The following is a 57,671-nucleotide window of genomic DNA, read 5'->3' on the forward strand; positions in this document are numbered from 1 at the left end:
TTTCATATTATTCTATACTTTAAATTAGTTGAAAATATATTTGATACCAATAGAAGCATACCAACACTGACCCAATGAAATGCCTGGTGTGAATGTTTTGGTATTACCATGGATTGACGAGGGTGTAGAGAATGTAGCCACACCGTCGGCATCAACACCTTCGTACTTAAGAATACGGGCATCCGAACCAATATCTGCGTTCAGGAACTTGCCTACACCCCAACTGTTGTTGAAGAAGTTCATCACGTTTTTAACATCAAGGCTAAGTTGCAGCTTGTGTACATTGTTACCTGTTTTAACCGAAAAATCGTGTTTGTAACTTAAGTCAACACGGTGTACCCACGGAGAGTAAACGCTGTAGGCTTCTGCATACTCACCTTGTTGGTCTTTCAGATAATCGTTGGAATGAACATAGTCCATAAAACGGGTTTGATCGTCGGCTGAAACAAAGCGGAAATCGCCGTTTGCCACCTCTTCGTCGGTCGGAACATAAATTGCATCGTAGTTGTAACCATCACCGTTCATATCATTAACAGTCATAAATGATTCGTTTGCTCCACCGCGCCATCCTTCGTAAATAATACTGTAGTGGTTGCCGCTCTTGTCGTGTGCAGTAAGTGATGCTACCAAACGATCGGGTGTGGTATATTGCGAATTGTGCAATTTAATATTGTTAGGACCTTCAACAGTTGGAACATAGGTAAATGCCGATTCCGGGTTCGATCCAGGCATGCCGGTTACATCTTTTGCAACGGTGTGTGTATAGGCAGCCATCACGCTAACCCATTCCGCCGGTTTAGCATTAACAGTGATGTTGGCTGACCAGCCATAACCACGGCTTGTGTTATCCAAAACAAATGCTTTGGTTCCGGTACGGTAACCTGCCGGGTAAATCGGACGATTATCAACTCCGTTAAAACGGGCAAAACCTCCAACATTTGGAATACTCCAGTCGGAAATAGAAACTCCGTTGATTGTTTTGTTATAGATTCCTTCTACCGTTGCCGACAATGGGAACGATGTTGGGAATGCATAATCAACAGCAAATGATGTTTTCCAAACCTGTGGCATTTTAAAATCTGAAGCTACAGCAGCAATTGAAGAAGGAACAGTACCGTCTTCAGGTGAGATTGTTGTAGGATAACCTAAACTTGCCAGTTTATCATGTAATGCTGCTATTGTTGCATTTCCTTCGGCATCGGTTACCAAACCACCGGCAAATTCATCCATTGAGAAACCATTGTTCCCAGCATTCCGTGCATTGATTTGAGCCTGGTATTGAACCATACCGCCGTTGGTTGGCATGTTGGTGAAGAATACCAGTGGTAAATTACCCGAGAAAAGACCGGTACCACCACGAACCTTCAGGCTCTTGTCGCCAGATGCATCCCATACAAAACCTACACGAGGAGAGAATATGATATTTGCATCAGGCCATTTTCCTGTGTCAATACTACGACCGTTATAATCAAGGTCTTTAATTGCCTGGTTTGTAATCAGGTCATTATTGTTAAAGATAAGTGCGTCAATGCGAAGTCCGTACGAAAGCTTAAATCTTTCGGTAACACTCCAGTCATCCTGGGCGTAAGCTCCAATTTTGTTACTTCTTACACGAGCTGCAGGATTCGCTTCACCATCGTAGCCATAAGTTAAGTTTACAATCTCAGGCGTTGCTTCGTTTAAGAAATCGTCAAGACTTGAGTAGCGGTAATAACCGGTTCCGTTACGCATGTAGGCATTATCAGCCATCTTGTACTCGTAAGCAATACCGCCAACAATTTTATGATTACCCATATAGAAGGTCATCTCATCTTTAATGTTCCATACATTGTTGTGAACACCGTTGTTCCAGGTAAATAGCTCGTAACCTAAAGAAAGGTATGCCTGATCGTCTTTCAAAATGTCGATAAAAGGAAACGGTGCAGAATTTGTTCCGCGTACATCGTCGAGTTTTGAGAAGGTTGCCAGGAACTGGTTCGAGATGTTTTCCGATAAACGACTGTTTAAGTCAAAAGAGAACGAATGAACAAGGTTGTCCATCGAATACATCGAGTTGGCATACGACATGGAAGCCTGTGACATCCTGGCCTCCGACATACGGGTACCTCCATCCATTGAGGATGCGTTAGGCGATCTCCATGAAGTGTTCTTTGTGTAGTTATAGCGTAATGCTAAACGATGTTTGTCGGTAATGTTCCAGTCGATACGTGCGAGCAGTTTTTTGTTGCTTTCGTCTGCCGGGAAACTGGTGAAAGATCCTGTTTCGTATCCATATTTATTTCTTACAAAATCAGAAACAGTCTGAAGATCGTCTTCTGTTGTGCGGGAAATAAAATTGTCAGGATCAGCAACACCATCAGTTGAAGCTCTCCAACGATTGGCAACAGTTGGAGTTTCCTCCTTCTCGGCGTTTATGAAGAAGAACAATTTGTTTTCAATGATCGGACCTCCTAATGTAAATCCGTATAAGGTATTACGGTCTTTCTCACGTGCACCGGCTATTTCCTGTCCATCAACAGCATTTCCGCGCATGTTTTCATTTCGGTGATAAGTGTATGCGCTTGCTTTAAAGGTATTTGTACCCGATTTTGTAATAGCGTTTACACCACCGCCAATAAAGTTTGTCTGGCGCACATCGTATGGGGCAATTACAACTTGCAATTCTTCAATAGCTTCGATAGAGATTGGATTACCTCCACCAGGAAGATTATCACTCAAACCAAAGTTGTTGTTGAAATTTGCACCATCCACTGTAAAGTTAGCCGTACGACCATCGGATCCGGCAAAGCTCATTCCATCACCGCCATAAGGAGAAAGGCGGGTAATGTCCATAATGCTGCGGGTTACGGTAGGCAGGTTATCAATCTGGTCGTTAGTGATATTGGTAACTGCTCCGGTTTTCTCGTTCGAGAATTTTGTACGGGTTGCCGAAACAATAACTTCGTCTATTGACAATGCTTCTTCTGTAAGTACCACATTCATTACATAGTTCTCACCTAAACTCAAGGTAATATTGTTTTGAGTAAATGCACCATAACCGATAAACGTAATAATTACTGAATAAGGTCCACCTACGCGCATACCGTTTAGGTTAAACCGGCCCTCCACGTTGGTTACGGTACCATAAGTCGTTCCTGAAGGGGTGTGTGTGGCAACCACCGTTGCACCTATTACAGCTCCTTCAGCATCAGTAACCCGTCCACTCATACTGGAGGTGGTTACCTGTGCCTGAATAATAGTAGCAGAAAAGACAATTAGCGCTACTAATAAAAAACTGATTTTTTTAATCATAGATTTGGAATTTAAATAATTATTGAATGGATTGTATGTGTTTGTTTCTCTTATTGTTAAAAGATAATGAATGGGACGATTGAACATATTGTATTGTGTATCCTAATGTGGTTCTCATTTTGTTTTTGTGTGCAGTTTATTATTGACTATAAAATCAATCCCTCCACCCTAATTTCCTAAACATGCAGCAAAGGAAAGTCTTCTTTCAGTTGTTTTTGTTAAATAGATGTTATTTTATTGTGTATTATGCCTTAACTTTTACCCCACTTCGAACTAGATAAAATTCCTATTAATGCACAGTAAAAACAAGTCTACATCGATTAAGTTGTTAAACAAATTGTTTGAGTTATTAACATTTTTATTCACATTTTAACATTTGTGCAGTGTTCCGGAACTGGTTAAATCGTAGCTTATTGTTAAGTAAGTTGATGGATTTTGATTTTCTTAAAAAATTCTTGAAAAATAATGCGATTTGTAATATACAGTAAATCAGTATGAAAGGCGTTTATATTTAGATTTGATCGAAAAAATATGGTACTATGTGTTGCAAAGTACTAGATTAATGACATATATTTGTAATGCAAACAACGATGTAAAAAAAAGTACATTCTTTAAAAAAGTTCTTTGCAGGTTGTAACGGAAACAAAAAACAATCGTCTTAAAGACGGAAACAGAAAACAATTAGAAAGCAGAAATGAAGAGCGAACTTCGGAAAAAATCGCAAAGCCAAAAAACAAAAACAAAAGCAGAAACAGAAAACAAAAACTCAAAGTCATGAAAACAAAAAACAATGTTCAGAAAGCAGTTTTACGATCAGCAGCAGTAGTAGTTAGTTTTGTTCTTATTAGTTTTACAGTAAGCGCACAAACATTTTGGAAACGTTTATTGGAGAATACAGGATTCAGCGATATTGCCATTGCAATGGCAGCGCCCACCGAAATGGAGGATATAGAGGGAATTCCTGCAGAGACTGAAGCTAACTATTACTTTGTTGAAGAAGTTGAGCCGGCCATGGAAGTTGAAGCATGGATGACCGACGATTCAAGATTTAACACCACTCAGTTTGTGTACAGCGAGGCAAGCGAAACAAGCCTTGAGCTGGAGGACTGGATGATGAATGAAACACTGTTTCAGCCGGTGGTAGAGGAAGAAGCAGCGCTGGAGCTGGAAGCCTGGATGGTTTCGGAAAGTACCTGGAATATTTAACAGCAGGTAAAACCAATTAATTGTGATGAAAACAGAGGACTAACAGATAGAAAGGGACAAAAAATGAAGATAGAAAACACAAAAGCACAAATGAGAAAGGGAGTACTGGAATACTGTATTCTGCTCGTTCTCGACGGAAAGCCACTTTATGCCAGCGATATTATCGAGTCGTTGAAAGAAGCAAAAATGATAGTGGTAGAAGGAACGTTATATCCCTTGTTAACGCGGCTGAAAAACGCAGGGTTACTGGGTTATCGCTGGGAAGAATCAACACAGGGGCCACCTCGAAAATATTATGAGCTTACCGAAACCGGCCGTAGCTTCTTAATTGAACTCGAAGGTTCGTGGAGCGAACTGGTTGGTGCAGTACAAACAATTAGAGACAACAAAGCTTAGTCCATCCTAATAAATTCAAACAAAAAACAAGATGAAAAAGACATTCACAATAAATATAAGCGGCACAATATTTCACATTGAAGAGGATGCTTACGAGGTGCTGCAAAAATACCTTATCAATCTGAAAAACCATTTTGGAGTTGACGAGGAAGGAAGAGAGATTATTGCTGATATTGAGGCTCGAATTGCCGAAATTTTCAGTTCGAAAAGTACCGAAGAGAAAAAGGTGATTACCGTTGAGTGGGTAAATGAAATGGTTGAGGTAATGGGAACGCCCGAAGACTTTGCCGAGGAAGAAGGCGAAGATGAAGATGTTTCAATTGCATCGGAAGCCAAGCGCAAACGCCGTTTGTACCGCGATCCCGATCATCGGGTGTTGGGTGGTATTTGCGGAGGTTTGGGTGCTTACTTTAACATGGATCCTGTAATCTTACGTATCATTTTGGTGATTCTGTTTTTTGTAACATCGGGTGCTGCCGGACTGGCTTACCTGATTTTATGGATAGCTGTGCCGAAAGCAGTTAGTACAGCACAACGCCTTGAAATGCGCGGTCAGGAGGCTACCGTAAAAAATATCGAGAAATCGATAAAAGAAGAGGTAAAAGAAGTAAAAGAAAGCTATAAGAAATTTAAAGAATCGGATACCTACTCGAAAGGAAAAAAGTCGATGGAAGGAGCCGGCGACGTGGTTTACAATATCTTCAAAGTAATTCTGAAAGTATTTGTAATTGTGTTTGGTGTGTTCCTTATCCTGTCCGGCTTTTTCGGAATACTCGGATTGGTGTCGTCGATGGTTATTGGCCATTCGTTTGTTGAAGGAATGCCGCTGATTTGGGGACCCGAAATTCATGTGCCCAATATGTTGAACCACTTTATTGAGCCGGGTACAGCTACCTGGGGCCTGATATTGGTTGGATTGATAGCAGGCCTCCCGTTATTGGCACTTGTTTATATCGGAACCAAACTGGTTTTCAGGTATAAATCGAACAATGCAATTGTTGCCTTGTCGATGGTAGGTGTTTGGTTGGTAGCGATTTTCGCCCTGTTAATTCTTTCGGTTGGGCAGGTTGGAAACTATAAACAAAGCTCATCGATTACCAAAAGCGAAACCATTTCGTGCGATTCTTGCCAAACTTTATATCTCCGAATGGCCGAAGATAAACTGGATGATTACGCTGAGATTGATTGGGATGTGGAAGGTTTTAAGGTAGCTGTTATTGATGGAGAAGAAGTAGTGGTTGGTTATCCGCAGTTGGATGTAATCCGTTCGTCGGGCGATGATTTTGTAGTAACAGTGCGCTATTCATCAAGAGGTAAAACACGCGACAACGCTAAACAGTGGTGCGAAGAAATGGTGTACACTTATGAAAGAACCGATTCAACCCTTTATTTCGATCCGTATTTCTTTATCGGCGACGAGGCAAAATGGAGAGGTCAGGAAGTGGATATAAAAATAAGAGTACCTGAAGGAAAAGCAGTGTTCCTTGGAAACGACATGGATGAAATTATTCATGATATAGAAAATGTTTCGAATACCTGGGATGGCGATATGGTTGGAAAATACTGGGAAATGAAACCGGAAGGATTGACCGAAAAAATGATTAAATAAAAACACAAAGTCATGGAGACACGAAGAGTAAAGCGCAGATTTAGCTTTATAGCTTAGTGTCTTCGTGTTTAAAAAAAAGTAGCTATGAAAACAGTAACAACATTACTTTTTGCGCTTGGTCTTATGTTAGCCGGGTTACTGGCGTCAGGACAAAGCAAGTCGGATAAAATGTATGACACCTTTGCCAATAAAGACGGCGTAACCAGCTTTTCGTTCTCAAAAGATATGATCGATGCTATTGATATCGATTTGGGTGATGATGATGAAAAGAATGTAACAGGCGATTTAAATCGAATACGGTTTATGTCGTACAATCCCGAAAAAGGGAGTTTGAAAAATAGCGAGTTTACCCAAAAAGCAATTGCGCTTCTTCCCGCCAAATATGAGAAATACGAAGATGATGACGATGATTCAGATGCGGTGATCTATTTACTGGGAGGGAAAAAGAAATATTCCGAGTGTCATGTTTTCATCACTAGTGAAAATCCGGAAGGCAACAGTTTTATTGTATCGTTCTTTGGCGATTTTAATGTAAATGATATCGACAAATTGAAGTCGCAAGGGCAGGACATGTCGGAATAAGAAGTTAAAATTTCATTTTATTTGAAGGTCGTTATAAGCAAAAGTGCTTATAACGACCTTTTATTTTGTGGTTAATTGTGTTAACTAATCGTGTCTCAATGTTAAATCTTGTCCCAAAATGAAACAAATCCCGCCAATCAGGCTTTTTGAATTCACACGTTTATGTTAATTCTTTATTTTTAGCGCCTAAAGTGTAACAAGTTGTAATTGTTATATTTGGAATGATTGATTGCATGTTGGTAATTGTTGTTTTAAGAATTGTAAAAACACAAGCAAGCGGTTTTATGCAGAAAGGCCCAAAATGGTACTGATGCATCTTCCCCGGAGAGCCATCAAAACTGTTATTGTCATGTGCAGGCAGTAACAGAAGGAACAAAAGATAGAAAAGTAAGAGTAAAAGAATTGTGCTAACAGTATGCTTTAGGGACATATTGACTATTCCCCGTACTGCCAATATGCGGATGATAAATCCAGGCCTTTCGGGTACTGGGAATCGGTCTGTCCTGATATTTCTCCTTATTATTTTGTTTTTACTTCTTCAAAGTTTGGCAGCATCTGCGCAAACAAAAACTGTAATTGAAGGAGACCTTATCGTTGAAACCAACAAAACAAGGGTAATTGCTGAAAATGATACACTGATAGTTACAGGAAAACTGGAGTTGAAACAGGGAGCAATACTAACTATTGAAGCGAACGCCGTTTGTATTATCTACGGAGACTTAATTGTTAAGAATTCAGTGAATTTAAGCGTGGGAGCCAAGCTAATCGTGGGGGGTAACCTCGAAGCGCCCTCCGGCAGTGGTAAAGTGGAATTAGATGTTGATCCGGCAGCTGCATTTTATATATTAGGAACTGTTTCAGATAATAGTGGCGATTTTAATTGCGGCAACACTTCTAATTATGACCCGCCCGGCGACAATACCTGTAATTATGGTGATATTATTTCGCTCGAAGACAATGAAAACGACAGCACAGGAATATACGATTTGTTTGTGTCGGGAGACGCTGAAAAGGGGGTAACTCCGGTTTATTCAGAACTGTGTGCCGAAAGCTCGGTTATTCTTTCGGCTGTTTACACTTCTGCCGATTCGTATCAATGGTGCGATTCAACGGGCACTCCAATTCAAGGAGAAACCGGAGTCGACTTTGAAGTATCAGAACCAGGTGAGTATTTCGTAAAAATCTACGATTCAACATTCGAACAAAATCCAACAATATCGCACCGTGCAAAGGTTGTTGGGACATCTTTAGCTGTAGATATCGTTGCCGATAATGGCCCTGTTTGTTCCGGATCAACCGTAGAATTTACGCTGGCCGGTACTGAAGGTGCCACCGTATTTTATACCATAAACGGGAGCAGCACTCAATCGATAGTACTTGCAGATGGAACAGCAATAGTTTCCGTATTAAATGCACAAACAGATCAAATAGTAAACATCATTTCGGTTCAAAGTGGCCCGGTGAGTTGCGATGTCAACCTTTTATCAACGGTCACTGTAAATCCTTTGCCGAATACCGGCCAAATTATACCTGATTAAAACAACAAAACGATAAAAACAAAAAGATGAAAAAGACATTAACTTATTTAATTGTAACCATAGCGTTTATAGCTATAAGCGGAATGGTTATGGCGCAAGGAGGAGGAAATCCATTGGTCAATTCAACACATGGATATAAAGTAATTCCGGGGGATTCCGGAAACGATTTTTTGTGGGAAATAACTGGAGGTACCGAGGACGTGGATTATGTTGTAAACTCAGCAAATTTAACAGGTGATTCATTAAACATTACATGGTTGAGCACCACAGGGAATCCGTATAAGTTAACTTTTAAAGAGACTGATACTTCAACAGGTTGTGAAACATCTAAAGAGCTTACGCTGAATGTTGTGGCAAATACATTTGATGTTAGCATTTCCAATCCTATTGCAACCTGCAACAGTGCAAACGATACAACGGATGCAAGTAATAATTTCTCTATAATCGATTTTACAGTGAATATGACCACTGGCAGTAGCTCATGGAATCCAAATTGGGAAATTACTTTCAACGTAGCTTCAGGAAATGTCTCTTCAACGGTTGATAATGTATGGTCTGCTACAGGAACATTAAATGATAATGGTGGAGGGTCTTATACCTTAACTGATATTCCTTCCTCATCATTAAATAACGAAATCACAATATCAGTAAGGCTTGCAGGTGCTGCATTTACTGAATTAAGTGCCGATGTGAATATTACTGAAGCAAAAGAACTTGAATATAATACTCCGGATAAAGATAACGACGATTGGACTGCTGCCGGAATCATTAATCCCATACCAAATACATCAGCAATTATAACCGATTAAAAATTACACATTACACAATAAAGTTTTTTAGTATGAAAAAAATAGTTTTTCTTTTAACGGCGGTTGTTGTAACCGCTTTCAGTTCTAGTGTTTTGGCACAGAGTACCGGTGTTGAACCGGCTCCCGGAGCAACTCACAATTATAACATCACCCCAGGAGATGGCGGGAACACAATTTTGTGGACAGTGACAAAAGGAAATTTAACAACGTCTGCAGGTACAGAAGTTGTAATTGCAACTCCTTCTGCAGCCTCCACCAATATTACCTGGACAACAAGTATTGACACCACAGTAATGTATTATGTGCATGTGCTGGAAACCGATGATGAAGGATGTTCGAACGAAAAGGTATTACCTGTTAATCCTGAGCCAAGTGATTTCTATCTCGAGATTGCTGCTGCAAATGCCACTCAATGCTACGATGGTGCAGTAGTTGTAAGTCTTGCTGATCCAACAACGATTAATTACGATCATGGTACAGCAACAATAAACTTTACAATAACGCCGAACAACCTATCGGCGTCTTACACCGGTTATACATTTGATTTAGCACTTGCAGTTCCGACAGGATTTGATTATACAACAACTCCACCAACATTCTCTGCAAATGCATCATGGGATGGTACAACTGTAGCGGTAACAGATAACAGTCTGGTTACTGTAAGCTTTGCAGTTGACAATACAAACACTTACGATAATAGTTCTGCAGTTGATGCTCAAGATTTTACTGCAACGGCAAGTGTTTCAGGTGGTAAAGCTATTAACGGAGTTTCCGATAACGGAGACGGAACATATAGTGATGCTACCAGTGTTGCCCGACCAAATACCAGTGGCATCGGCTACAATTAGAAATAGACCGAACATTCACTTCAGATTGAATAGTTGAGAACAAAGGCATTTTTCATACTGATAATAACCCTTCTGGCTGCCCTGTGCGGGGCAGCACAGGAGGATTATGTCGTTTTTGAAGGTGCCGAACAGAATTATTTTGTCGAAAATCATTCAGGAAGCGATTATTCCTGGAGGGTTTTGACAAGCTTTAATCCCGACACCGAAGCAGAATCAAACGACTACGCGATAACTTCTTCTGCCAATTCAAATGAAATTCGTGTGCGTTGGAAAAGCGCCGGGCTCTACTATCTTGATGTAATCGAAACCGATTTAACAGGCTGTACCAACCGTAAAGTTGTAATGGTAACTGTTTTGCCGGCAGCACGAAGTGTGGCTTTTGCCAACCGTTTTAGTGCAATTTGTTTCACTCCCGATCCCGATGAATCGAGGCTATTACAATTGCTCGATAATGAAGGTGCAGAGCTCGATCCATCAAAATTCCCGGTAGAGATAAAAGTGGATATTAACGGTTCGGAATTTAACTTTCAGGTAAATAACGATGACCGGGGAATTACAGTTCCCGATAGTTTTATGCTGAAAGCGCCCGAGCACGATGTGCAGATTGAAATAACATTACTTGAAGCTACTGATGCAAACGGACAGAAAATTAAACCACTTGGTGGAAACGATGTGCATCGGATAACCGTTTATGCCCAGCCTGAAATAGAATACACCAGTGCCGATGCTACGATTAAAGACGGCGGTGAAGGCTTTTACGAAACTGCACTAACACGAGGAAATCCCGATGGTGCTGTTTACAGCTGGAAATTGGAGCCATCGGTTGGTACGAGTACCAATTTGCAGGCTTTAACCGGACCAACAGCCACTATTCTGTGGGACGGACCGGAAGGAACGTATACGCTTTACACCACGGTTACCGACGGAAACGGATGTGCGGCCGATACCATCAGCCAGATAGTTGAAATTGAAAAAACACATGGGCAACCTCTAGCCGTTTATGCCGGCCCCGATACTTTGATCGGAAACTGCCAGCCTTACTTGTTTAACGCGGTTTATCCTACCGAAAACAGCTATACATACCAGTGGGAGCCAGCTGCAGGATTAAGTGATCCGTCAATTCCCAATCCAGTGTTCACACCAAGCGAAACAACAACCTACATTTTAACGGTTACAACTTCGCCTGATTCTACTTATTCCGATACGGTTACCATCAACGTAGCGAATTTAGTAGCTGAAGCAGGCGACGATTTTATGATCGAATACGAATCAACGGCAATTTTAAGCGGAACGGGAAGTGTTGGCGAGCAAATACAATTTGTCTGGACAACTGCTAACGGAACCTTTGTTGGAGGCCAAAACACCGCAACTCCCGAAATTAGTTCTGCCGGAACGTATCATTTGCAGGTTACAGATATTTTTGGATGTACTGCCACGGATTCGGTGTTGGTTAGCCGCTTTATTTCGGCGCCAATTGCCCGCGATGATTACGATACCACCGAATATCGAACAGCGGTAACGATAGATCTGCTAGTGAACGATGAAGATCCGCAGCAGGAGCTTGATCCTTTATCGTTACAAATTTTGCAGGATCCCGCTAATGGTTTTGTCGATATCAACGGCGATGGTACGGTAACTTACACGCCAAATGATGGATTTTTGGGTGGCGATGTATTTCAGTACCGCATTTGTAACACCTACGAAAAGTGCAATAACGCCAATGTTTTTGTGTATGTAACGGCGGCCGATTTCTTTATTCCCGAAGCATTTACTCCAAACGCCGATAACGTAAACGACTATTTTGAAATTATAGGAATTGAGTTGTTTGAGCAAAACTCGATTACCATCATTAACCGCTGGGGAAAAACCGTGTACAAAGCCCGTGGTTATGGCATTTCTACATCGCCACAATTTTGGAATGGTAAATCGAACCAGGGTGGCGACGACAGCGACCTGCCAAGCGGAAGCTACTTTTATGTACTTGATTTAGGAAACGGAGAACAACCAATTGCCGGCTCGGTATATATTGACAGATAATGGGAAAACGAACAAAAATAGCAGCTTTTTTAATTCTTACCCTTGTGGTTTTGCTACAAGGGAAAGAGGGCAGTGCTCAGCAAGATCCCATGTACACGCAGTATATGGATAACCTGCAGGTGCTAAATCCGGGATATGCCGGTTCGCAGGGAATTGGAAATATTTTAATGGTGGCACGCAGCCAGTGGGTGGAGTTCGATGGCGCTCCGGCAACACGTTCGTTTACCTACAACACTTCGTATGACGAGCAAAATATTGGTGTGGGTTTCTCGCTGATGTCCGACCAGATCGGGCCGCTGAAACAAACCGGATTTTATGCCGACTACTCTTACTTTCTTCCGGTTTCTGAAAAATTTAAGTTGGGCTTAGGACTTAAAGGTGGTGTGAGTTTTTATCGGGCCAGCCTTGTTGCGCTTAAAACAGTTGATTCCGACCCGGTATTTAACCACGATATTTACGAGAACTTTCTGCCCAATGTTGGTGTGGGATTGTTTTTGTATTCCGAAACTACCTATTTCGGCTTATCGGTTCCGAAGCTAATTGATAATATAATTATTAACGAAGACGTAAAAACCGATTACATTAATAAACAGCAGCGGCACATGTATTTTGTGGCCGGGCACCGCTTTGATTTTAGCGAAGATTTTCAGCTAAAAACAAACGGAATGATGCGATGGGTTAAAAGTGCTCCTCTTTCGGTTGATCTGACTGTGATGGGCGGTTTCCGCGATAAATTCTGGGTGGGAGCCATGTATCGTTTTGGTGATGCGTATGGTATGCTGGTTAAGTTTAATCCCTCACCCAAAATGTCGATCGGTTATGCCTACGATATTACCGTTTCTGAGTTAAGCGCCTTTAGCAGCGGTACGCACGAAATCATGTTTAGCTATAATCTCGATCTCTTTGGCCGTGGCGGCCAGGCAACAGCTGAAAAGTAATCCCTGATGGCTCACCGCAGCCATAAAAATGTTTCACAAATCTATGTTTTCGCAGTTGAAAGCGGGCATTTTTTCAAAAAAGTGGCCCCTATCGCATGCGAAAGGTAATGTTTCTTGAAGAAAATGGCCTCCGATAACTGCGGAAGGCAATGATTTTACAAAAAAATGCCCTCTATCGCACTTGGTAGAACAGGGACTGATGCTATCGTGAGAAAAAACAAGCATGATTCCCTATTATCGCTAACAGAGATGAAAGTGAGGCGTGTCGACAGCATTTCATAGAAATAGTCAGATTACCAGGCGCATAAAACGATTGTGCATTGAACAACATTTCGAATGCGCCTTTGATTGGCTGTCACATCAACCCCGGGTTTCACCCGAGGTTATTCATATTTTAGCCCTTCGGGATATTGAGCAGAATTAAAAAGTTAAGACGAGTTTATTAACCAGCTATTTTGGAATTGTAAACTTTTAATGACGCTGGAAGCGTCTAATGTGAATAACCCGGCGCGTAGCGCCGGGATGAAATATCCAAAGGGAAATCGTCCGGCGAAGTAGGCCGATCGAAGCCAGATGGTTCTCCAGGACGAAATTCAAACGGCAATACACGTAAAAAGATGGGGCTTCTCAGAAAAAAAGCCGGGAGTTACCCCGGCCTCTAAATCGTATTTTTTCTAAAACTATTTTACCAAAACCTTTTGTGTGGTGCTGTTTCCGTTTTGTACAACGCGGATTAAATAAACACCCGGTGTAAAATTCTGCACATTAATTTCAACATTGTTTTTGCGTAAGTCGTTTGCCTGATATTGTAAAGTTCCGGCAATTGAATACACCTGAACTGTAGAAATGGTTTTATCCGAAGCTACCGTCAGTTTATTCGACGCAGGATTGGGATAAACCTGCAAATCGCTACTCATCATTTTCGGTTCATCAATATCAGTTATAATACTTGGCTCTTCAAACTGTTGTGTTGAATACAGGCGGTATTCGCCCGGAGCAAACGTAAAGGATTGATTTGTTGTTGCTATTTCAATCGAGTCACCACTGAAAAACTCGTAGTATTTCCCTGTTTCCGGGAAATCGATAGATACATCGGTTTCAGTGATGCCAAAGTTGCCCAGGGCAATTGCATGATTACCCGCGTTACTTGAAATAAACCATTTTGTGGCACCCGAAAGACTATGGGTAAATGTTTCGGGCGAGAACTCATCGTAGGTTTGTTTTAGTTCGTTCAATTTTGCCATTACCTGGAACAGATCGGTACGATCGGTATTGTTCAGGTATTGCCAGTACGGAGGTTTTTCCGAGAGGCGGCAGTCGTTGCTTATCGAACCATCAACACAACGGTTTATCGACAGGTCGTAACCGCGCTCGCCAAATTGCCAGATCATTTTTGGCCCGGGCAGCAACAAATGAAACAGTGAGTTCAACTCAATTCGTTGCAAGGCGGTGGTCTGGTTTTTAATGTTGTAATCGTCGGTACTAAGCCCCGTGTTTTTAATGGTGTACATAATGCGCTCTTCGTCGTGGCTTTCAGGGTACGAAACCAGGTTGGGTTCATTCCAGTTTCTTTGTGAGTACACTGCCCAGCTCAGGTCTGAATTTCCGGTTTGCCCGGCTGCTGCGTTTTGGTAGCTTCCGTGCATGTTTCCCCAAAGGAGTATACCGTGGTTGGCCAGCTCAGTTTCTTCCGAGTTATCTGCCAGGTGCTCGAAAATTACCAGTGCATCAGCGTTGCGTTTCCAAATTTCGTCGCTCATTCGTTTCAGATTGGCAATCCGGGCGGCATCGTATTCGCTGCCCCAGCTCGATGGTCCGTATGGTGTGTTTGAAAAGCCCTTTGTAAAATCGAAACGGAAACCATCAACTTTATATTCGCTCATCCAAAACGATGATACACTGTCGACCAACTCTTTGGTTGCGGCGGTTTCGTGGTTAAAATCGTAACCCCATCGCAGGCTTGAATTCTGGAAATTGCTTTCCTGGTTGTACCATGGATTATCGGCTGTAACCACCCAGTTGTCCATGTACATTTGAACAAACGGACTTTGCCCGTAACTGTGGTTTAACACCATATCAATTACCACTGCAATTCCACGTTGGTGGCATTCGTCAATCAGTTCTTTTAATTTGTCTTTTGGGCCGTAATATTTGTCGGGTGCAAAATAAAACGACGGGTTGTATCCCCAGCTGCTGTTACCTTCAAACTCGTTCACCGGCATCAGTTCCAGCACATTTATACGCAAATCTTCCAGGTAATCCAACTGGTCGATAACGGCCTGGTAGGTGTGTTCTGTCATAAAATCGCGTACCAGCAATTCGTAAATCACCAGTTTGTTTTTATCGGGCGTTTCAAAGTCGGTAACCTGCCAGTTGTAAGGTGTTTGTGCAGTTTGCAGCACCGACACAATTCCTTCAGTTAAACCTTCAGGATATGCTTTTAGATTGGGGTATGTTGCTTCATCGATGTAGCTGTCGTTCCAGGGGTCTAATATTTTTTCGGTGTAGGGGTCGGCAATACGAATGTTTCCATCAATAAGGTACTGGTAGGCATACTCTGTTCCGGCTTCCAAGCCGTTAAGTTCCAGCCAGAAATAGTCGCCGTCTTTTTTCATCAGGTAATTGTCGGAAAGTTGCCAGTCGTTAAAATCGCCCTGTACGTAAACAAATTCTTTTAGTGGCGCCCACAGCACCAGTGCCGCGGTGTTATCGTCGATGTAGTTGATTCCTTTTTTATATCCTGCGGGTAGTGGTTCGTTAACCACATTGCTGCCTACAAAAATATTCAGCGAATCGAAAACGGTTTCGCCGTTGGCGGTGGCTTCGGCAATCAGCCAGTAGTTTCCGCTTTCGGTAAAAGTATGTGTGGTGGTAATTTCGGTGCCTGTATTTTGGGTTAATACCGTTTCATCGAGACTAAGTTTTAAATCGGCCTCTGCCGATGATTGAGCTGAAAAAGTTATTGCCTCGTTTATCTTAAGTATAGAAGAGCCCGAGGGTTGGGTAATATTCACAACCAGTCCTTCTTCGAAAACAGTTACAAAAAGGTCGGAAGTTTGCTGGCTTCCATCTGCCGAACGAAAAACCAGGCAAAGTTCAGTTACCACATCTCCGGCTGCAATACTATAAAAGCTGTTGATATCGGGAGTGATAACAAGCTCGTAAATGCCTTCACCAATATACGTTAGCTGAGGTTGTGTGTCGTTGTTTCCCCACGATTCAATTACATATTGCCATCGGTCTTCACCAATTGTAACTCCTGTATGGGCGTACAAATCTCCTGTAAAATAATTAAGCCGGCTGTCTTGGGCCGAGTTAAACGTAATGGTAACAGGCTGTGTGGCCACCGGAAATTCGGGATTGGTGGTAATTTGTGCCCTTGCATTTATAGCAAAAACAAACAGGCTTATCAGGAATATAAAAGACTTGTACATTGTAATTGTTTTAGGATAAAAAAACAGGTAGTGCCAAATAAAAAGCACTACCTGTTGTATCATAACTTACAGTTATTGTGCTGTAATTTTATAGGTATATTCTGAGAAGTCAATCTCAATTTTATAAGTACCTGCTGAAGCCGGTTCCGGAATTTCTGCCGGATCAGGATCAGCATCGCCCGAACGGTAAGCAAGTTTACCCAACAAGCTGTTTCCGTTGCCGTCAGAACCCCACTGAGGAGCCCATGCACCGCTGTTGGTAGCCATAATTTTCATTCCGCCGTTGCCAACCGAAAGATCGGTTACCAGTGAGTATTTACCAACACCGTCTTTTGTGAATGCAATTCCGTTTGCCGGATCCCAGCCAACAGTAGTTGCACCACCTACCAGGTAAATTACATCCGGAATTGGATAAACCGAATAGGTAAGGTTGGTAATGTCAACATCAATGCGGTAGTCGCCTTCAACCGAAGGAGATGGAATTGATGGTGGGTCAGTATCATCTTCAGTTGGACGATAAACCAAATTACCACTGGTAGTTGTTGCAGCGTCATCAGTTCCCCACATTGGAGCCCATTGTCCCTGAGTTTGAATAAACTTGTAGTATTTATCGGCTTGCAGGTGTGCAGCAATTCCGTATTTACCACTCGACATGTACGGTGCTTCCAGTGTAGTATTGTTATCCCATCCTGCATCGGTTGCATCTCCTAACAAATAAAGAGGAGGCAATTTGATGGAATAAGTAATTACGTTGAAGCTGAACGTTTCTGATGGTAAGGCATTTGCGTAATCACTAACTGAAGCTTCAACTCTTATTTCAAGAGGAGTTTCCACTCCAGTTGGGTATTCCATCGATGTTAACAGCGAGTTTAATTCTCCAACTGTAATATCGTATCCCAATTCAGCTGACGAAACAATTATGGTAGAATTAGCAAAGTCGTTACCGGCATCGTCAATTTTTAGCAAGTAAGAAATTGCTGCCTGGAAACCAAAATCTGCTTCAGTCCAGTCAAAAGAGAACAGTACATCATCTGCTTCTTCTTCGGTAAGCAAATAAGTGCCACCGGAAGTTTCTGAAGCGGTAAGAACCGGGCTGTTTCCGTAATTAATCACCGGATCGAATGTCTCGTTCTCGCAAGAAACAAACACCAGCAAAGCAGCCAGAATACTTAATATATAATTTATCTTTTTCATGATCTATAATTTTGCAAGTGATTAATATCCTGAGTTTTGAGATAGATTTGGATTGGCACTTACATCTGAAGAAGGAAGTGGGTAAATGTTGTATTTGGCATCAACACCAATACCTTCTTTAACAGCTCCTTTCCAAGCCCAAACGTAGTCGGAGCCGGTGAATTTGCCAAAACGAATCAGGTCGGTTCTGCGGTGTCCTTCCCAGTACAATTCACGCGCACGTTCATCCAAAATAAAGTCGAGTGTAAGGTCGGCTTCGGTCATGTTACCAAAGTCGTCGCCATATGCTCTTTCGCGCAATTCGTTAACGTACGACAGTGCAGTGCTCATGCTTCCGCCACCACCGCGCAGTACTGCCTCGGCATACATCAGGTAAGCATCGGCCAAACGGAACATCGGGAAATCAGTGTCGGGATGTGTTAAATCCGATCCGGTTTCGCCGGTAGAAGTTACGTTTTTCCACTTGGTAATGGCATAACCGTTTGTGAACTCAAACAGGTCATCAATTTCAAGTGTTTGCCCGTCGGTGAAGAACAAGGCGCGGCCATCAGAACTGAATTTCTCAACTGTGTAAGTATAATCCGGCGATTCCAGTTTCATGGTAATTTTGTAGCTACCGCCCTCAGCAATGGCAATGTTTAAACCACCTGCATCCAAAACACCATCGGCACCGTCATCGCCATAGTTCAGGTCCCAACCGTCGTTAGCGCGGAATTTAATTTCGCCCGCAGCCAGATCGATTTCGGCAACCCATGTTTTGCTGGCAGCATCAAACTCCATGTTTTGGTCCGAATCCCAGCCACCTGCTGTAGCTGATCCGATAATTCCCCAATCGGTTTTCATTACTGAATATGTACCATCAACTGTATTTACATTTATCTTGTAGTAGCCAGCCTCGTCAACTGAAAGGTTTTGTCCGTTTGGTTCCAGTGAGCCGTCGCCACCGTCGTCTCCCCAGTTCACATCCCAGTTTGGCCCGGCGGTAAATTTAAATTCACCTGCATCGGCAAAATATACATAACCTTCGTAGTTATCATCAGAATTAACCGAAGCCAGTGTTGGTGCTACATCCGGCGACCAGTCGCTTTCGCTGTAACCCGCTGCAACCTGGTAGCCACCAGGTACATAAATTACCGGATAGTCAGCAGTTGCATTAACACTTTTTAATTTTGGAGCCATGGTTTCCAAATCAAGGAATTTGCCAACAAACTCTTTGGTTGTTCTTAAACCACTCCATCCGCCGTCGATACCAAATTCAGCAGGGTCCATTGTTCCTCCAACAGGTGCGTGAACAAGGAAAGTTGTTCCACCCCAGGTACGAATGTTGGTTCCATCCTGAATAATTGGGAAAATGGTTTCGCTTGATGTATGGTTATCAGCAAGGAACATGTGCGAATATTCCGGATTGAGCGAATAGCCTGCGTTAATTACTTTTTCCGAGTAGCTAAGCGCATCGTTAAATCGTGCTGTTCCGGTGTAAACTTCGGCATTTAAATACATTTTTGCCAAAACCATCCAAACAGTTGCCTGGTCGGCTCTTCCATATTCGGCACTTCCGGGTGCTGCAAGTTCGTTTTCAACAGCCAGTAATTCCGATTCAACATAGTTAAACAGGTCGGTTCTTGAAATCTGCTCCGGGAAGAATGCTCCAACGTTGTCTTCTTCGGTAACAAATGGTACGCTACCAAATAAGTCAACAGCATGGTAGTAGCTCAGTGCACGCAGGAAACGGGCTTCTGCACGGTACATTTCAATGTCGGTACGGATAGCGCCGTCGATTCCGCGTCCGTCTAATTTATCGGCAGTTGTTTCGCGAATAAACTCGTTACACAACGACACCTGGTAAAAAATACGGTAATACAGGTTGGTAATAAAACCATCGTCGGCCGACCAGTCTATATCGTGGAAATCGCGCAAGGTAGCATCGTTCCATCCAATAACTGCTTCATCGGTTGGAAGCTCCTGTGCATACCAGTAAGCACGCAGGTACTGACCGAAACCTTCGTCCAAACCACTAAGGTCGTTGTTTCCGCTTGGTCCTTGCTGGCCACTAACTGCTAAACCTGCATATAGTTTTGCCAGAACTTGAATGTAGTTGTTCGGATTTTCGTAAACACTTTCCGAGGTAACCACATCTTCATCGATTGGCACGGTGTCCAAATCGTTGGTACATGATGTAATTGCAAGCAGTGCTGCAAGTACTATTATGCTTAAATATTTAAATTTCTTTATTATCATGGTTATCAGTTTTTAGAGATTAATAATCAATGCTTAAGCCCATCATAAACACGCGCGGACGTGGATAAATGTTGTTGTCGATTCCATTACTAACCTCCGGGTCAAGACCTTCGTAATCTGAAACTACAAACACGTTTTGAACCGTACCGTACAGGCGAAGACTCATTTTGTCTGCATTCAGATTTTTAAATGTGTGCCCCAGCGAAATGTTGTCCAAACGCAGGAACGACGCATTTTTTACATAGTAATCAGAGAAATATTCAGGATTTTCGAAACCTGTTGTAAGTGCATTCTGGTTTACGTTTAACAGGTAGTTCGACGACCAGTACAGGTTGTTTAACGAACCGCTCGACGACCAAACGTTGTTGTAAACGTAGTTACCCAGGCTAACTCTTCCGGCAAAACCAAAGTCCCAGTTTTTGTAGTATAGTTTTGAGTTGAAACCCATAAACCAGTCGGGAGCCGATTTTTCGAGGCGGTATTTATCTTCGCTGTTAATTTGTCCGTCTCCGTTACGGTCAACATAAAGTCCCTGTATTGGTTTTCCTGCGTCGTCGTATACTTGCTCGTACACAAAGAACGAGTTGGCCGGATAACCTACCGAGTGAATTTGAATGTTGTTACCAACAGCACCCGAAATTCCTCCTGTTTCTACACCCGGATATTCTTCGAGCGACATTTGGGTTGCAGTAAGTTTGGTAATTTCGTTTTCGTTGTAAGTGGCGTTAAAACCAACTTCCCATGAAAGGTCTTGTTTCGAGATGATACGTCCCAAAACAGAGAACTCAAAACCGCGGTTTTCCAAATCGCCCACGTTGGTTAACAACATGTTGGTAAGGTTGGTACCTGCCGGAACCGGAATAAAGTTCAGCAAGTCGTCGGTAACACGTTTGTAAACATCGATGGTACCTGAAATGCGGTTGTCCATAAAACCATAGTCTAAACCGATGTTGTAGGTTGTGGTTTCTTCCCACTTAATTTCCGAGTCGTAACCTTCAGGACGAATAGTTGTGTAATACTGGTTTCCAAACTGGTACTGCGCATTTTCCTGGCTGTACGTGTAGCGAGGCAAATAAGGGTAATCGCCGCTGCCTATGTTTTGCTGACCGGTAATACCGTAACCTAAACGCAATTTCAGATCGGAAACAACAGCGCTGTTTTTCAGGAATTCTTCTTCTGAAATCCGCCATGCAAAAGCTGCCGATGGGAAAAGTCCCCAACGGGTATCAGGCGAGAAACGTGAAGTTCCGTCCTGACGAACGGTAAACGTAAGCAGGTATTTGTTTTTTAACGAGTAATTTAAACGTCCGAAGAACGAAACCAGGTAATATTCCGTAGGATCCCAGTTTTCAGGGTTGATAATCTCGTTGGTTATACCACTTCTTGCAAAGTTGTAGCTTTCGCTCCAGAAATGTTGCCACGAGTAACCACCCATTACGCTAATATTACTTTCAATCGATTCCAGTTCTTTATCGTAAGTCAGGTAAAAGTCCAGCAATTTGTTTTTCTTTTCCTGTGTGTATTCGCTGTAATAACCACCTCCGTTACCAATTGTCCACGGTGCATCGTCATCGTCGATGGTTGTACCTTCAGAATCGGTGTATTCGTATCCGAGGTTAAGCGTGGCTTTCAAATCAGGAAGGAAATGGAAATTATAATCGAACTGTGCATTTGTTACGGCTCGTTTTGCAGTTGATGTATCATCATGCATCATAATCAATGCCATTGGGTTGGTTGGTGCCAGCGTATTTGGATTTCCGTTGCCCTGCAACCAGGTAAAGTAACCTCCGTAACGATCGCTGTCGACATAAATCGGCTGGGTTGGATCGAAGCTTACCGCAGTTCCGATAGCGCCCTGATTAGAAAAGTCGTTGTCAATCAACATTCCTTTAAAGTTCAGGTTCATTTTTAAATGATCATCGAAAAAGCTGGGGTTAAAACCAACAGTTCCGGTCCAGCGCTCCATGCTCGATTTCTTTAAAATACCGTTTTGGTCGGAGTAACCGACTGATGCACGGAAAGGAATATCTTTAATGTTTCCGGTAACGCTAAAGTTGTGGTCGTGACTTACCGACGGGCTTAAAACAACATCCTGCCAATCGGTATCAGCATTGCCCAAAAGGCTGGCGGCGTTTGAACCGGCTCCGTTTTGGTCAATAATAGTTTGTCTGAAATCGTCGGTCGACAGAACATCAACTTTTCCCGATGGTGTGCTGTACGAACTAAAGCCGTTGTAGCTCAGTTTTAAACCGGCACCTTTGCGGCCTTTTTTAGTGGTAATAAGAATAACACCGTTTGACGCACGCGAACCATAAATAGCAGTTGCCGATGCGTCTTTAAGTACGGTCATGGTTTCAATATCGCTTGGATGGATCATGTTCAGCGGGTTTCTCATTCCGTTAACACCATCGCTCGAAATTGGTACTCCATCAATTACAATAAGCGGATCGTTACTTGCTGAAAGCGAAGAACCTCCACGGATACGGATTGTTGATCCTTCTCCGGGAGCACCACCGCTATTGGTAATTTGTACACCGGCAATTTTACCGGTTACCAATTCTTGCGGAGAAGTAATCGCTCCCTGGTTAAAATCATCCGAACTTACTGCAGCTACCGAACCGGTAGCGTCTTCTTTTTTAACTTGTCCGTAACCAATTACTACAACCTCATCGAGGTTTTCCATTGATTGTTCCAACTTAACATTTACCAGATTTGAAGCAGTAATAACTACTTCCTGTGACGTATAACCAATGTATGAGAGAACAATGGTTTGTCCCTGTTCAACATCGATGCTGAAATTTCCGTCAAAATCGGTAATTGTTCCTTGTGTAGTTCCTTTAACTACAATGGTAACACCAGGTAAAGGCTCGCCGTTACCGGCATCGCTAACAGTACCTGTAACTGTTTTAACCTGCGCATATCCAAGACTAAAGCTCAGCATGGCAAACAAAAACAAGACTACTTTAAGGTTTTTACGAATAATCCTCATTTTACATGTTATTAGTTTATGAATCTTCCTGTTTGTTAAATTCTCTTTAACTCATTTAAATAGGCAATAAATCAATTCGTTACAGAGACTTTGTGTTCAACAAAAACTAAAATTCAAAGGCGAATGTATAATAATTGTTAAGAAATAATTACGTTTTTTAACACACCGGTTTATGCAAACGTTTGCGGTGTCGTTTGCGCCCAACATGTTATAAAACAGGTAGTTACTGGTAGGTCTATTTATCGGGGCAAATTTGTATGAAGATTTGGGCTAAATTGTTACATTTGTGTATAGCCTTAACTCAGGTAATTGGAAAAATCATTAATCAACGATAGGGGAATAAGTGGAATATGAAAAGCGGACTGGTAACAATAAAAGACTTGGCTCGTGAATTAAATATTTCAGCATCTACGGTATCGCGTGCGTTGAAAGACCACCCCGATATCAGTAAAGAAACAAAACGGGCGGTTCAGGAACTGGCCGAAAGGTTAAATTACCAGCCCAATGCTGTTGCACTTAGTTTGAAACAACGGCGCAGTAATACCATTGGGGTTATCATTCCCGAAATTGTCCACTATTTTTTCTCATCAGTAATTAGCGGAATTGAAGATGTGGCTTACGATGCCGGTTTTAACGTAATTATTTGCCAGAGCAACGAGCGTTACGAGCGCGAAGTGGCAAACGCTAAAACATTGCTGGCGAGTCGTGTTGATGGTGTTTTGGTATCTATTTCAAAACATACCACCGACTATAAACATTTAGAAAATTTCCAGAATAACGAAGTACCCATTGTATTTTATGATCGCGTTGTGCCGAATATAGTTGCCGACCAGGTAATTATCGACGATTTTGATGCCGCATACCGGGCAACCCGTCATTTAATAGATAGCGGAAGAACGCGCATTGCGCATTTGGGCGGGCCAATGGCTTTGCTGATTGGGCAAAACCGAAAAGATGGTTACTTAAAAGCGTTGAAAGAAGCCGGTATTCCGGCCGACGAAAACCTGATTGTGGAAGCCGATTCGTTTGAAAAAGCCCGAATGGCCATTATGAAGCTCATTAACCAAAAGATTAAGTTTGACGGCGTGTTTGCCACCAACGATCTTACCGCCATTGGTGCCATGCAAACCATTCAGAAAAAAGGCTACAAAATACCCGATGAGATTGCAATTGTTGGCTTTTCCGATGGTCGCTTTTCAGGAATTACCGACCCTACGCTTACTTCAGTCGATCAGCACGGTTACGAAATGGGAACACTGGCAACACAAATGCTGTTAAAACGCATCATCTCGGAAGACGATGAATATCCGGCTGAAACAAAAGTCTTGAATGCGGACTTGATAGTTCGGGGATCCTCTATTATATAATATACCATTCAAATTTCATTGATTTTTGCAGTTAATGGCAGATTCCTGCAATTACACAAAAACATGTTGTAGAATATATTTTCACTTTCCGCAAACGTTTGAAATGATCATTTTTGGCTAAAATACCTTGTTTTTCAGGGGTTAGCATGGTGCACGGTTTGGAAATTACTTCGATTCTGACTTATATTTGTGCAGGCAATTTTTCAATTCACACACTTCGTGTTTAGCAGCAAAAGTTCTTTTGCTGTATTATCTTGTTTATACATACAGCTTTGCTACAAATTAAAACTACTATTATGCGCAAAAAACCTACGTTAAGTTTTTGGCAGATTTGGAATATGAGTTTTGGTTTTCTGGGTATCCAGTTTGGGTTTGCCCTGCAGAATGCCAATGTAAGCCGTATTTTCGAAACACTTGGGGCCAACGTTGAGGACATCCCGATTTTGTGGATTGCCGCACCGGTTACCGGGTTAATTGTTCAGCCGATAATCGGGCACATGAGCGATAAAACCTGGAACCGACTTGGACGAAGACGGCCTTACTTTTTGTTCGGAGCTATTTTCGCATCGCTGGCCCTTTTATTAATGCCCAACTCGCCCGCCTTGTGGGTAGCTGCCGGAACACTCTGGATAATGGATGCTTCCATTAATGTTTCAATGGAGCCGTTTCGTGCTTTTGTTGGCGATATGCTGCCCAACGAGCAACGTACTCAGGGTTTTGCTATGCAAAGCTTTTTTATTGGTACAGGTGCCGTTGTGGGATCGGTGCTTCCTTACGCAATGACCAATTGGCTGAATATTCCGAATACCGCTCCTGAAGGAGTTATTCCTCCGTCGGTGCGCTGGTCGTTCTACATTGGGGGTGTCGTTTTCTTTCTGGCCATTCTGTGGACTATTTTTTCAACCAAAGAATACCCACCCGAAGAGCTGGAAGCCTTTGAAGAAAGCGAACGACGAACAACCAATAAAGATGAGGTACTGAATGAAGCGGAAGTGGCGAGCAGCCAGTTTGCCAAAGTTGGAGGAATTATGGGGTTGTTGGGTTTGCTGACTGTAGTAGTTACACAACTAATGGACCTTGAAAAAGAGCTGTACATTCTTGGAGGTATTCTTTTCCTTTTCTTCTTATTGATGATGACGGCTGCTTTGCTAAAATCGCAAAAAAAAGACGAGAATGCGTTGGTGGAGATTTTCAGTGATTTATTACGCATGCCGCTTACCATGAAACAACTGGCGCTGGTGCAGTTTTTTACCTGGGTTGGATTGTTTGCTTTGTGGATTTATGCCACCGCAGGAATTACCAGCCATGTGTACGGAACTTCTGATACAACCACAAAGTTGTACAACGATGGTGCCGACTGGGTAACCATTCTTTTTGGCGTTTATAACGGAGTTGCAGCACTAATGGCATTTACCTTGCCCGTTATTGCAAAGTACACCAACCGAAAATTTACGCACTTCATTAGTTTAATAATTGGTGGTGTGAGCCTGGCCTCTATCTACCTTTTTAACGATCCGAACTGGCTGATCGTGCCAATGGTTGGAGTAGGTATTGCCTGGGCAAGTATTCTTTCTATGCCCTATGCCATACTTACCGGATCGCTGCCATCGAATAAAATGGGAATTTACATGGGAATTTTCAACTTCTTTATTGTAATACCGCAAATTCTGGCGGCAACCATTTTGGGTTTCATGGTAAAAGATCTGTTTGGAGGAGAGTCGATTTTTGCACTTGTTTTTGGAGGAGTATCCATGGTGGTAGCTGCCGTTCTGGTACTTTTTGTAAAAGACGTTGCAACAGAAAATTAAAAAATTAAAAACACTGAGATGAAGAATTATATCATTCATCACGACTGGAAAATAGTTGAAGAGGGGTTTGTTCCCGAACATAACCGGATTTCCGAAAGTATCTTTAGTATAGGAAACGGAAAAATGGGCCAGCGCGCCAATTTCGAGGAGAAATATTCAGGCGACACGCTGAACGGAACATATGTTGCCGGTATTTATTACCCCGACAAAACCCGCGTGGGATGGTGGAAAAACGGCTATCCGGAGTATTTTGCCAAAATTATCAATTCAACCAACTGGATTGGAATAGGAGTTACCGTAAATGGTGAGGAACTCGATCTGGCAAAGGCAAAAGTACTTTCGTTTAAACGCGAGCTCGACATGCAACACGGTTTGTTAACGCGTTGTTTTGTTGCCGAGTTGCAAAATGGCAACCAGGTGGAGGTTTGTTCGCACCGTTTTGTCAGTATTGCAGCCACCGAGATTGGCGCTATCCGATACACGGTAAAAGCGCTGAACTTTGATGGCGAGATAAAAGTTACGCCTTATCTCGATGGCGATGTGGTAAACGAAGACTCGAATTACGATGAGAAATTCTGGGTAGAAGTTGCCCGTGCTGTTGGCGGTCCGGAAGGCTATCTCACAGTTGAAACCTTAAAAACCGGTTTTCATGTTAGTACCGGGATGTGGTTTCAACTACTAAAAAACGGAAATAAAGTAGAAACAGATATTACGAACGGGGAAAGGGAGAAATATGTCGAGGCATCTCAAAGTGTCTCGGTAGAGAAGGGTGATGAAATAGTAGTTGAGAAATTCTCTTCTACTGTTTCTTCCCTTGATTATGAAAAGGAATCTCTTGCTGAAAAGGCAAAGGAAGCCGTTGATTTGGCTGTTGAAGCCGGTTTCGATGCCCTGTTCGAAAGTCATAAAAACCGCTGGCTGCAAAAATGGGCAACCAGCGATATAAAAATTGAAGGCGATATTGCGGCCCAGCAAGGAATTCGCTTTAATATTTTTCAGCTCAATCAAACCTATTCGGGCGAAGATGAGCGGCTGAATATTGGGCCAAAAGGATTTACAGGCGAAAAATATGGCGGTGTGACATATTGGGATACGGAGGCTTATTGTTTGCCTTTTTACCTGAGTACAGCGCCTCAAAAAGTTTCGCGGAACTTGTTGGTTTACCGTCGCAAGCATCTGGAAAAAGCCATCGAGAATGCCGAAAAACTCGGCTTCAAAAATGGTGCTGCCTTATACCCAATGGTTACCATTAACGGCGAAGAATGCCACAACGAGTGGGAAATTACCTTTGAAGAAGTTCACCGAAACGGAGCCATTGCCTACGCCATTTACGATTATATAAACTACACCGGCGATAAAGAATACCTTGCGCCGATGGGCTTTGAGGTGTTGCTGGGCATTAGTCGTTTTTGGAGCCAGCGTGTAAACTGGTCGGCCGACAAAGAGAAGTATGTAATGTTGGGCGTTACCGGGCCAAACGAATACGAGAACAACGTAAACAATAACTTCCACACCAGCTATCTGGCCGTGTGGACTTTAAAATATACGCTTGAAGCCATTGACTACCTGAAAAAGGAATTCCCCTTCCTGTTTGAGGAACTGGTAAAAAAATGGAAATTCAACGAGTTGAACGAAACTGCGCGCTGGAAGGATATTATTGATAAAATGTATTTCGCCAGGGATGAGAAGCGTGGTATTTACCTGCAACAGGATGGATTTTTGGATAAGGATTTGACTCCGGTTGCTGAACTTCCGGCAGAAGATCTGCCGATTAACCAAAACTGGTCGTGGGACCGAATTTTGCGTGCTCCATACATCAAACAGGCCGATACTTTGCAGAGTTTATACCTGTTTCAGGAGAATTTTACCACCGAAGAGCTAAAACGTCATTTTGATTTTTACGAGCCTTTAACGGTACATGAATCATCACTCTCGCCATGTGTTCACTCAATTTTGGCAGCGAAGATCGGCTATCAGGATAAAGCTTACGAAATGTACTTGCGTACGTCACGCCTCGATTTGGATGATTATAATAACGACACCGAAGACGGCCTGCACATCACAAGTATGGGCGGAACATGGATGTCGTTTGTAATGGCATTTGGCGGAATGCGTGTAGTGAACAACAAACTTACATTTAATCCTTTCCTGCCCGAATCGTGGAAATCATATGGATTCCGAATCGATTTTGGAGGTGCACACCTCGAAGTAAAAATGAAACATGGGGAGTTTTTTATAATTAACCATTCCGCTGTTGTTGTGGCAGCAACGGTTTGGGGAACGGAACACGTAATTGCCGGAAATTCGACCCTTGAAATTAAAAAGTAAAAAATAGATAATTTACCCTTTTGTCTGTCGACATTTTCCCTCGCGAGGGAAAACAGTTATAAAAAAGCCGGAGCTTTGATTGAGTCAAAAGCTGGTTTGATACTTGTTCCCTTTCTTAGGGGAACTCCCGACAGGGTAAGGGGTAAAGCAAATTTGAAACGACTAAAACACTATAAAATGAAGAAACTAATCACTTTGTTTATCATCCTGCTTACTCTGAATGTTGTTGGGCAGGAAGTTGCTCGGGTTGAACCGCCAAACTGGTGGGCCGGAATGAAAAATCCCGACTTACAATTATTAATATACGGTGAGAATATTTCAAAAACCGATGTGGTGCTCGATTACCCGGGGGTGACTTTGGAAGCGACCACTAAAGTTGAAAATCCAAACTACCTGTTTGTCGATCTGAAACTGGCAAAGAATGTAAAACCCGGAGACTTTGAAATTCAATTTAAACAAGGCGATAAAGTTGTAGATAGCTATAACTACGAATTGTGGGATCGTGAAAAAGGATCCGCAAAACGTGAAGGTTTTAATTCATCGGATGTGATTTACCTGATCACCCCTGACCGGTTTGTAAATGGCGATACCAGCAACGATGAGGTGGAAGGAATGAAAGAAGGTCTTGATCGTGATTATAACTATGGTCGCCATGGTGGTGATATACGTGGAATCATCAATTCGTTGGACTATTTGCAAGACATGGGATTTACCGCCGTTTGGTTAAATCCTGTGCTGGAAAACGATATGCCCGAATCGTCGTATCACGGTTATGCCTGTACCGATTTTTACCAGGTCGACAGAAGATATGGTTCGAATGAAGAATATCAGGAACTAAACGAAGAACTGGATAAACGCGGCATGAAACTGATAATGGATCTGATCTTTAACCACTGCGGATCGGAACACTGGTGGATGCACGATATGCCCATGAGCGACTGGATCAACAATTATCCCGAAATGAAGATTACCAGTCACCGCCGCACGGTGAATGAAGATCCTCACGCTTCGGAAGCAGATAAAAAAGCAATGGTTGACGGTTGGTTTGTAAGTGCTATGCCTGACATGAACCAGAAAAATCCGTTCCTGGCAAAATACCTCATTCAAAACAGTATTTGGTGGGTTGAATATGTTGGCTTGGAAGGAATTCGCCAGGACACGTGGCCTTATCCCGACAAAAATATGATGAGCGACTGGACAAAACAATTGTTGGAAGAATATCCGAATTTTAATGTGGTTGGCGAAGAGTGGACCACCAATCCGGCTATTGTTTCGTACTGGCAAAAAGGAAAATACAATCAGGATGGCTATAAGAATTATGCCCCGAGTATGATGGATTTCCCGTTGCAGAGTGCAGCTGCTGAAGGATTACGCAACGAAGAAAGTTTTGACTTTGGCTTGATTCAGATTTATAATGCCTTGGCAAACGATTTTTTATATCCAAATCCATACGATCTGACCATTTTCCCTGACAACCACGATATGTCTCGCTTTTACGTGCAGGTTGGCGAAGATGCTGATTTGCTGAAAATGGGTGTGGTGTTCTTTTTAACTACCCGTGGAATTCCGCAAATTTATTACGGTACCGAAATTCTAATGCGTCACGACGGAAGCGAACATGGCGATATTCGTGCTGATTATCCCGGGGGTTGGGAAGGCGACAAAATAAATGCTTTTACCGGCGAAGGAATGAGCGATGCCGCAAAAGATATGCAGCAGTATGTTTCCAAAATCCAGAACTGGCGTAAAAATGCCGATGTCGTTCACGATGGGAAATTGATGCACTTTGTTCCTGAAGATGGGACTTACACCTATTTTCGTTATACTGAAGACGAAGCTGTGATGGTAATTCTAAATAAAAACGCCGAAGCAAAAACCATCAAAACCGATCGTTTTAGTGAAGTGATCGACGGTTATAAGTCGGGTAAAGAAATTATTTACGGGAACACAATTTCCGATATTTCGGAAGTTACAGTTCCTGCAAAATCAGCTATAATAGTTGAATTGAATAAATAGGAAATTTAAACACTGAGAACGCAGATTGAACAGATTAGCTCTGATCATATCTGCGTTTCTCGATTAAATCCGTGTAATCTGCGTACTACTATCATGAAAAAACTAGCATCCATCTTTATTATTATGGCACTTTTTGCTTGCCAACCGACACAGAAGCATAAGCCAGCACAACCCGATTCGCCAAAAGGCAAATATGTGGTTTACCAGGTGTTTACCCGTCTGTTTGGGAATACAAACACCACCAATAAACCGTGGGGAACCATTGAAGAAAATGGTGTGGGAAAGTTCAACGATTTTACCGACCGGGCACTCGAAGAAATTAAGTCAATGGGGGTTACACATATTTGGTACACGGGTGTTCCGCACCATGATGTAATAACTGATTATACCGACTACGGCATTTCAAACGACGATCCCGATGTGGTAAAGGGCCGAGCCGGCTCGCCTTATGCAGTGAAGGATTATTACAACGTAAATCCCGATCTGGCTATTGATCCGGCAAACCGATTGGCAGAATTTGAGGCCCTGATCGAACGAACTCACAAACACGGCATGAAAGTGATTATCGATATTGTTCCCAATCATGTTGCCCGGAATTACCAGTCGATTTCGAAACCCGAAGGTGTTTCCGATTTTGGTGAAAACGACGATACTTCGGTGGAATACAAACGCGATAATAACTTTTATTACATCCCCGGCGAAGCTTTTCAGGTGCCGGAATTTTTGAACGGTTACCAACCTTTGGGAGGCGATGATCACCCGCTTTCGGATGGAAAGTTTAATGAAAATCCGGCCAAGTGGACCGGTAACGGCGCTCGCTTAGCTCAGCCCGGATTTTATGACTGGTACGAAACGGTAAAAGTAAATTACGGTGTAAAACCCGATGGAACCTACGATTTTGATCTGCTTCCCGAAGATTTTGACAGGGAAAATTACAAAGCTCATTTCGAGTTCTGGCAGGATAAAGATGTGCCGGATTCGTGGAAGAAATTCAAAGATATTGCCATCTACTGGTTAGATAAAGGCGTGGATGGTTTCCGTTACGATATGGCTGAAATGGTTCCGGTGGAATTCTGGAGTTATATGAACTCGGCATTAAAAATGAAAAATCCTGACGCTTTTCTACTAGCTGAAGTGTATAATCCTGCGCTTTACCGCGACTATATCCGCAAAGGGAAAATGGATTATTTGTACGATAAAGTGGAGTTGTACGATACCTTAAAACACATTATGCAGGGGCATGGAAGTACTGATAATCTTCCGGCAATTTACGATGGTTTGGCTGATATCGAGCATCACATGTTACATTTTTTGGAAAACCACGATGAGCAGCGTATTGCCAGTGCAGGATTTGCAGGAAGTGCCGAAAAAGGAAAACCGGCAATGGTCGTTTCTACCTGCTTGAGTACCTCGCCAACCATGATTTATTTTGGGCAGAATGTTGGCGAACCCGGCGATGGAGACATGGGATTTGGCGATGAAACACGAACATCGATTTTTGATTACTGCGGTGTACCGGCACATCAACGTTGGATGAATGACGGAAAATTTGATGGAGGGCAGTCAACGCTGGAAGAAAAAGAATTAAACGAATTTTATAAAACGCTCCTCAGTTTCTCTGTTCAATCTGCAGCATTGATGGGCAAATACAAAGAAATTCACTCGTACAATCGGCAAAATACAGAAGGATACACCGACAAAGCATTTTCGTTTGTGCGTTGGCAAGGCGACGATCGTTTGATAGTGGTGACTAACTTCGAAGATAATCCACACAAATTTCAACTTCAATTGAATGAAGCAACCGTAAAGGCTTTACATTTAACTGACGGATTTTACAAACTAACTGATCAACTGGCCAACGAAAATGAATTTGTACTGGAAGTGAAAAATGGAAAGGGTAAGTTAGAGCTGGCATTGTCAGGCCTTGAGTCGTACATTTTAAAAATGGATGTGCTTTCAGATATGTCAGAATAAAGTCGATTAGACAAGTTTCTGCGGTTATCCGCGCAATCCACGATATATTTTTGGTACTCAAACAAAAAAAATTACAATTCGATAAACCTTTTTAGCAAACTGGTGTTTTACTCTTACAAATCTTTATCAAGAAGATTTACACGCCATAAATGATGGTTTGGTTTTTGGTTTAGTTTAGGTTTAGGTTGATTGAGAAAGGGCTGGTTATTGAACCGGCCTTTCGTTTTTTTTAGCATCTTCTATTCGTTCTAAAAATCACACGATTAGCAATTTAAAAGTTACTTTATAGCCGATATTCTAAAGGCTTCAACTTCATAAAAAGGTAAAGATCATATCAATAAGGTCAAATTGAGTTTTAGCTGATCCGGAGTCTTAACGCAATAAAGAATTTCAGCGTTTATGCAACCGGCTAATTTTTATAATATGCTGAAAGGCATACGAATGTTGTTAATTCTTTAGAATAAAGTTAATAGATTTATGTGCCGTTAGCGTTAACGGTGTTCATTCTCAAGTTAAACCAACATAAACCAATAAAATGAAAGAATCAAGAAGATCATTTATTAAAAAAACTGCTGCAGCAGGCTCGGTAGCCATTGTAGCACCAACAATTGTTTCAGCAAAAGTATTCGGGGCAAACGACCGTATTAATGCAGCCGTACTCGGATTAAACGGCCGTGGTAAAAGTCATATTCAGGGATTTATGGCGCAAGACAATGTTCAGGTTACTACTTTGTGCGATCCTGATATGAATATTCTTAAAAATAGACAGAAAGAGTTTAAAGAGAAATACGGCGACGATGTGGCTTTGGAACAAGACCTTCGCAGGGTGATGGACGACAAAGACATTGATGTGATTAGTATTGCCTCGCCAAACCATTGGCATGCATTGTCTGTAATCTGGGCCTGTCAGGCCGGAAAAGACTGTTATGTTGAAAAACCGGGTTCGCATAATATTTGGGAAGGTCGCAAAATGGTTGAAGCTGCCGAAAAATACGATCGTATTGTTCAGCACGGCGTACAATTACGCAGTTCGCCGGCCGTAAACGAAGCTATTCAGTTAATGCGCGATGGTTATATCGGACGTGTTTATATGGCGCGTGGTTTGGTTTTCCGTTGGAGAGGCGACATTGGCGACCAGGGATTTTCTGCTGTTCCCGATGGTTTAGACTACGACCTGTGGACAGGGCCGGCACCTAAACGACCCTTCACCAAAAACCTGGTTCACTACAACTGGCATTGGCACTGGGATTATGGAAACGGCGATGTGGGTAACCAGGGAATTCACGAAACCGATTTATGTATGTGGGGACTGGATGTTGGTTTGCCTACAAAAATTACATCGATGGGGGGAAAATTCCTTTGGGACGATTGCAAAGAGGTACCTGAAGTGTTGACTTCAATCTATCATTATCCTGATGAAGGAAAGATCATTCAGTTTGAGGTACGCCCTTGGTGCACCAATACTGAAGAAGGAGCAACTGTTGGTAACATTTTCTATGGCGAGAAAGGAATTATTGTAGTGGATGGTTACGATAAATACAAATCGTATTTGGGACAGAACCGAGAACCCGGAAAATCAGGCGACGATGGTGGTATCGCAGCAACCGGAATGGACAGGGGAGCAGGTGGTACCGACAGACACTTTACTAATTTTATTGACGCTGTTCGTGCACACGACAAAACCCTGTTAAATGCACCGGTTGAAACAGCACACCTATCTTCCGGGTTGGCGCATTTGGGTAACATTGCTTATCGTTTGGGTAAAGTGCTGACATTTAATCCTCATGCCGAACAGTTTGTAAACGATCCGGAAGCAGATGAAATGCTTACGCGAAATTATAGGGAAGGTTATGTTGTTCCAAATATGGTGTAGCACTCTCCTTTTTATATTTAAATTAATCAATTGAACTTGAGCAAAATGCGATGTAATCCAACCGAGGTTACATCGCATTTCCAGCCATATAAATACCAAAACTATGAAATTTAAAACGCTACTGATAATGGCAATTACAGCTGGCTCTTTACTCCTGTTTAGTAATTGTAATTCGCAACAAACCATTGATATTAAGGTTGATGAGGCCGCAAAGAAGATCGACGTAAACATTGATGGAAAGTTGTTCACGTCATACATCTATCCTGACAATATTATGAAACCGGTGTTGTGGCCTGTAATGTCGCCTGCCGGAAATATGCTTACACGCAGTTTCCCCTTGATAAACAAGGAAGGCGATCGGACAGATCATCCGCACCATGTTGGAATATGGCTGAATTACGGCGATGTAAACGGGCTCGATTTCTGGAACAATTCAGAAGCCATTCCTGCTGATAAAAAGGTGGATTATGGTGTGATTTACCATCAATCGGTAAAGAAAGCCAAAGGTGGCAAAGGGAAAGCAGTTCTTGAAACTGAATCGGTTTGGAAATCTCCTGATAATACGGCCATGCTTTCCGACGATACAGAATTCACATTTACAGTAAAAGAAAACATTCGAATAATCGACCGCACAACCACTTTAAAAGCTCTTATCGATGAGGTGAAATTTACCGACAATAAAGAAGGTATGTTTGCCATTCGTGTGGCTCGCGAACTGGAGTTACCAAGCGACAAACCAACCAAATTAATGGATTCTTACGGTGTAATTACCGAAGTGAAAAACATGGACAACACCTATGTAAAAGGGAATTACCGAAGTGCAGAAGGTGTTGAAGGCGGAGAAGTATGGGGCACCCGCTGCCGATGGATGAAATTGTCGAGCGAAATTAAGGGCGAACCTGTATCATTGGTTATTATCGATCATCCTAAAAATGTGGGATACCCTACCTATTGGCATGCGCGCGACTATGGTTTGTTTGCGGCCAATACGCTGGGTCAGAAAATATTCTCGAATGGCGAAAACGAATTGAACTTCAGCCTGAAAAAAGGCGACTCGGTTACGTTTAAATACCGGCTGGTGGTTGCTGCTGCCGATTTAAGCGATGATGAAATTAATAAGCTGGCAGATGAGTATGCCGGAAAATAAAGGGCATGCTAAAAAATTAAAGTAATGAATCAATCGCGAAGAAAATTTATACAGAATAGTTTTATTGCCGGCGCCGGACTGAGTTTGGTCGATCCAATGGCGGCTCAGGCCATGTTACGCAAATCGAAAATGAAACTGGGTTTGGTAACCTACCAATGGGGAAAAGACTGGGATTTACCAACCTTAATTGCGAATTGCGAAAAAACAGGTTTTATGGGTGTCGAACTTCGTACGGAACATGCCCACGGAGTAGAAACAGTGTTGAGCCAGAAAGAGCGGCTAGAAGTTAAAAAACGGTTTGCCGACAGTCCGGTAACTTGTGTTGGCTACGGTGCAAACTTCGATTATCACCACGTTGATCAGGGCCTTGTAAAAAAAAATATTCAGGATACCATTGAATACCTGAAATTGTGTGCCGATATTGGTGCCACCGGTGTTAAAGTGAAACCAAACGGTATTCCAACCGAAGTACCACGAGAAAAAACTATTTCGCAAATTGCAGCTGCTTTAAACGAGTGTGGTAAAGCTGCTAAAGATTTGGGGCAGGTAATTCGCGTTGAAGTGCATGGTAATGTTTCGCAGGAAATACCAAACATGAAAGCCATTTTTGATCAGGTGACTGAAAAAAGCGTAAAAATGTGCTGGAATTGTAACGAACAGGATTTGCTGCCACCGGGACTGGAAGCCAACTTTAATTCGGTGAAAAAATTCTTTGGCGATACGGTGCACATTCGTGAACTCAATGTAGGCGACTATCCTTATCAGCAGCTCATGGATTTATTTGTGGGCATGAAATACGATGGATGGATATTGCTGGAAGCCCGCACTTCTCCGGCTGATCGAATTTCTGCAATGAAAGAACAACTGGATATTTTTAATAAAATGATTTCATAGCTATTTTTAACGATTGGAACGATTTATTATAAGAATATTGTAGCCAGAGGAAAGGTGTGCATGCCAATATGTACGCCTTTCTTTTTTTCTTGGATGATGTTAATGTTTTGTTGCTAGTTATACCGCAAAACCACAGTGAGTTTACTTTAAACCAAGTTTTTTCCCTGATTTTAAAAGTTGTATTGATTCCGAAATCCGCTTTTCTTTTGTCTCGTCACGTTTAGCCATGTTAATCCAGGCGGTAAACTGGTTTTTATGATTTGTTGCCAGTGAGTCGAAAAAAGTCTTGGCATCAGTATTTTGGTTTAAAGCTGTTTTAAACTGATCAGATACTTCATGGCTAATTTTGAGATGAGAATAACCCTTTTTCCAAATACCGTTTTGTTTGGCAGCTTCTACAAGTTTTAAACCCTGCGGTTTCATTTTTCCCTCCTTCAACAATTCGGCAACACGTTTTTTGTTTGATTCCGACCAAATACTTTTGGCATTTCGAGGCGTAAAGCGCCGGGTATAACACTCATCGTCAATACGGTTTATCAAGCCGTCGATCCAGCCGTAGCACAGTGCAGTTTTTACCGAGTCGTCGTATGAAATGCACGGTTTCCCAGTGTGCTTTTTGTAGTAAAGCAGAAATAATTCCTTTTCCTTATCGTGGTTCTGCTCCAGCCACTTTTCCCATTCGCTATTGCTCCTGAAATACTTTTTTTGCATGGTTCGGTTTTTGGTGAATAGGCACAAGTTAAAAAAAACACCCGATGACCAAAAGCCAACGGGTGTCAAAATGGTTATTCTTGTTTTCTGTTCTTTATTTAAACTCTACAGGAAGCATGAATTTTACAGGAACAGCTTTTCCGCGTTGTTTACCCGGTTTCCAGTCTTCCAGTTGGCTTGCAATGGCGTAAGCTCCTTTTGCTGCAGCGTCGTTGTCTTTCTCAACAATTTTAATGTTGCTCACTTCGCCTTTGGCATTCACTGTAAACAACACCTTGGCAGAGCCTTTAATGTTTTTCTCCCTGGCGAGTTTCTTCTGCATCTTCTGAACTAACATTGCCAATTCAGGTTGACCACCAGGGTATTCCGGCATATCTTCTACAATGAAAAATACTTCCTTTTCTCCGTTAATCGCAGGTGGCGGTGGTGGCGGAACATTCTTTTCTCCTTGCTGAACAAGCTTCTCTTCTTTTGCCGGAACAGGTGGTGGTGGCGGAGGAACATTGGTTGAGATAATAATAATCTCATCCTCCATTTTGTAGTTGCGTTTATACACTTCCCCATCTTTTCCCGACAGAATTCCTGCGTAATCGTCAACAATGGTTTTTTTACCAATAAAGGAAAGCACGATTGCTGTTTTTTCCGGTATTTCGAGTGTAAACCGGCCTTGCAAGTCGGTAACACATCCTGTTGTTCCACCTTTAACAACCACGGAGGTTCCGGGTAAAGGTTCGTCGTTTTCATCAACTACCAGACCTGAAATCTTCAATGTTTTAGTAACTGAAGTTGGCTGATTGGCTATTTCCGGTTCATTTAACTCCTGCATCCGGTAATCCGGTTCGGCAAAAGCGAATAACAACAGCGCAAGTGCGGGCAGTGCCCAGGTAAATCGTATCAGCCGGCGGGCCGATGTTTTCTTTTTCGTCATCATTTTTAATCGATTTGTGCTAAGGGCAAAATTCAGGTTATTGGTGATGCCAATAATTTGCATGCCCATCAGCTGGTTTACTAATAAAGCCTGGTAGCGGCCCACAGTGTGTCCCTGCGCAAGAACACCTTTGTCGGCCAGGTACTCATGGTTTTGTTTAATTGCTCGTTCAAACATCCAAATAAATGGGTTGAACCAAAAGATGACTGTTAACAGTTCTATAAAAAGCAGGTCGAACCAGTGATTCTCACGAATGTGCACTTTTTCGTGAGCCAGAATTTCCGGCAGGTCGTCCTGTGTATGAAATTTCGGATTTATAAATACAACGTTGAAAAATGAGAAGGGGAGTCCGTATTTTTCGTTTTCCACCACGCGCATGCCGTTTAAAGATGTTACGCGGTATTTTATCATTAAATGAATAAGAACAAAAGTTTGGGTAAGCAAACGTAGCAGGAAAATAGCTGCTCCGGTGAGGTAAACCAACAGAATTGCTTGTTGCCAGCCAAACGTTGCAGTACTTTCTTCGGTTGCTTTAAAAACAGGAATATTTTTAAAGGTATCGGCAATGGTGTGTGCGCCGGTTTTTGCACCTTCAGTTGCTTCGATAAGAACCTCGTAACGAACCGGTATCAATGGAAGCAGAATGGCCAAAAGCAATGATCCTATCAGAAACCAGCGGTTGGCTGCATGAAACGTTTCGTTGCGAAGAAACAACCAGTACACCAGGTAGAAAAGAATAATTCCTCCCGATGCGTTTAATAAATAGAACAGAGAAGTTTCCATGGCTAGTCGTTCTTTTCTTTGTTTAATTCGTTTTCTGTCATCTTTAGCATTTCTTCCAGCTCTTCAATTCCCAGGTTGTTCTCTTTGGCAAAAAAAGTGGCCATTTTCGGGAACGAGCCGTTGAAGTAGTTTTTCAGTAGAGATGAAAACTGGACTTTTGTGTAGTCGGTTTTACTAACTGCAGGCGAAAAAAGATTCGTATTCCCAATCTTTTTATGGGTAACAAATCCCTTTTTTTCCAGAACATTTAAAACAGTTGCCACGGTTGTGTAGGCCGGTTTATCATCGCCAAATTCGTCGACTACCTGTTTAACAACTCCCTCTTTTAAATTCCAGAGAATATGCATTACCTGTTCTTCCGCTTTTGTTAATGTTTTCATCCTTTAAATTGATTATATACTCGTACAAAATTATTTTCTACTACAAACATAGTACTAAAAATTTAGAAACAAAACTATTTTAATAGAAAAACTACTACAAAAATAGTAAATAGAAAAAGAGCATAAAAAAACCGCCTGAAAAACAAGCGGTTGTATTGAATTGTTTTTTTTTAGTCTTCAAAGATGAATTCTTCCGAAGCTATTGCAATTGTTTCTATTTGATAGAAAAAATTAGCATTGGTTGCACCGTCTTCAAATACCATTGCCTGAACTTCAATAGTATAGGTTTCGCCGCTTGTTAATGATGTTTCCCATGATCCTGTACTTTGGTTAGCAGTGAAACTATCCTCATCATCAGCCAGAATGTAGCTGTTAAAAACTATTTCATCGTCGTCATTTAAAATCTGAACAGCATAACCTTGCGCATCATCATTGTTACTCCATTCAACATAAACCGATTCTGTACTGGTTGTTACACCAACTGAATCGATTGTAGGGATATCCACATCTGTAAAAATGTGATTTTCAGTGGCTGTATATTCTACACCGTTGTTAAATACCAAAAAATCATAATTTTCTGTTGCCGGAGCAGTTGTGGAAAAGTCTTCAGTTGAAGCTTCATAAGAATAGGTAAGTTTTTGCGCATCTGCTGCTGAAAGTGTAAGCGTTGAATCGCCTGGAAAGTCAACGCTGGCCGAATCCATTTTCATGTTGGCGTAGGCGTAATAGCTTAACGCAAATTTTTCTTCGCCATCGATTGTTCTTTTAAGGGTAACAACCTCTCCAATAAAGTTAAATGGTTCCGGATCATCATCGTTACATGCCCAAAACCCGGTTACAATAAACGCTAGTAAAACTAATTTGCCAATTTTCTGAATGTTAATCATTTGTCTTTGTTTTTTAAATTTAATTTGAGTTATTCTGATTTCTTTTATCTATTGGTAGATGCAATTGGGCTAACAATAGTTGCTTGGCAAATTGTTTTTTTTCGATTGTAATTAATTTCGGCGATGAGCTTACGAAAAGGCACAAAAAAAAACCGCCTGAAATTCAGACGGTTTTTTTATTATTGCAAATTGTTTATTGCCATGTAACTTCTTGCTCGGTAACAGCAACTTCCTGAATGTTTTTAGCCGCATTTAAACTGGTGGCATCATCTTCATATCTAATTGTCAGGAATTCTAATGTATAAACATTTCCTGGTTCCGGGGTTTCGTACCACGCGCCTGAAGCTGCGTTTGTACCAATATCTAAACGAACCATTTGTTCTGGTAAGGCTACGCTAAAGAAAGCGATGTCGCCACTTTGGTTAATCAATCTGATTTGATAACCTTCTGCAACGCTATTGGTTTCCCACTGTACGCTTAAAACGTTATTTACCATATCTGCCGAAGAAATGGGTGTAAAATCAATATCATCAAAATCCAGCAAGTCAGCAGATTCGTGGGTAATATCCTCGTTTATCACTAAAAACTGGTAATTGCCCTGAACAGGGGCAGCGGTGCTGTATTCGGCCAATGCAGGCTCTTTTGCGTAAGTATTCAGATTTTCAGAAGCCGGATCCAGAGTAAAATTCGCAGCAGTGGGAGTTGTAACTTCTGCGTGGCTCATTGGCTGGTTACCCCAGGCTACATAAGCGTTGGCGTATTTTACTTCATCGTTAATGGTACGTTTAATTACATAAACATCGCCAATCACCTCGAAAGGCACGGAGTTGTCGTCGTCGCTACAGGCAAAAAATCCGGCAACAATTAAAAAGATCGTTAGTGTTTTTCCAATTTTCATCATCGTGTCCATATTTCTAATTTTTAAAGTTATTCAGAGTTCAATTATTTTTTTGATGTAGTTTCTATCGATTTGGTTGTCTTGAAATGGCAATATCGTGAATTTTTTTTAAACAACATCTACTAAATACATCAAATTGAGTGTATTGGAAATCGTTAAGCTTCCCAATAAATTGCATTTATGGTGAAGTGGCGATCAACTTTTTAGTTCATCAATAATCTCACGAAGTATGTAATCAGCCGTTTCTACATTCGGAACATTTGAAAAACTGAGTGTTAGTTTTCCATTTGTTTCTTTCATCCGGCCTTTCGATTTTCCTTTTTGTACGTACTGCACAATTTTAATAAAATCGCCCGATTGATAGAACGACGACTTCTGATCGGAAACAAAGTAGCAGATCATTTTTTTGTTTTTCAGAATAATCCTTTCCATGCTCAAATCGATGGCTTTCCAACGCAGTGGCAAAATGTCGATCAGTTCACGGCTTTCGCGCGGAAGTTCTCCAAAACGGTCTTGCAATCCTTTGGTAAAATTGTCCAGCGCTTCCTTGCTTTCAATATTATCCAACTCGCGGTACAGCATCATGCGTTCCGAGTTTCCCGGAATATAATCGCTCGGGAAAAGCAGCTCCATATCGGTGTCGATGGTACAGTCGTTCACGTATTTAATATTCAGGAAGGCCTGCGATTGCGCCTTGTCTTCTTCGGCAAACAAATCTTTAAACTCGTCGTGCTTTAACTCCTGAATGGCTTCGTTTAAAATGCGGTGGTAGGTTTCGAAACCAATGTCGGCGATAAAACCACTTTGCTCTGCGCCCAGCATATTTCCGGCACCACGAATATCGAGGTCTTGCATGGCAATGTTAAAACCGCTGCCCAGTTCCGAAAACTGTTCGATGGCCTGCAAACGCCTGCGTGCTTCGGCACTAACCGTTGAAAGTGGAGGTGCAATCAGGTAACAGAATGCTTTTTTGTTCGAGCGGCCAACGCGACCACGCAACTGGTGCAGGTCGCTTAATCCAAAATTCTGCGCGTGGTTAATTATTATGGTGTTGGCATTTGGTATGTCAAGCCCCGATTCGATAATAGTAGTGGCAATCAGCACATCGAATTTGCCATTGATAAAATCGAGCATCACTTTTTCCAACTTCGGCCCTTCCATTTGCCCGTGGCCAACCACTGTTTTTACACCCGGAACAATACGTTTTATCGTTTCTTCAACTTCGTAAATATTCTGAACTCTGTTATGAATAAAGAAGACCTGTCCGTTTCGGTCTATTTCGTACAGAATGGCTTCTTTTATCATCTGCTCGTTAAAACCGTGCACCTCGGTAACAATGGGGTAACGGTTGGGTGGCGGCGTTTGTATAATAGATAAATCGCGGGCACCCATCAGCGAGAATTGTAAGGTACGCGGAATTGGCGTTGCTGTGAGTGTAAGCGTATCAACATTTACTTTAAACTGCTTCAGTTTTTCTTTTACCGAAACACCAAATTTCTGCTCTTCATCAATAATCAGCAAACCCAGGTCTTTAAACTTCACATCTTTGCTCACCAAACGGTGCGTACCAATTATTATGTCGATTTTTCCGTCGGCAACATCTTTTAATGAAGCTTTTACCTGGGCGGTCGATTTCAGGCGGCTGACGTAATCAATTTTTACCGGGAAATCCTGCAAACGCTCAGTAAAGGTTTTAAAATGCTGAAACGCCAGTATGGTTGTTGGCACCAAAACGGCCACCTGTTTACTGTCGGTAACTGCTTTAAAAGCCGCACGGATGGCAATTTCCGTTTTTCCAAAACCAACGTCGCCACACACCAGTCGGTCCATCGGCATGGTTTTTTCCATGTCTTCTTTTACGGCTGCGGTCGACTTTTCCTGGTCGGGTGTATCTTCGTAAATAAACGATGCTTCCAGCTCAGTTTGCAGGTACGAGTCGCGCGAAAAAGCATAACCTTTCTCAGCACGTCGTTGGGCATACAGGGCAATCAGTTCTTTGGCAATATCCTTCACCTTCGCCTTGGTGCGGTTTTTCATTTTTTGCCATGCACCGGTGCCCAGTTTGTTAATTTTGGGCTCGCCACCGTCTTTGCCTTTGTATTTCGAAATGCGGTGCAGCGAGTGAATACTCACCAACAGCGAGTCGTTATCTTTATAAACCAAACGAATGGCTTCCTGCATTTTTCCGTTTACTTCGGTGCGCGCCAGTCCTGCAAATTTCCCAATTCCGTGATCAATGTGAACCACATAATCACCCGGATGCAGTTTATTCAGTTCTTTTAATGAAATGGCTTCGCGTTGCGCTTTTCGGTTTTTCAATTTAAAACGGTGGTAACGCTCAAAAATCTGGTGGTCGGTGTAAAAACAGGCTTTTAGTTCGTGATCAATAAACCCTTCGTGCAACACAAAATTTACCGGGTTAAAACTGACTTTAACGCCCGTATCTTTAAAAATTGTTTGCAGCCGTTCAATCTGTTTTTCCTGGCTGGAGAGAATAAAAAGCTCGTAACCGTTTTTTTGGTGATCCGTCAGATTCGATGCCAGCAGTTCAAAATTTTTGTTGAAAACCGGCTGGCTCGAAGTGGCAATTTCTATTTTTTCATCGGCAGAAAAAGCCAGGTCGTTACCAAAATCAAAAATAGTTTTTGCCTTTAATTGCTTTTCTAATTCGGCCGAAGTTAAAAGCAGATCAACAATATCTTCCTCTTCACGAGCAATAATTGTTTGGCGGTGCAGTTCAGCAATCCGGTCGACAAACTGGTTGGTATTATTACCAAACCACAGGCTTTCTTTCTGCTGAAACTCGATAAATGAAATTCGCTCACCTTCAACCGAGCTGTTTTGAATATTCGGAACAATGGTAATGTGGTTTAAGCGCTCTTTCGACAGTTGGTTTTCGATATCGAAACTGCGGATAGAGTCAACTTCATCGCCAAAAAAATCGAGGCGAAAAGGATCTTCGTGCGAAAACGAAAAGATATCGACAATACTTCCGCGTACCGAAAACTGGCCGGGTTCATATACAAAGTCTACCCGCTCGAAACCGTATTCGTACAAAAACTCGTTAATAAAATCGATCGAAATTTTATCGCCGCTTTTTACCTGTAGCGTATTGTTTTCCAGGCTTTCGTTAGAGATCACTTTCTCGATGATCGCCTCGGGATACGAAATAACAAAGTAAGGCTTTTCTGCAGCTGACAGCAGGTTCAAAACCTCGGTACGTTGCACAATGTTCTCTTGTTCCGGATTATCGTATTGCACCGATCGTTTGTACGACGATGGCAAAAACAACGTGTTTTCAGCAAATCCCAGGTTGTTCAGGTCGTCGAAAAAATAGGCTGCTTCCTCACGGTCATTGAGCAGAACAATACAGTTTTGCTGAATTTCCTGAAATACCCTGGCAAGTAATATGGTTTTGGCAGACCCAATAAGCCCATGCAGGTGAATTTTTTCACCCGGGGGGGCAGCGGCTTTTTTTAGAACTTTGGCTGTAGCGCTATGCCCCTCGAAATATTTTAGAAACGTGGTTGTTTCCAAACTATAAATTTTTGGCAAAGATAATTTTTAACACACAGACGAAAATAAAAAGGGAGCAAATTTGCTCCCTTTTTATTTTATGCAAAGTTTTTTTACCAGCCAAGAGGCAAATATGTACCAGCTCCGTTTAAATGAAACTGAATAGTTAGATTTCCACTCTTGTTCAGCTTGGCGATTCCCTCTGTTAAAATAACATCACCTTCTCCTTCTGTATATTCTCCATCATTACCGTTGTCGATATACAGATAATTGAATTCAAACCACCGATTTGGATAACCACCAAAATCCTGCATAAGAGGATGGCCCGCTTCAACCGTGATTTTTAAAGATTTTACGAAATTTCCGCTAGGTGTAATTACTTCATTGGCGGGAGCATCAAACTCATAGGTTACTCCGGTTTTGATTTCGGTAATTGAAAATTTAGCGGTGTAATGTTTTACTTCGGCCTGTGCACTAGTATTTTTTACAGGAAGTAAAAAACTCAGCAGGCTAATAATTAAAATAGCTCTTAATTTTATCATCTTCAAATTGTTTATAGGTTTGTAAATCAATGCAATTTAAGAATTGTTTTTTATAAAATCCAAAATTTCGGCAGAGTCTTTTGTCGCATCTACTTCTGTATTCTTATAAACAATTGTTCCTTTTTTGTCGATTATGAATGTCCAGCGCGATGCTGTAGCTCCCCGAACAAGGTCAAAACTATGGCCATCAATTTCGCGGGTAATCGTACCTCCATCGCGCAACGGAACTCCGAATTTTTTGGCAATTTCACCATTTTCATCCGATAATAACGGGAAATTAAGGTCGTTGGCCTTTTTAAAAAGTTTTAGCCCCTCAACATTGTCGCCGCTAATTCCAACCACAACGGCGTTGGCTGCATCAATCTGCGTTTTCATGTCGCGGTAGGCACAGGCTTGTTTAGTACAACCACCGGTCATAGCTGCCGGATAAAAATAAACCACAATAAATTTGTCGCCCAAATAATCGTTTACATTCCATGTTGAGCCATCGTCGGCCACGATAGAAAACGACGGTGCTTTGTCGCCAACATTTAATTCCTGCGAAAAACTGCCAATAGATATGCTTAGTAAAAGTGCTGCAATTACAACTAATTTCATGACTAAATATTTTAATGTATGTCATTAATACAGATTAGTTTAAAAAATGTTTCTGCTAAGTAGAATTTTTTATGAACTATACTGTACAATGCCGATGTAACAACAAAACGGAGTTTGTTTTACTTTGCTTTTTTGTTGTAAATCGGCATTAACAATTGTAAACTTTAAAATTCTAAGTAGAATTTTAAAGAACAATTTGTACAACATCAAAAAACCATTCGAAAATATTTAATTTTAAACGATGGGACATGCTTATTCATATCGCTGCGATCATTGTGGTTTTACCGAAAGTTTTAATCAGGGACACGGATTTCTGGTTCACTCGCAGCCGGTTAGCAGCTACCTGAAACAACGCACCCGGATATTTCATTACAAAACGCACAATTTGCTCCGGAAGATGGCACAGAACTCGGACAAGCTGCATTTAAAAGCCGGTTTCCAGGTTTATAAATGTCCGCATTGTAAAACTTTGTATGATAAAATTGAGGTGACTGTTTTTGATGACGAAGCAGTGGTGCATAAAAGCGAATTCCGGTGCCGCGATTGTAATTCACGACTAAAACTTACCAATATTCATCGGCTGAAAAAGGCAATTTGTCCGCGTTGCAGTCAACGTACTTTTCATCGCGATTACGCACAGCACGAACTTTGGGGTTAAATTTTCTCTTCACACTCGGCCTGATATTCGGCAAAAGTTTGGTTTGTTGGGTATTTTTTTGTGAGAATTTTAAAGTGTTGCAGCCCAACTTCGGGTTTGTCCTCAATTTTCTGGTACATACGAGCCAAAAAGAAATCGGCCACTGTATTTAAGATCACATTATCTTCGGAAGCAAATTTTTCCATTCGCTTTAGTTTCATTTCGCGGGCTTCCGATTTTTTGGCGTTGGCAAAAAAGTTAATGTTCTCGATGTATTGATACATGATCACATAACTTTCGAAAAGCTTTTGTTCGTCGCCCGAAAAAGGCGGGTCTTCCTTTTCAATAGCTGCAATCAGGTCTCTGATGTCGGAGCGTGCCGAAAGCATGCCAAATATGTTGAATTTCTTCTTTTCGTAACGCAGCTGGTAAGAGCGAACAATAATCTGTAGCATCTTTTGTTCGTAGGTATCGGTTTTGGGCAATAACGATGCGTCGATCAGTTCATCAAGTTGTTCCGAGTTTTCTTTTGAATAGGTGGTGCGGTATTTCCACCAGTGCAGATCGAGGTTCAGAAAAGTGCGGTAAAATTCGCTCAGCTCTTCCTTCCCGTTTGTGTAAGTTTTTTCAGCTTCGGTAAGGTTTTGTTGGTAGATTAAGGTGAAAATGCGGTTGGCAATGCTGTCGTTATTTACATTGTTGGCCCATGTTGACAGGCAAAAACACACCAGAAAAATTGAAAAAAATACCCGTTGAATCATCTCAAAAATTTTGTGTAAAGTAAAAAGTTTCTTTGATCAAAACTTACGTGCGAAACGGAAAATTGCATGAAATGTTTCAAAACCTATTTCAACTGTTCATTGCATTCATCCAGTAACTCATCAAACTTTATATTTTCAGGGTAGTTTTTGTGCAGCCATTGAAAGTATTCAACGGCATTTGTTGCATTGTTCTCGTATTTTAGCCATGTTTTTCCCAGGAAGTAGGCAACCAGGGTTTTTGTAATCCGGCTTTCCGATTGGTACAAACCGGTCATAGTTTTTAATGCTTCGCTGCAGTTTTCTGTTTTGTCCGAAACAAAAAACGGTTTCAGATAATTGTCGAAATACTGAAATAGGGCCGAATACAACTCGTACAATTCCTGCTGTCCGGGCGGTAACGTTTCGTTGGGTTTCAGCGCGGTAAAAAGCGCCTTTGTTTCCTGGCGCGTCGAAATAGCTTTAATCAGTTTAAAACGTTTGAGTTCGTAACGCAACTGATACGACAAAGTAACCAGCCGAATCGCCTGTTGCGTGGATGATGCAGGAATGCCTGAAGAAAGTTGCTGTAAATCGTTTTCAAAGGCCGGGTAATCAGGCGTGTCGGTGCCGGTAACATTTTTCCAGTAACTCATGTCAACCGAAAGAACGGCGAAAAGAACAGAGTCGATATGGTTTTTGTTGGTGAGAAGCATTTCTTCTGCTTTGGAATAATGCTGGTTGTACATTTCGTTAAAAATGCGTTCAACAAGGCTATCCTGCGGGGAGGCAAAAACCTGACTGCCCAGAAAAAGGAATAGTAGAATTACAATTTTTTGCATCTGTTAGTTGACTTTATTTTCAAACAACATTCCGTAATGCGGAATACCATCTTCAAGGTATTCATCGGTTACGATTTTAAATCCCAGGTCTTCGTAAAATTTACGAAGGTATTTCTGAGCACTGATCTTTATTTTATCGGGCTTCCAGTTTTCCAGAATATAAGTTTTGGCTTCTTCCATCATCTGAATTCCCAGCCCTGATCCGCGCTCTGATTCTCTCACCACAACACGCCCAATGGAATAATCGTTAAAACGTGTACCCGGTTTTAGTAAGCGCGAGTAGGCCACAATTTGTCCGTCTTTTTCCATGAACTGATGGATGGCATCCTTGTCTAACCCATCCAAATCGTTGTAAACACAGTCCTGCTCAACCACAAAAATTTCGGCTCGAAGCTGCAGAATATTATAGAGTTCGGATGTTGTTAGTTGGGTGAAATGTTTGAATTTAAAAGTCATAGTAACAGCTTGGAGCAAGGCGCCAGGCGCAAAGCGATTTGTTGTGCAATGATAATAAATTTTGATTATTCATCTGACCCCTAAATCCCCAAAGGGGACTTTTGGGCCGGTGAAAAGAATTGGCGGTCTATAAATTAAACCACTAGTCTGATTCCTCTCCGCCAAATGGCGGAAGGTTAGGTGGGGTGGGGTGTAGTAATTGAATGTTTTTATCAATAACCATTCTGACCCCTAAATCCCCAAAGGGGACTTTTGGGCCGGTGAATGGAATTGGCGGTCTGGAAATAAAACCACTATTCTGGTTCCTCTCCGCCAACTGGCGGAAGGCTAGGAGGGGTCAATTTATCAACTTCATTTTTTATCTTGAGAACTACTTCTTCAATATCATTTTCAATCTCTTCATTCGTAAAACGTACAACTCTGTATCCAACTGCAGCAAGCCTTTTGGTTCGCTCGTTGTCTTCTGCTTTTTTGAACAAATGGATTTTTCCATCCACCTCAATGATTAGCTTTATGGAAAGTGCGACAAAATCAGGAATGTAAAAATCGATGATGTGTTGTCTTCTGAATTTTACACCAAGCTGCTTATTTCTTAGCTTTTCCCAAAGCATATTTTCCGCTTTGGTCATTTCATTTTTAAGTTTTTCCCTTTCGTCTTTATACTTTTTATAGAAATCAGAGTTGGCAGTTTGCCAGCGTGGTTTGTTGTTTGGGTTATCTGAATCCATAATCTGTTGCAATTAAAAAAACAAACTAGCCAACATCGTAAACACCAGTCCGCAAACTGCAATTATCGATTCCATAACCGTCCAGCTTTGCAGGGTTTGTTTTTCGTTCATTCCAAAATATTTACCAACCAGCCAAAATCCACTGTCGTTTACATGCGATAATAAAGTTGCTCCCGATGCAATGGATAGTACCACCAGTGCACGTTGCGGGTCGTTTAAGCCAAATTCGCTTAATATTGGTGCAATTATCCCCGCTGCGGTAATCATGGCAACAGTTGCTGAGCCTTGTGTTACCCGTACAATAGCTGCTAAAATCCAGGCCAGTAAAATTGGTGGAAGTGCTGAATTTGCCATCGAATCAGCCATCATTTTACCGATTCCCGAATCAACTAAAATTTGTTTAAGTACGCCTCCTGCGCCGGTTATTAAAATAATAATACCCGCCGGGCCAAGTGCTTTGGTGCTCAGATCGAGAATCGTTTGTTTTGACATTCCTCTTTTTACACACAAAACATAAATGGCAATTAAAGTGGCAATTATCAGGGCCGAAAACGGATGCCCGATAAATTCAACACCATCTGTCAGCGCTGATTTTTCGATCACTCCTTTTTCAACAAGTAACGAGGATAAGGTATTTAGTAAAATTAATACAAGTGGTATTGAAATAATTAGTGCTATAACGCGAAACGAAGGAAGGTTTTGGTCTTCTTTTTCTTCTTCGGAAGAGTTTAAAAACTCGGCGGGAGGTAAAATGTGTATTTTTTTTGAAATGTATTTTCCCCAGAGAGGACCCGCGATTACCGCCGTTGGAAATCCTAGCAGAACACCAAAGAATATAACCCAGCCCAACTGGGCATTCAAAATATCAGCAACAGCAACCGGGCCAGGTGTTGGAGGAATAAAACTATGAGTAACGGCAAGTCCAGCTAAAAGTGGTATGCCGTAATAAAGTAGCGACTTTTGGGTGTCTTTCGACAAGGCATAAATAATAGGTACCAGGATGATAAATCCCACATCGAGAAAAACAGGAATGGCTACAATAAACCCCGTGATCACCATCGCCCATGATGCCTTTTCTTTTCCGAACTTTTTCACCAAAGAGTGGGCGAGCGAGATGGCACCTCCCGAACTCTCAAGCATTTGACCGAAGATGGCGCCCAGGCCAACCACCGTAGCCACAAAACCCAGCGTACTTCCCATACCGTCCTGAATGCTCTGAAGAATATCGTTCAGCGGCATTCCGGTGAGAATTCCCACATAGATTGAAATGATAAGTAACGAAATAAATGCACTGATTTTTAATTTGAGCACCATAAGAAGCAGCAGTGCAACTGCCGAGGTGACCAGGAAAAAGATAAATAATGTTGACATCGTTGTTAGGTTTAGTTTGTGTAAATTCAGCTATACCAGCCTTCCGTCCATATCATTTCGGCCTGTTTCGGGTTGAAGTGGAAATTTTACCGGCCGGTTGTCGCGTGTTGATCGATAAATGGCAGTAAACAACTCCACTGTCTTTCGCCCTTCTTCTCCGCTTACCAACGGATCGGTATTATGGCTCAAAGACTCCAAAAAATCTTCAATTTGTTTTTCCATGTAATAAACCGTTGGATCTACTGATTGAAAAAATGCAGCATCTTCTTTTTTCCACTGATCGAGGTATTGTTCTTCGCCGGGAACAGTCCAAATGTCGTTTACAGGAGGTTCCAGTATCCCCGACATTCCGGCTATAAACATGGCCCCTTCGTCGGTTTGAACGCCCACCGAAGCACCATTGTCGCCATGCACATGTACTTTCCCGTAAATCCCGGGTTTGGTCGAATTACTAACGATAATGTTACCAATACCGCCATTTTTGAATTTTATAATTGCCACCGCCGTGTCTTCCACTTCGATGTAGGGATGATTCAGGTTTTTCGAAACGCCGTAAACTTCATCAATTTCGCCCATGTACCACAACAAAATATCCAGTTGATGCGGCGCCTGGTTAACCAAAACGCCACCGCCTTCCATTTTCCAGGTTCCCCGCCACGCGTCTGAATCGTAATAGGCTTTATCGCGCCAGCCAAGCATGTTTACGGTTCCAAAAACAGGCTTCCCGATTTTACCATCGTCGATTGCGGTTTTTATTCTTTTAGCAGGTTCGTACCATCGTCGCTGACTGATGACTCCGAGCTTAACGCCATGTTTTTTGCTTGCATTTATCATTTGGTCAGAATCAGCAAGTGTTGATGCCAGCGGTTTCTCAACCAAAACATTTGCTCCGGCCTCAGCTGCTTGCAGGGTTGGCCCGAGGTGAAAAGGATGAGGCGTGCAAACGATGACCAGGTCAATTTTCTTATCGGAAACAAGTTTTGAAATATCGGTAAAGGCTTCGATGTTGTATTTGGAAGCGAAGCTTTTTGCCGTTTCCGGGGTTCGGCTCCAGACACCTGATAAACGGGCATTGGGAATATTTTGGATGGCTTTGGCATGAAGATGAGCTACTTTTCCGCAACCCAGAATGGCTATGTTGAACAGATTTTTTTTCAAGATAAGTTAAGTTTTATGGTTTACTTTGATTTAGGTATTGTTGGAAAGAAATGAAAGATTTTATGGTACAAGAATAACTTTTTTCAAACCGGCTTCTTTGTTGTACAGTCGCTTAAACCAATCGGCACCCTCCGATAGAGGAGCAACAGCGGAGATCATTTCATTTACATTGATTTTACCGGCAGCAATAAGTTGAAGTACTGTTTCATATTCTCCCCGGATCGCACAGCTTCCCAATATTTTTATTTCGCGGGTAACCACACTTTGAAGCGGGAAATTGATGTTGGCAGAAAGGTTTCCAACCAGCACCACTTTTCCTCCCTTTCTCACAATTTCGATGGCATTGTTAACGGTTGGTTCAATACCAACAGCTTCGAAAACATGGTCGATTCCGCGTGAATTTGTTCGGGCTAAAACCTCTTTTATCAGATTATCTTTGTTGGGATTCAGAATGACTTCAGCTCCAAATTTTTTTGCCATATCCAGCTTTGAACTTTCAACATCAATAGCAAAAAGTGGCGAGGCATTGGAAAGCGACAGGAGTTGAACAAGGAACAAACCGATCATTCCTGTACCGATGACTGCAGCACTTTCTCCCAATTGGAATCCCGATTGTTTAATGGCATGAAGCGCAACGGCGGCGGGTTCGACCATGGCCGCCTGCTCAAACGAAACATTATCGGGCAGTTTGTACAAAATATGCTCCGGCACCGTTACATATTCGGCAAAAGCACCATGTTTTTTGTAAGTCCCCGGCGACACGCCAAGTACTTGTCTGTTCTCACTAAGGTTGTAATGTCCGTTCAAAGTGTACCAATCATTTAAAGGATATATCGTTGAGTCGAAGGTTACCCTGTCGCCAATATTCCAGCCTGAAACTTCGCTTCCGAGCGCTGCGATACCCCCCGAAGCTTCGTGACCCATTATAAGCGGTGGTTTTCTTCTTCCGGTGCTACCGTCCATCCCGTGCACATCAGAGCCGCAAATTCCGCAGGCTTTTACTTTTACAAGGACTTCATTTGGGGCCGGAACGGGTTCGGCAACATCTTTATAAACCAATTCATTGTAGTTTTCGAATACCAGTGCCTTCATACTTTTTAAATCTGATAGTTGGATTTAAATATAGATATATGAGCGGACGTTAGCAAGTTAACAACAGAACTCTTTTGCATTCTGATAAATACAGATGCATCCTAAATTCAGGCAAAGTCATTCCAACCTTGTTTCGGAATTTCTGTCATACAAAGCATCTTAATCCGTGAATAAACAGACATCATTAGGAATCGAGGTTGGATGGTTGAACTCATGTCCAAAAAAAGTGATTGAAATTTCTGTCTTTCTCTCGATTTATCTCCTTACTCACATACAAAATCTCAATATTCAAACGCTGTATTTAAACCCAAGATTAAATCATTTGTAGAAACATTTTAAATTAGCTATTTTAGATTGCCTTTTTTGCTGGTATATTTGCGTTCGTCTACATTTGTGGCGCTTTAAGCAAAATTCAGAATCAACCAAAAATAAATAATAGATTATGAGCAAATTTTTAACAGCCTCGATTGGAAGAAAATTTGTGATGAGCCTGTCGGGATTATTCCTGGTAGTGTTTATTGCAGTCCACTTGGGCCTCAACTTATTACTGATTTTTGACAACAGCGGTGATTTGTTTAATCAGGGAGCTCACTTTATGGCTACTAACCCCCTGATTAAGATTATGGAACCCATCCTCGGATTAGGTTTTATCATTCACATTGTTTGGTCATTCTTCCTCGAGTATCAAAACTGGAAAGCACGCCCGGTTAAGTATGCGAAAAAGAACATGAGCGGAGCAAGCTCGTGGGCGTCGCGTAACATGCTGGTTTTAGGTGGTTTGGTTTTGGTATTCCTTATCATCCACATCATTAACTTCTTTGTTAAGATGAAATTTACCGGTGATCCGCTTTTGGCCGAAGTAACCATCAATGGCGAGCACATGCACAATGCGTACGCTTTGGTTTCGTCTGCTTTTATAAACAGCGCTGCACTGGGTATTTTCTACATTCTTGGTGGTATTCTACTGGGAATTCACCTTTCGCATGGTTTCTGGTCGGCTTTCCAAACCTTGGGTTTAAACAACAAACATTGGTTAAACCGCTGGAAAGTTATTGGTACGATTTACGCAATTCTTATTGCAGTGGGTTACGCCGTTATTCCACTTTATTTCATGTTAGGATTGTATAAATAAAAAAGAGGAAAGAATTATGAGCATTTTAGATAGTAAGATACCTGAAGGGCCGTTGGCAGAGAAGTGGAGCAAACACAAAGCTGCCATTAAAGTAGTGAGCCCTGCTAACAAGCGTAAATTAGAAATTATTGTTGTAGGTACCGGTTTAGGTGGTGCCTCGGCAGCTGCTTCTTTAGCAGAATTAGGATACAAAGTAAAAGCATTTTGTTACCAGGACAGCCCGCGTCGTGCGCACTCAATTGCTGCACAGGGTGGTATTAATGCTGCAAAAAACTATCAGAACGATAACGACTCGGTTTACCGTTTGTTCTACGATACAATTAAAGGTGGCGACTACCGTGCACGTGAAGCTAACGTTTACCGTTTGGCCGAAGTTTCGCCAAATATTATCGACCAGTGTGTTGCACAGGGTGTACCATTTGGCCGCGAATACGGTGGTTTGTTAGATAACCGTTCGTTTGGTGGTGTATTGGTAAGCCGTACGTTCTACGCACGTGGGCAAACCGGTCAGCAGTTGTTAATTGGTGCTTACCAGGCTTTAAACCGTCAGATTTCGAAAGGTGCCGTTGAAATGTACAACCGCCACGAAATGTTGGATTTGGTTAAAATCGACGGAAAAGCCCGTGGTATTATTGCCCGCGACCTTGTTTCGGGCGAGATTAAACGTTTTGGTGCACACGCCGTTGTTGTTGCAACCGGAGGTTACGGAAACGTATTCTTCCTGTCGACCAACGCAATGGGAAGTAACGGATCGGCAGCATGGCAGTGTTACAAACGTGGTGCTTTTATGTCGAACCCATGTTTCGTACAAATTCACCCAACTTGTATTCCTGTTCATGGCGATCAGCAGTCGAAACTGACTTTGATGTCGGAGTCGTTGCGTAACGATGGTCGTGTTTGGGTGCCAAAGAAAAAAGAAGATGCAGTAAAATTGCAGAAAGGTGAAATTGGTCCGAACGACATTCCTGATGAAGATCGCGACTTTTACCTGGAAAGAAGATATCCTTCGTACGGTAACCTTGTACCTCGTGACGTTGCATCGCGTGCAGCGAAAGAACGTTGCGATGCTGGTTTTGGAGTTAACTCTGAAGGTAAAGCAGTATTCCTCGACTTTAAATATTCGATCGATCGTTTAGGTAAAAACGTAATTGCACAGCGTTATGGTAACCTGTTCCAGATGTACGAAAAGATTACCGACGTTGATCCGTACACCGAGCCAATGATGATTTACCCGGCTATCCACTACTCAATGGGTGGTACCTGGGTTGATTACAACCTGATGACAACTGTTCCTGGTTTGTATTCAATTGGTGAAGCTAACTTCTCCGATCACGGTGCTAACCGCCTGGGTGCTTCGGCACTGATGCAAGGTTTGGCCGACGGATATTTTGTATTGCCATACACTATTGGTGATTACCTGGCTGATGAAATTATGACGCCAATGGCCGACACAAACGCTCCTGAGTTTGCTGAAGTTGAAAAAGACGTAAAAGATCGTATCGAGAAATTATACAACATTAAAGGATCGAAACCGGTTGATTATTTCCACAAAAAACTTGGACAGGTAATGTGGGATTACGTTGGTATGGCCCGTAATGCTGAAGGTTTGCAAAAAGCGATCGATATGATCAAGGAAATTCGCGAAGAATTCTGGAAAGACGTTCGTATTCCTGGCGAATTGGATAATCTTAATCCTGAGTTGGAGAAAGCCGGTCGTGTTGCCGATTTCTTCGATATTGGTGAGTTGATGGCTCGCGATGCACTCGACAGAAACGAATCGTGTGGTGGACACTTCCGTGAAGAGTCGGCTACCGAAGAAGGTGAAGCAAAACGTAACGACGAAAAATTCACTTACGTATCGTGCTGGGAGTACAAAGGAGAGGGCGTTGAGCCGGATATGCATAAAGAAGATTTGGTATTTGAGAATGTGAAGCTTACGCAGCGTTCTTACAAATAATCGATCGAATAATTATAAATCATAAATCTGTAAGATTATGGCTGATAAGATTCTAAAAAAACTCAAAATAAAAGTTTGGCGTCAAAAGAATGCCAAATCAAAAGGTAAATTCGAAACATATACAATCGAAAATATCTCAACCGGGTCTTCTTTCCTTGAAATGATGGATATCCTGAATTTCCAGCTTATTGAAGAAGGAATTGACCCAATTGCTTTCGACCACGACTGCCGCGAAGGTATCTGCGGTACTTGTAGTCTTTACATTAATGGCCGTCCGCACGGACCAGACACCGAGGTTACTACCTGCCAGTTGCACATGCGTAAGTTCAAAGATGGTGAAACCATTGTTATTGAGCCTTGGCGTGCACGTGCTTTCCCGGTAATTAAAGACCTTGTGGTTGACCGTACTGCTTTCGAGAAAATTCTTCAGGCTGGTGGTTTTGTATCGGTAAATACCGGTGGTGTTCCTGATGCCAATACAATTCCAATTCCGAAAGATGACGCTGAAGAGTCAATGGATGCAGCAGCATGTATCGGTTGTGGTGCTTGTGTGGCAGCTTGTAAAAACTCTTCGGCTATGTTGTTTGTTTCGGCAAAAGTTTCGCACCTGGCAAAATTGCCACAGGGTAAAGTTGAAGCTGCAAGCCGTGCTAAAAACATGGTATCGAAAATGGATGAACTTGGTTTTGGTGGTTGTACCAATACGCAGGCTTGCGAGGCCGAGTGTCCGAAGAGTATTTCGATTACAAACATTGCACGTTTGAACCGCGAATACCTGAAAGCAAGAATTAGCGAATAAGAAAATTCAAGCTATAAAGTTAAAAAGCCTTCTCAGTTTCTGGGAAGGCTTTTTGTTTCTAACAATCTTAGTCGTTTCAATTTTATTTTTCAATCGATCAAACTGTTTTCCCTTTGTGAGGGAAAATGTCGACAGACAAAAGGGTAGAGGACGACTATTTATAATTTATCAGACTCTACCCCTCATCCGTCAGCCGACGGGAGCTCCCCTTGCAAGGGGAGCCTTTGTACACAAATATTTTACGCTCAATTTCTGAAATAAGGTTTCTATATGAGGCGCATGACACGTTTAATTTCCAATTAGCTTTTGCATTTGCGCCTTTTCTAATGCTTAACATTAACCCCGGGCGACACTTTCGCCATCCGGCGGTTCGTTTGCCTGGGGCTAAATTATTAAGGACTTTCAGCCCTATGATATATTTTCTGTTGGCTAATAGTAAAAAATAGAGCGCTGAAAGTGCGTTTTATTACAGCCCGGGGCAAAGTAATTCAGCGAATTACGTCGCCCTGGGTTAGGATAATTTGATTTGAATCGTCCGGCGAAAGAAAATGAACGAAGCTAATTGGTTCTTCCGGACGAAATTTAACGGCAATATCCATAAAAAGCATTTTAAATGTTCACCTTTCATTTAGGTTATGATTTTATTTTCTGTTTCTAACCCTGTTAACTTCGTGCGAATATAGAGACAGAAAGGTATTAAAATAAGGCCATTCGCTAAAAGCAGCCTCCTGTTTTTCATACTAATAAACAAGTAGATGTGCATAAGTGTAAGGGCGAACACATGAATTCTCCATGCACAATCCATAACTTCGCATAAACACAAAGGAACATTATGCCATACAGACGTTTACCCACAACGGATAAAGCCAGAATACGCGCACTTAACGCAGCGCTGGCAAAGGTGATTAAGAATGAACACAAACTGGCGTTCTCGAATCATTCGGTTGAAGAACTTCAGAATGTAAAAAACACTTTTGAGAATCATCTTAGACAATACGAATTAG

The 57,671-nt window shown here is 42.0% G+C and carries 43 protein-coding genes (2 of these 43 running past the window's edge); 22 read left to right on the forward strand and 21 right to left on the reverse strand.

Annotation, left to right across the window (positions count from 1 at the left end; translation table 11 throughout):
• Window positions 1-6 carry the beginning of a BACON domain-containing protein gene (locus LH29_RS02075; RefSeq protein ID WP_045025888.1) on the reverse strand. It extends 1,491 nt beyond the left edge of the window, so only the first 6 of its 1,497 coding nucleotides appear in the window; its start codon is at window positions 4-6; its stop codon lies off the left edge, out of view.
• Between the two features lie 18 nt (window positions 7-24).
• The gene (locus LH29_RS02080; RefSeq protein ID WP_045025889.1) at window positions 25-3,291 is read right to left on the reverse strand and encodes a TonB-dependent receptor; all 3,267 of its coding nucleotides are present in this window, start codon (window positions 3,289-3,291) and stop codon (window positions 25-27) included.
• 774 nt (window positions 3,292-4,065) lie between these two features.
• On the opposite strand from LH29_RS02080, the gene LH29_RS02085 reads away from it, so the two are divergent.
• The 9 genes from LH29_RS02085 to LH29_RS02125 all read left to right on the forward strand — a co-directional run bounded on the left by LH29_RS02085 (window position 4,066) and on the right by LH29_RS02125 (window position 13,254).
• On the forward strand, window positions 4,066-4,497 hold the full coding sequence (locus LH29_RS02085) for a hypothetical protein (protein ID WP_157493534.1): 432 nt from the start codon (window positions 4,066-4,068) through the stop codon (window positions 4,495-4,497).
• Between the two features lie 63 nt (window positions 4,498-4,560).
• Window positions 4,561-4,893, forward strand: a complete 333-nt coding sequence (locus LH29_RS02090) for a PadR family transcriptional regulator (protein WP_045025891.1) — start codon at window positions 4,561-4,563, stop codon at window positions 4,891-4,893.
• Window positions 4,894-4,924: 31 nt separating this feature from the next.
• Window positions 4,925-6,502 carry a PspC domain-containing protein gene (locus LH29_RS23580; protein WP_052670548.1) on the forward strand — a complete coding sequence of 526 codons (1,578 nt, stop codon included), beginning with the start codon at window positions 4,925-4,927 and terminating at the stop codon, window positions 6,500-6,502.
• A gap of 84 nt (window positions 6,503-6,586) precedes the next feature.
• Complete coding sequence (locus tag LH29_RS02100) at window positions 6,587-7,084, forward strand: DUF4252 domain-containing protein (protein ID WP_045025892.1); 498 nt, start codon at window positions 6,587-6,589, stop codon at window positions 7,082-7,084.
• Between the two features lie 545 nt (window positions 7,085-7,629).
• Entirely contained in the window at window positions 7,630-8,622 is a 993-nt protein-coding gene (locus tag LH29_RS02105; RefSeq protein ID WP_045025893.1) for a hypothetical protein, read from the forward strand.
• 26 nt (window positions 8,623-8,648) lie between these two features.
• Entirely contained in the window at window positions 8,649-9,431 is a 783-nt protein-coding gene (locus LH29_RS02110) for a hypothetical protein (RefSeq protein ID WP_157493535.1), read from the forward strand.
• A 32-nt stretch (window positions 9,432-9,463) separates the two neighbouring features.
• Complete coding sequence (locus LH29_RS02115; RefSeq protein ID WP_045025895.1) at window positions 9,464-10,279, forward strand: hypothetical protein; 816 nt, start codon at window positions 9,464-9,466, stop codon at window positions 10,277-10,279.
• A 33-nt stretch (window positions 10,280-10,312) separates the two neighbouring features.
• Window positions 10,313-12,316, forward strand: coding sequence for a T9SS type B sorting domain-containing protein (locus LH29_RS02120; protein WP_045025896.1), 2,004 nt, complete (start codon window positions 10,313-10,315; stop codon window positions 12,314-12,316).
• Window positions 12,316-13,254, forward strand: a complete 939-nt coding sequence (locus tag LH29_RS02125; RefSeq protein WP_045025897.1) for a PorP/SprF family type IX secretion system membrane protein — start codon at window positions 12,316-12,318, stop codon at window positions 13,252-13,254. The genes LH29_RS02120 and LH29_RS02125 overlap by 1 nt, the downstream gene beginning before the upstream one ends.
• A gap of 680 nt (window positions 13,255-13,934) precedes the next feature.
• Here the strand turns inward: LH29_RS02125 and LH29_RS02130 are convergent.
• From LH29_RS02130 to LH29_RS02150, 4 genes are read right to left on the reverse strand one after another with little or no spacing between them, the layout of a single operon-like run.
• Complete coding sequence (locus LH29_RS02130) at window positions 13,935-16,751, reverse strand: alpha-amylase family glycosyl hydrolase (protein WP_052670549.1); 2,817 nt, start codon at window positions 16,749-16,751, stop codon at window positions 13,935-13,937.
• A gap of 9 nt (window positions 16,752-16,760) precedes the next feature.
• Window positions 16,761-17,882, reverse strand: a complete 1,122-nt coding sequence (locus LH29_RS02135) for a SusE domain-containing protein (RefSeq protein WP_045025898.1) — start codon at window positions 17,880-17,882, stop codon at window positions 16,761-16,763.
• A 21-nt stretch (window positions 17,883-17,903) separates the two neighbouring features.
• Complete coding sequence (locus tag LH29_RS24505) at window positions 17,904-20,120, reverse strand: RagB/SusD family nutrient uptake outer membrane protein (RefSeq protein WP_052670550.1); 2,217 nt, start codon at window positions 20,118-20,120, stop codon at window positions 17,904-17,906.
• A gap of 19 nt (window positions 20,121-20,139) precedes the next feature.
• Window positions 20,140-23,109 (reverse strand): SusC/RagA family TonB-linked outer membrane protein, encoded by a 2,970-nt coding sequence (locus LH29_RS02150; protein WP_045025899.1) that lies wholly within the window; start codon window positions 23,107-23,109, stop codon window positions 20,140-20,142.
• Window positions 23,110-23,459: 350 nt separating this feature from the next.
• On the opposite strand from LH29_RS02150, the gene LH29_RS02155 reads away from it, so the two are divergent.
• From LH29_RS02155 to LH29_RS02190, 8 genes are all read left to right on the forward strand, one after another.
• Window positions 23,460-24,476, forward strand: a complete 1,017-nt coding sequence (locus tag LH29_RS02155) for a LacI family DNA-binding transcriptional regulator (RefSeq protein ID WP_045025900.1) — start codon at window positions 23,460-23,462, stop codon at window positions 24,474-24,476.
• A gap of 296 nt (window positions 24,477-24,772) precedes the next feature.
• Window positions 24,773-26,284, forward strand: coding sequence for an MFS transporter (locus LH29_RS02160; protein WP_045025901.1), 1,512 nt, complete (start codon window positions 24,773-24,775; stop codon window positions 26,282-26,284).
• Window positions 26,285-26,302: 18 nt separating this feature from the next.
• Window positions 26,303-28,612, forward strand: a complete 2,310-nt coding sequence (locus LH29_RS02165; RefSeq protein WP_045025902.1) for a family 65 glycosyl hydrolase domain-containing protein — start codon at window positions 26,303-26,305, stop codon at window positions 28,610-28,612.
• A 177-nt stretch (window positions 28,613-28,789) separates the two neighbouring features.
• Complete coding sequence (locus LH29_RS02170; protein WP_045025903.1) at window positions 28,790-30,628, forward strand: glycoside hydrolase family 13 protein; 1,839 nt, start codon at window positions 28,790-28,792, stop codon at window positions 30,626-30,628.
• Between the two features lie 93 nt (window positions 30,629-30,721).
• On the forward strand, window positions 30,722-32,602 hold the full coding sequence (locus LH29_RS02175) for an alpha-amylase family protein (RefSeq protein WP_045025904.1): 1,881 nt from the start codon (window positions 30,722-30,724) through the stop codon (window positions 32,600-32,602).
• Window positions 32,603-33,137: 535 nt separating this feature from the next.
• Entirely contained in the window at window positions 33,138-34,475 is a 1,338-nt protein-coding gene (locus LH29_RS02180; protein WP_045025905.1) for a Gfo/Idh/MocA family protein, read from the forward strand.
• A gap of 103 nt (window positions 34,476-34,578) precedes the next feature.
• The gene (locus tag LH29_RS02185) at window positions 34,579-35,622 is read left to right on the forward strand and encodes a DUF6807 domain-containing protein (RefSeq protein ID WP_082063384.1); all 1,044 of its coding nucleotides are present in this window, start codon (window positions 34,579-34,581) and stop codon (window positions 35,620-35,622) included.
• Between the two features lie 24 nt (window positions 35,623-35,646).
• Window positions 35,647-36,516: a sugar phosphate isomerase/epimerase family protein gene (locus LH29_RS02190; protein ID WP_045025906.1), complete on the forward strand. Its 870-nt coding sequence runs from the start codon at window positions 35,647-35,649 to the stop codon at window positions 36,514-36,516.
• Between the two features lie 141 nt (window positions 36,517-36,657).
• Here LH29_RS02190 and LH29_RS02195 read toward each other — a convergent pair whose 3' ends face one another.
• From LH29_RS02195 to LH29_RS02230, 8 genes are all read right to left on the reverse strand, one after another.
• Window positions 36,658-37,227, reverse strand: a complete 570-nt coding sequence (locus LH29_RS02195; protein WP_045025907.1) for a YdeI/OmpD-associated family protein — start codon at window positions 37,225-37,227, stop codon at window positions 36,658-36,660.
• A 94-nt stretch (window positions 37,228-37,321) separates the two neighbouring features.
• Window positions 37,322-38,938: a M56 family metallopeptidase gene (locus LH29_RS02200; protein ID WP_045025908.1), complete on the reverse strand. Its 1,617-nt coding sequence runs from the start codon at window positions 38,936-38,938 to the stop codon at window positions 37,322-37,324.
• A gap of 2 nt (window positions 38,939-38,940) precedes the next feature.
• Window positions 38,941-39,318 (reverse strand): BlaI/MecI/CopY family transcriptional regulator, encoded by a 378-nt coding sequence (locus LH29_RS02205; RefSeq protein ID WP_045025909.1) that lies wholly within the window; start codon window positions 39,316-39,318, stop codon window positions 38,941-38,943.
• Between the two features lie 170 nt (window positions 39,319-39,488).
• Window positions 39,489-40,205, reverse strand: coding sequence for a fibronectin type III domain-containing protein (locus LH29_RS02210; protein WP_045025910.1), 717 nt, complete (start codon window positions 40,203-40,205; stop codon window positions 39,489-39,491).
• A gap of 193 nt (window positions 40,206-40,398) precedes the next feature.
• Complete coding sequence (locus LH29_RS02215; RefSeq protein WP_157493536.1) at window positions 40,399-41,106, reverse strand: hypothetical protein; 708 nt, start codon at window positions 41,104-41,106, stop codon at window positions 40,399-40,401.
• Window positions 41,107-41,298: 192 nt separating this feature from the next.
• Window positions 41,299-44,640, reverse strand: a complete 3,342-nt coding sequence (gene mfd / locus LH29_RS02220) for a transcription-repair coupling factor (RefSeq protein WP_045028529.1) — start codon at window positions 44,638-44,640, stop codon at window positions 41,299-41,301.
• Between the two features lie 92 nt (window positions 44,641-44,732).
• Window positions 44,733-45,161 (reverse strand): hypothetical protein, encoded by a 429-nt coding sequence (locus LH29_RS02225; RefSeq protein ID WP_045025912.1) that lies wholly within the window; start codon window positions 45,159-45,161, stop codon window positions 44,733-44,735.
• A 36-nt stretch (window positions 45,162-45,197) separates the two neighbouring features.
• Complete coding sequence (locus LH29_RS02230) at window positions 45,198-45,758, reverse strand: peroxiredoxin (RefSeq protein WP_045025913.1); 561 nt, start codon at window positions 45,756-45,758, stop codon at window positions 45,198-45,200.
• A 241-nt stretch (window positions 45,759-45,999) separates the two neighbouring features.
• Here LH29_RS02230 and LH29_RS02235 point away from each other — a divergent pair, with 241 nt between their 5' ends.
• Window positions 46,000-46,416, forward strand: coding sequence for an SIR2 family protein (locus tag LH29_RS02235; RefSeq protein ID WP_045025914.1), 417 nt, complete (start codon window positions 46,000-46,002; stop codon window positions 46,414-46,416).
• Here the strand turns inward: LH29_RS02235 and LH29_RS02240 are convergent.
• From LH29_RS02240 to LH29_RS02270, 7 genes are all read right to left on the reverse strand, one after another.
• On the reverse strand, window positions 46,413-47,156 hold the full coding sequence (locus LH29_RS02240; protein ID WP_045025915.1) for a hypothetical protein: 744 nt from the start codon (window positions 47,154-47,156) through the stop codon (window positions 46,413-46,415). The genes LH29_RS02235 and LH29_RS02240 overlap by 4 nt on opposite strands.
• Window positions 47,157-47,239: 83 nt before the next feature.
• Complete coding sequence (locus tag LH29_RS02245) at window positions 47,240-47,974, reverse strand: hypothetical protein (RefSeq protein WP_045025916.1); 735 nt, start codon at window positions 47,972-47,974, stop codon at window positions 47,240-47,242.
• 3 nt (window positions 47,975-47,977) lie between these two features.
• On the reverse strand, window positions 47,978-48,430 hold the full coding sequence (locus LH29_RS02250) for a GNAT family N-acetyltransferase (protein ID WP_045025917.1): 453 nt from the start codon (window positions 48,428-48,430) through the stop codon (window positions 47,978-47,980).
• Window positions 48,431-48,723: 293 nt separating this feature from the next.
• On the reverse strand, window positions 48,724-49,158 hold the full coding sequence (locus LH29_RS02255) for an endonuclease domain-containing protein (protein WP_082063386.1): 435 nt from the start codon (window positions 49,156-49,158) through the stop codon (window positions 48,724-48,726).
• A gap of 12 nt (window positions 49,159-49,170) precedes the next feature.
• Complete coding sequence (locus tag LH29_RS02260; RefSeq protein ID WP_045025918.1) at window positions 49,171-50,529, reverse strand: GntP family permease; 1,359 nt, start codon at window positions 50,527-50,529, stop codon at window positions 49,171-49,173.
• A 30-nt stretch (window positions 50,530-50,559) separates the two neighbouring features.
• The gene (locus LH29_RS02265; protein WP_198152326.1) at window positions 50,560-51,687 is read right to left on the reverse strand and encodes a Gfo/Idh/MocA family protein; all 1,128 of its coding nucleotides are present in this window, start codon (window positions 51,685-51,687) and stop codon (window positions 50,560-50,562) included.
• Between the two features lie 60 nt (window positions 51,688-51,747).
• Entirely contained in the window at window positions 51,748-52,779 is a 1,032-nt protein-coding gene (locus tag LH29_RS02270) for a galactitol-1-phosphate 5-dehydrogenase (RefSeq protein WP_045025919.1), read from the reverse strand.
• 442 nt (window positions 52,780-53,221) lie between these two features.
• Here LH29_RS02270 and LH29_RS02275 point away from each other — a divergent pair, with 442 nt between their 5' ends.
• From LH29_RS02275 to LH29_RS02290, 4 genes are all read left to right on the forward strand, one after another.
• On the forward strand, window positions 53,222-53,911 hold the full coding sequence (locus LH29_RS02275) for a succinate dehydrogenase cytochrome b subunit (protein ID WP_045025920.1): 690 nt from the start codon (window positions 53,222-53,224) through the stop codon (window positions 53,909-53,911).
• A 16-nt stretch (window positions 53,912-53,927) separates the two neighbouring features.
• On the forward strand, window positions 53,928-55,868 hold the full coding sequence (locus LH29_RS02280; protein ID WP_045025921.1) for a fumarate reductase/succinate dehydrogenase flavoprotein subunit: 1,941 nt from the start codon (window positions 53,928-53,930) through the stop codon (window positions 55,866-55,868).
• Window positions 55,869-55,905: 37 nt separating this feature from the next.
• A complete protein-coding gene (locus LH29_RS02285; RefSeq protein WP_045025922.1) occupies window positions 55,906-56,667 on the forward strand; it encodes a succinate dehydrogenase/fumarate reductase iron-sulfur subunit in 762 nt (253 codons plus the stop codon).
• Window positions 56,668-57,499: 832 nt separating this feature from the next.
• A protein-coding gene (locus tag LH29_RS02290) for a hypothetical protein (protein ID WP_045025923.1) crosses the window boundary here: on the forward strand, window positions 57,500-57,671 show its start. 566 nt of this gene lie beyond the right edge of the window; only the first 172 of its 738 coding nucleotides appear in the window; the start codon lies at window positions 57,500-57,502; its stop codon lies off the right edge, out of view.

The sequence above is a fragment of the Draconibacterium sediminis genome (genome assembly GCF_000949475.1).
Classification (GTDB): Bacteria; Bacteroidota; Bacteroidia; order Bacteroidales; family Prolixibacteraceae; genus Draconibacterium; species Draconibacterium sediminis.

Excerpts from the sequence above, each read along its gene's own strand:
- LH29_RS02080 (WP_045025889.1), bottom strand. The coding sequence starts at position 3,291 with ATGATTAAAAAAATCAGTTTTTTATTAGTAGCGCTAATTGTCTTTTCT.
- LH29_RS02085 (WP_157493534.1), top strand. The coding sequence starts at position 4,066 with ATGAAAACAAAAAACAATGTTCAGAAAGCAGTTTTACGATCAGCAGCA.
- LH29_RS02090 (WP_045025891.1), top strand. The coding sequence starts at position 4,561 with ATGAAGATAGAAAACACAAAAGCACAAATGAGAAAGGGAGTACTGGAA.
- LH29_RS23580 (WP_052670548.1), top strand. The coding sequence starts at position 4,925 with ATGAAAAAGACATTCACAATAAATATAAGCGGCACAATATTTCACATT.
- LH29_RS02100 (WP_045025892.1), top strand. The coding sequence starts at position 6,587 with ATGAAAACAGTAACAACATTACTTTTTGCGCTTGGTCTTATGTTAGCC.
- LH29_RS02110 (WP_157493535.1), top strand. The coding sequence starts at position 8,649 with ATGAAAAAGACATTAACTTATTTAATTGTAACCATAGCGTTTATAGCT.
- LH29_RS02115 (WP_045025895.1), top strand. The coding sequence starts at position 9,464 with ATGAAAAAAATAGTTTTTCTTTTAACGGCGGTTGTTGTAACCGCTTTC.
- LH29_RS02125 (WP_045025897.1), top strand. The coding sequence starts at position 12,316 with ATGGGAAAACGAACAAAAATAGCAGCTTTTTTAATTCTTACCCTTGTG.
- LH29_RS02130 (WP_052670549.1), bottom strand. The coding sequence starts at position 16,751 with ATGATACAACAGGTAGTGCTTTTTATTTGGCACTACCTGTTTTTTTAT.
- LH29_RS02135 (WP_045025898.1), bottom strand. The coding sequence starts at position 17,882 with ATGAAAAAGATAAATTATATATTAAGTATTCTGGCTGCTTTGCTGGTG.
- LH29_RS24505 (WP_052670550.1), bottom strand. The coding sequence starts at position 20,120 with ATGATAATAAAGAAATTTAAATATTTAAGCATAATAGTACTTGCAGCA.
- LH29_RS02150 (WP_045025899.1), bottom strand. The coding sequence starts at position 23,109 with ATGAGGATTATTCGTAAAAACCTTAAAGTAGTCTTGTTTTTGTTTGCC.
- LH29_RS02155 (WP_045025900.1), top strand. The coding sequence starts at position 23,460 with ATGAAAAGCGGACTGGTAACAATAAAAGACTTGGCTCGTGAATTAAAT.
- LH29_RS02160 (WP_045025901.1), top strand. The coding sequence starts at position 24,773 with ATGCGCAAAAAACCTACGTTAAGTTTTTGGCAGATTTGGAATATGAGT.
- LH29_RS02165 (WP_045025902.1), top strand. The coding sequence starts at position 26,303 with ATGAAGAATTATATCATTCATCACGACTGGAAAATAGTTGAAGAGGGG.
- LH29_RS02170 (WP_045025903.1), top strand. The coding sequence starts at position 28,790 with ATGAAGAAACTAATCACTTTGTTTATCATCCTGCTTACTCTGAATGTT.
- LH29_RS02175 (WP_045025904.1), top strand. The coding sequence starts at position 30,722 with ATGAAAAAACTAGCATCCATCTTTATTATTATGGCACTTTTTGCTTGC.
- LH29_RS02180 (WP_045025905.1), top strand. The coding sequence starts at position 33,138 with ATGAAAGAATCAAGAAGATCATTTATTAAAAAAACTGCTGCAGCAGGC.
- LH29_RS02185 (WP_082063384.1), top strand. The coding sequence starts at position 34,579 with ATGAAATTTAAAACGCTACTGATAATGGCAATTACAGCTGGCTCTTTA.
- LH29_RS02190 (WP_045025906.1), top strand. The coding sequence starts at position 35,647 with ATGAATCAATCGCGAAGAAAATTTATACAGAATAGTTTTATTGCCGGC.
- LH29_RS02195 (WP_045025907.1), bottom strand. The coding sequence starts at position 37,227 with ATGCAAAAAAAGTATTTCAGGAGCAATAGCGAATGGGAAAAGTGGCTG.
- LH29_RS02200 (WP_045025908.1), bottom strand. The coding sequence starts at position 38,938 with ATGGAAACTTCTCTGTTCTATTTATTAAACGCATCGGGAGGAATTATT.
- LH29_RS02205 (WP_045025909.1), bottom strand. The coding sequence starts at position 39,318 with ATGAAAACATTAACAAAAGCGGAAGAACAGGTAATGCATATTCTCTGG.
- LH29_RS02210 (WP_045025910.1), bottom strand. The coding sequence starts at position 40,205 with ATGATTAACATTCAGAAAATTGGCAAATTAGTTTTACTAGCGTTTATT.
- LH29_RS02215 (WP_157493536.1), bottom strand. The coding sequence starts at position 41,106 with ATGATGAAAATTGGAAAAACACTAACGATCTTTTTAATTGTTGCCGGA.
- LH29_RS02225 (WP_045025912.1), bottom strand. The coding sequence starts at position 45,161 with ATGATAAAATTAAGAGCTATTTTAATTATTAGCCTGCTGAGTTTTTTA.
- LH29_RS02230 (WP_045025913.1), bottom strand. The coding sequence starts at position 45,758 with ATGAAATTAGTTGTAATTGCAGCACTTTTACTAAGCATATCTATTGGC.
- LH29_RS02235 (WP_045025914.1), top strand. The coding sequence starts at position 46,000 with ATGGGACATGCTTATTCATATCGCTGCGATCATTGTGGTTTTACCGAA.
- LH29_RS02240 (WP_045025915.1), bottom strand. The coding sequence starts at position 47,156 with ATGATTCAACGGGTATTTTTTTCAATTTTTCTGGTGTGTTTTTGCCTG.
- LH29_RS02245 (WP_045025916.1), bottom strand. The coding sequence starts at position 47,974 with ATGCAAAAAATTGTAATTCTACTATTCCTTTTTCTGGGCAGTCAGGTT.
- LH29_RS02250 (WP_045025917.1), bottom strand. The coding sequence starts at position 48,430 with ATGACTTTTAAATTCAAACATTTCACCCAACTAACAACATCCGAACTC.
- LH29_RS02255 (WP_082063386.1), bottom strand. The coding sequence starts at position 49,158 with ATGGATTCAGATAACCCAAACAACAAACCACGCTGGCAAACTGCCAAC.
- LH29_RS02260 (WP_045025918.1), bottom strand. The coding sequence starts at position 50,529 with ATGTCAACATTATTTATCTTTTTCCTGGTCACCTCGGCAGTTGCACTG.
- LH29_RS02270 (WP_045025919.1), bottom strand. The coding sequence starts at position 52,779 with ATGAAGGCACTGGTATTCGAAAACTACAATGAATTGGTTTATAAAGAT.
- LH29_RS02275 (WP_045025920.1), top strand. The coding sequence starts at position 53,222 with ATGAGCAAATTTTTAACAGCCTCGATTGGAAGAAAATTTGTGATGAGC.
- LH29_RS02280 (WP_045025921.1), top strand. The coding sequence starts at position 53,928 with ATGAGCATTTTAGATAGTAAGATACCTGAAGGGCCGTTGGCAGAGAAG.
- LH29_RS02285 (WP_045025922.1), top strand. The coding sequence starts at position 55,906 with ATGGCTGATAAGATTCTAAAAAAACTCAAAATAAAAGTTTGGCGTCAA.